The 57,671-nt window shown below is 58.7% G+C and carries 48 protein-coding genes and 2 pseudogenes (1 of these 50 running past the window's edge); 28 read left to right on the plus strand and 22 right to left on the minus strand.

Annotated features, from left to right (window positions below):
- A partial coding sequence (locus L338_RS09350) for a hypothetical protein (RefSeq protein ID WP_033311009.1) occupies nucleotides 1–304 on the minus strand: 304 nt, incomplete at its 3' end.
- Between the two features lie 92 nt (nucleotides 305–396).
- On the opposite strand from L338_RS09350, the gene L338_RS09355 reads away from it, so the two are divergent.
- Nucleotides 397–1,110, plus strand: a complete 714-nt coding sequence (locus L338_RS09355; protein ID WP_022698114.1) for an SOS response-associated peptidase — start codon at nucleotides 397–399, stop codon at nucleotides 1,108–1,110.
- Nucleotides 1,111–1,163: 53 nt separating this feature from the next.
- On the opposite strand, the pseudogene L338_RS18205 reads toward L338_RS09355, so the two are convergent.
- Nucleotides 1,164–1,265 (minus strand): annotated as a pseudogene (locus tag L338_RS18205) (IS6 family transposase); the annotation flags it as partial.
- 168 nt (nucleotides 1,266–1,433) lie between these two features.
- On the opposite strand from L338_RS18205, the gene L338_RS09360 reads away from it, so the two are divergent.
- On the plus strand, nucleotides 1,434–4,130 hold the full coding sequence (locus L338_RS09360) for an ATP-binding domain-containing protein (RefSeq protein ID WP_022698115.1): 2,697 nt from the start codon (nucleotides 1,434–1,436) through the stop codon (nucleotides 4,128–4,130).
- 397 nt (nucleotides 4,131–4,527) lie between these two features.
- Here L338_RS09360 and L338_RS18210 read toward each other — a convergent pair whose 3' ends face one another.
- Nucleotides 4,528–4,653: a DDE-type integrase/transposase/recombinase gene (locus L338_RS18210; RefSeq protein ID WP_152485867.1), complete on the minus strand. Its 126-nt coding sequence runs from the start codon at nucleotides 4,651–4,653 to the stop codon at nucleotides 4,528–4,530.
- A 219-nt stretch (nucleotides 4,654–4,872) separates the two neighbouring features.
- Here L338_RS18210 and L338_RS09370 point away from each other — a divergent pair, with 219 nt between their 5' ends.
- The 4 genes from L338_RS09370 (at nucleotide 4,873) to L338_RS09385 (ending at nucleotide 15,153) form a co-directional block, all read left to right on the plus strand.
- Nucleotides 4,873–6,429 carry a hypothetical protein gene (locus tag L338_RS09370; protein ID WP_022698116.1) on the plus strand — a complete coding sequence of 519 codons (1,557 nt, stop codon included), beginning with the start codon at nucleotides 4,873–4,875 and terminating at the stop codon, nucleotides 6,427–6,429.
- A complete protein-coding gene (locus L338_RS09375) occupies nucleotides 6,426–8,762 on the plus strand; it encodes a phospholipase D-like domain-containing protein (RefSeq protein WP_022698117.1) in 2,337 nt (778 codons plus the stop codon). Before L338_RS09370 ends, L338_RS09375 begins: the two co-directional genes overlap by 4 nt.
- Before the next feature lie 539 nt (nucleotides 8,763–9,301).
- Nucleotides 9,302–12,013 carry a site-specific DNA-methyltransferase gene (locus tag L338_RS09380; RefSeq protein ID WP_027068421.1) on the plus strand — a complete coding sequence of 904 codons (2,712 nt, stop codon included), beginning with the start codon at nucleotides 9,302–9,304 and terminating at the stop codon, nucleotides 12,011–12,013.
- Complete coding sequence (locus L338_RS09385; protein ID WP_022698119.1) at nucleotides 12,013–15,153, plus strand: BPTD_3080 family restriction endonuclease; 3,141 nt, start codon at nucleotides 12,013–12,015, stop codon at nucleotides 15,151–15,153. The genes L338_RS09380 and L338_RS09385 overlap by 1 nt, the downstream gene beginning before the upstream one ends.
- 36 nt (nucleotides 15,154–15,189) lie before the next feature.
- Here the strand turns inward: L338_RS09385 and L338_RS17020 are convergent, their stop codons facing one another.
- Complete coding sequence (locus L338_RS17020) at nucleotides 15,190–16,011, minus strand: ImmA/IrrE family metallo-endopeptidase (protein ID WP_081639557.1); 822 nt, start codon at nucleotides 16,009–16,011, stop codon at nucleotides 15,190–15,192.
- Between the two features lies 1 nt (nucleotide 16,012).
- Complete coding sequence (locus L338_RS09395; RefSeq protein WP_022698121.1) at nucleotides 16,013–16,348, minus strand: helix-turn-helix domain-containing protein; 336 nt, start codon at nucleotides 16,346–16,348, stop codon at nucleotides 16,013–16,015.
- 129 nt (nucleotides 16,349–16,477) lie between these two features.
- Here L338_RS09395 and L338_RS09400 point away from each other — a divergent pair, with 129 nt between their 5' ends.
- The 5 genes from L338_RS09400 (at nucleotide 16,478) to L338_RS09420 (ending at nucleotide 21,035) form a co-directional block, all read left to right on the plus strand.
- The gene (locus L338_RS09400) at nucleotides 16,478–17,785 is read left to right on the plus strand and encodes a site-specific DNA-methyltransferase (RefSeq protein WP_022698122.1); all 1,308 of its coding nucleotides are present in this window, start codon (nucleotides 16,478–16,480) and stop codon (nucleotides 17,783–17,785) included.
- The gene (locus L338_RS16535) at nucleotides 17,782–18,498 is read left to right on the plus strand and encodes a DUF5681 domain-containing protein (RefSeq protein WP_022698123.1); all 717 of its coding nucleotides are present in this window, start codon (nucleotides 17,782–17,784) and stop codon (nucleotides 18,496–18,498) included. Before L338_RS09400 ends, L338_RS16535 begins: the two co-directional genes overlap by 4 nt.
- 205 nt (nucleotides 18,499–18,703) lie before the next feature.
- Nucleotides 18,704–18,973: a DUF3489 domain-containing protein gene (locus tag L338_RS09410; RefSeq protein ID WP_022698124.1), complete on the plus strand. Its 270-nt coding sequence runs from the start codon at nucleotides 18,704–18,706 to the stop codon at nucleotides 18,971–18,973.
- The gene (locus L338_RS09415; RefSeq protein WP_022698125.1) at nucleotides 18,973–19,389 is read left to right on the plus strand and encodes a DUF2924 domain-containing protein; all 417 of its coding nucleotides are present in this window, start codon (nucleotides 18,973–18,975) and stop codon (nucleotides 19,387–19,389) included. The genes L338_RS09410 and L338_RS09415 overlap by 1 nt, the downstream gene beginning before the upstream one ends.
- Entirely contained in the window at nucleotides 19,386–21,035 is a 1,650-nt protein-coding gene (locus tag L338_RS09420; protein WP_022698126.1) for a recombinase family protein, read from the plus strand. Before L338_RS09415 ends, L338_RS09420 begins: the two co-directional genes overlap by 4 nt.
- Nucleotides 21,036–21,456: 421 nt before the next feature.
- On the opposite strand, the gene L338_RS09425 is transcribed toward L338_RS09420, so the two are convergent.
- The 12 genes from L338_RS09425 to L338_RS09470 form a co-directional block, all read right to left on the minus strand.
- Entirely contained in the window at nucleotides 21,457–22,158 is a 702-nt protein-coding gene (locus L338_RS09425) for an IS6 family transposase (RefSeq protein WP_022698127.1), read from the minus strand.
- 75 nt (nucleotides 22,159–22,233) lie between these two features.
- Entirely contained in the window at nucleotides 22,234–24,768 is a 2,535-nt protein-coding gene (locus tag L338_RS09430) for an NAD-dependent epimerase/dehydratase family protein (RefSeq protein WP_022698128.1), read from the minus strand.
- 213 nt (nucleotides 24,769–24,981) lie between these two features.
- Nucleotides 24,982–28,134, minus strand: coding sequence for an efflux RND transporter permease subunit (locus tag L338_RS09435; protein ID WP_022698129.1), 3,153 nt, complete (start codon nucleotides 28,132–28,134; stop codon nucleotides 24,982–24,984).
- Nucleotides 28,131–29,750: an efflux RND transporter periplasmic adaptor subunit gene (locus L338_RS09440; RefSeq protein WP_081639559.1), complete on the minus strand. Its 1,620-nt coding sequence runs from the start codon at nucleotides 29,748–29,750 to the stop codon at nucleotides 28,131–28,133. The genes L338_RS09435 and L338_RS09440 overlap by 4 nt, the downstream gene beginning before the upstream one ends.
- Complete coding sequence (locus L338_RS09445; RefSeq protein ID WP_161624617.1) at nucleotides 29,747–30,988, minus strand: TolC family protein; 1,242 nt, start codon at nucleotides 30,986–30,988, stop codon at nucleotides 29,747–29,749. Before L338_RS09445 ends, L338_RS09440 begins: the two co-directional genes overlap by 4 nt.
- A 116-nt stretch (nucleotides 30,989–31,104) precedes the next feature.
- Nucleotides 31,105–31,458 carry a hypothetical protein gene (locus L338_RS09450; protein ID WP_022698132.1) on the minus strand — a complete coding sequence of 118 codons (354 nt, stop codon included), beginning with the start codon at nucleotides 31,456–31,458 and terminating at the stop codon, nucleotides 31,105–31,107.
- A 751-nt stretch (nucleotides 31,459–32,209) separates the two neighbouring features.
- The gene (locus L338_RS18260; RefSeq protein ID WP_479682465.1) at nucleotides 32,210–32,536 is read right to left on the minus strand and encodes a four-helix bundle copper-binding protein; all 327 of its coding nucleotides are present in this window, start codon (nucleotides 32,534–32,536) and stop codon (nucleotides 32,210–32,212) included.
- Between the two features lie 56 nt (nucleotides 32,537–32,592).
- Nucleotides 32,593–33,021 carry a MerR family DNA-binding protein gene (locus tag L338_RS09455; protein WP_022698133.1) on the minus strand — a complete coding sequence of 143 codons (429 nt, stop codon included), beginning with the start codon at nucleotides 33,019–33,021 and terminating at the stop codon, nucleotides 32,593–32,595.
- 88 nt (nucleotides 33,022–33,109) lie between these two features.
- Nucleotides 33,110–34,510, minus strand: a complete 1,401-nt coding sequence (locus L338_RS09460; protein WP_051122757.1) for a dihydrolipoyl dehydrogenase family protein — start codon at nucleotides 34,508–34,510, stop codon at nucleotides 33,110–33,112.
- On the minus strand, nucleotides 34,507–34,740 hold the full coding sequence (locus L338_RS18110) for a GDCCVxC domain-containing (seleno)protein (protein ID WP_081639561.1): 234 nt from the start codon (nucleotides 34,738–34,740) through the stop codon (nucleotides 34,507–34,509). Before L338_RS18110 ends, L338_RS09460 begins: the two co-directional genes overlap by 4 nt.
- Nucleotides 34,740–35,063 (minus strand): heavy-metal-associated domain-containing protein, encoded by a 324-nt coding sequence (locus tag L338_RS09465; RefSeq protein WP_022698135.1) that lies wholly within the window; start codon nucleotides 35,061–35,063, stop codon nucleotides 34,740–34,742. The genes L338_RS18110 and L338_RS09465 overlap by 1 nt, the downstream gene beginning before the upstream one ends.
- 13 nt (nucleotides 35,064–35,076) lie before the next feature.
- Nucleotides 35,077–35,433: a mercuric transporter MerT family protein gene (locus tag L338_RS09470; protein WP_022698136.1), complete on the minus strand. Its 357-nt coding sequence runs from the start codon at nucleotides 35,431–35,433 to the stop codon at nucleotides 35,077–35,079.
- 81 nt (nucleotides 35,434–35,514) lie between these two features.
- Here L338_RS09470 and L338_RS09475 point away from each other — a divergent pair, with 81 nt between their 5' ends.
- From L338_RS09475 to L338_RS09540, 15 genes and pseudogenes are all read left to right on the plus strand, one after another.
- Entirely contained in the window at nucleotides 35,515–35,940 is a 426-nt protein-coding gene (locus tag L338_RS09475; protein ID WP_022698137.1) for a MerR family transcriptional regulator, read from the plus strand.
- A gap of 216 nt (nucleotides 35,941–36,156) precedes the next feature.
- Nucleotides 36,157–37,284: an acyltransferase family protein gene (locus L338_RS09480; RefSeq protein ID WP_022698138.1), complete on the plus strand. Its 1,128-nt coding sequence runs from the start codon at nucleotides 36,157–36,159 to the stop codon at nucleotides 37,282–37,284.
- Nucleotides 37,285–37,407: 123 nt separating this feature from the next.
- Nucleotides 37,408–37,932 carry a DUF305 domain-containing protein gene (locus L338_RS09485; protein WP_022698139.1) on the plus strand — a complete coding sequence of 175 codons (525 nt, stop codon included), beginning with the start codon at nucleotides 37,408–37,410 and terminating at the stop codon, nucleotides 37,930–37,932.
- A 90-nt stretch (nucleotides 37,933–38,022) separates the two neighbouring features.
- Complete coding sequence (locus tag L338_RS17035) at nucleotides 38,023–38,307, plus strand: metal-sensitive transcriptional regulator (protein WP_206740815.1); 285 nt, start codon at nucleotides 38,023–38,025, stop codon at nucleotides 38,305–38,307.
- A 77-nt stretch (nucleotides 38,308–38,384) separates the two neighbouring features.
- Nucleotides 38,385–38,744: an ion channel gene (locus tag L338_RS09490; protein WP_022698141.1), complete on the plus strand. Its 360-nt coding sequence runs from the start codon at nucleotides 38,385–38,387 to the stop codon at nucleotides 38,742–38,744.
- A gap of 551 nt (nucleotides 38,745–39,295) precedes the next feature.
- Entirely contained in the window at nucleotides 39,296–41,206 is a 1,911-nt protein-coding gene (locus L338_RS09495) for a copper resistance system multicopper oxidase (protein ID WP_022698142.1), read from the plus strand.
- Nucleotides 41,206–41,949: a copper resistance protein B gene (locus L338_RS09500; RefSeq protein WP_022698143.1), complete on the plus strand. Its 744-nt coding sequence runs from the start codon at nucleotides 41,206–41,208 to the stop codon at nucleotides 41,947–41,949. The genes L338_RS09495 and L338_RS09500 overlap by 1 nt, the downstream gene beginning before the upstream one ends.
- A 14-nt stretch (nucleotides 41,950–41,963) precedes the next feature.
- Nucleotides 41,964–42,389: a DUF411 domain-containing protein gene (locus L338_RS09505; protein ID WP_022698144.1), complete on the plus strand. Its 426-nt coding sequence runs from the start codon at nucleotides 41,964–41,966 to the stop codon at nucleotides 42,387–42,389.
- Nucleotides 42,390–42,422: 33 nt separating this feature from the next.
- On the plus strand, nucleotides 42,423–43,466 hold the full coding sequence (locus L338_RS16540; RefSeq protein ID WP_051122751.1) for a DUF4440 domain-containing protein: 1,044 nt from the start codon (nucleotides 42,423–42,425) through the stop codon (nucleotides 43,464–43,466).
- Between the two features lie 9 nt (nucleotides 43,467–43,475).
- Nucleotides 43,476–44,210 carry a PepSY domain-containing protein gene (locus tag L338_RS09520; RefSeq protein ID WP_022698145.1) on the plus strand — a complete coding sequence of 245 codons (735 nt, stop codon included), beginning with the start codon at nucleotides 43,476–43,478 and terminating at the stop codon, nucleotides 44,208–44,210.
- 87 nt (nucleotides 44,211–44,297) lie between these two features.
- Entirely contained in the window at nucleotides 44,298–44,561 is a 264-nt protein-coding gene (locus tag L338_RS17375; RefSeq protein ID WP_152485869.1) for a DUF5676 family membrane protein, read from the plus strand.
- Nucleotides 44,562–44,564: 3 nt separating this feature from the next.
- Complete coding sequence (locus L338_RS09525) at nucleotides 44,565–46,772, plus strand: copper-transporting P-type ATPase (RefSeq protein ID WP_022698146.1); 2,208 nt, start codon at nucleotides 44,565–44,567, stop codon at nucleotides 46,770–46,772.
- Between the two features lie 84 nt (nucleotides 46,773–46,856).
- The gene (locus L338_RS18215) at nucleotides 46,857–47,021 is read left to right on the plus strand and encodes a hypothetical protein (protein WP_161624618.1); all 165 of its coding nucleotides are present in this window, start codon (nucleotides 46,857–46,859) and stop codon (nucleotides 47,019–47,021) included.
- Nucleotides 47,022–47,061: 40 nt separating this feature from the next.
- A complete protein-coding gene (locus L338_RS09535) occupies nucleotides 47,062–47,469 on the plus strand; it encodes a hypothetical protein (RefSeq protein ID WP_022698147.1) in 408 nt (135 codons plus the stop codon).
- A gap of 206 nt (nucleotides 47,470–47,675) precedes the next feature.
- Nucleotides 47,676–48,737, plus strand: a pseudogene (locus L338_RS09540) (APC family permease); the annotation flags it as partial.
- A 258-nt stretch (nucleotides 48,738–48,995) separates the two neighbouring features.
- Here L338_RS09540 and L338_RS09545 read toward each other — a convergent pair.
- From L338_RS09545 to hutH, 3 genes are all read right to left on the minus strand, one after another.
- The gene (locus tag L338_RS09545; protein WP_027068426.1) at nucleotides 48,996–49,463 is read right to left on the minus strand and encodes a YybH family protein; all 468 of its coding nucleotides are present in this window, start codon (nucleotides 49,461–49,463) and stop codon (nucleotides 48,996–48,998) included.
- A gap of 119 nt (nucleotides 49,464–49,582) precedes the next feature.
- Nucleotides 49,583–51,283, minus strand: a complete 1,701-nt coding sequence (gene hutU / locus L338_RS09550) for a urocanate hydratase (RefSeq protein WP_022698150.1) — start codon at nucleotides 51,281–51,283, stop codon at nucleotides 49,583–49,585.
- A 68-nt stretch (nucleotides 51,284–51,351) separates the two neighbouring features.
- Entirely contained in the window at nucleotides 51,352–52,899 is a 1,548-nt protein-coding gene (gene hutH / locus L338_RS09555) for a histidine ammonia-lyase (RefSeq protein WP_022698151.1), read from the minus strand.
- 242 nt (nucleotides 52,900–53,141) lie between these two features.
- On the opposite strand from hutH, the gene L338_RS17045 reads away from it, so the two are divergent.
- Nucleotides 53,142–54,539 (plus strand): formimidoylglutamate deiminase, encoded by a 1,398-nt coding sequence (locus L338_RS17045; protein ID WP_033311014.1) that lies wholly within the window; start codon nucleotides 53,142–53,144, stop codon nucleotides 54,537–54,539.
- A 1-nt stretch (nucleotide 54,540) separates the two neighbouring features.
- Nucleotides 54,541–55,275, plus strand: coding sequence for a histidine utilization repressor (gene hutC / locus L338_RS17050; RefSeq protein ID WP_033311016.1), 735 nt, complete (start codon nucleotides 54,541–54,543; stop codon nucleotides 55,273–55,275).
- Here the strand turns inward: hutC and L338_RS17055 are convergent, their stop codons facing one another.
- Both L338_RS17055 and L338_RS09575 read right to left on the minus strand, forming a co-directional pair.
- Nucleotides 55,276–57,111: a PepSY domain-containing protein gene (locus tag L338_RS17055; RefSeq protein WP_022698154.1), complete on the minus strand. Its 1,836-nt coding sequence runs from the start codon at nucleotides 57,109–57,111 to the stop codon at nucleotides 55,276–55,278. It abuts the gene before it with no gap.
- Nucleotides 57,111–57,671 carry the 3' portion of a hypothetical protein gene (locus L338_RS09575; RefSeq protein WP_022698155.1) on the minus strand. 156 nt of this gene lie beyond the right edge of the window, so the window shows 561 of its 717 coding nt (coding positions 157–717); its start codon lies off the right edge, out of view — the gene reads right to left on this strand; its stop codon occupies nucleotides 57,111–57,113. Before L338_RS09575 ends, L338_RS17055 begins: the two co-directional genes overlap by 1 nt.

Genomic DNA, 57,671 nt, shown 5'->3' on the forward strand with positions numbered 1-57,671 from the left:
GGGTGAGCCCGTGCGGATGCAGGTTCCCAAAATCGCTTGCCGGATCGCTGGCGCGGCGGCACCAGAGAACCGGGCCTGTGCTCTCCCGGGCCGCCGCCGACGCCAACGCGGCAAGAAAGGAAAACGCCGCCGGCGTATCGAAATAGGCGCGCGGCCGAAGTTCGATCAGCTCGCCCGGCGAGGCCTTGAGTCCCGCCAGCCCCGTCACCTCGCTTCGAAAGGCGGGTTCCTGCGGCTCCAGCTTCCGGAGCCGCCACCGCAATGCCTCCAGCGTCGCGGCGCGGGTGGCGCTGACTGAACTCATGTTCTTCTTTTGTTCTATGTTTGGGCAAGGAGAGTCAAGCACGCGATCCCGCGAGGCTGGACGCGCTCCGCACCGCCGCTAGGGTGAGGCCCATGTGCGGACGTTTCGCAGTCGGAAAAATCACCTGGGAGGACTACCAGCGCTGGCTGAAACTCATCAGCGGCGCCAAGGCCCCGTCCAACCTGGAGCCGCGCTTCAACATCGCCCCGACCGACACCGCCCCGGTGGCGCTCCGGACCCGGCATGGCCACGAGATGCGCGAGATGCGCTTCGGGCTGGTGCCTTCCTGGTGGAAGAAGCCGCTCAAGGAGATGCGGTTCTCGACCATCAACGCACGCGCCGAGACCGTGCAGGAGTCAAAGCTTTACCAGAAGGCTTTCCGCAGCCAGCGCGCCCTCATCCCGGCGATCGGCTTCTATGAATGGACCGGACCGAAGGGAAAGAAACAGCCCTGGTTCATCACCACCAAACCTATCGCCCGCATGCTCAAGGGCGAGGGCCCGCCGGCCGAGCCGCCATTCCTGTGCTTTGCCGGCTTGTGGGACGAGGCGGTGATTGATGGCGAACCGGTCCTGACCTTCTCCATTCTCACCGGCGAGCCCAACGATAAGGTCGCCAAGCTCCATGACCGGATGCCTATCATTCTTCCGACCGGGGCTTGGGACGCCTGGCTTGATCCGGCGACCGCCGATCCGCGTGAACTGATGACGGTCTACCCGGCAGACGACATGGCGTACTGGAAAGTCCCGAGCACGGTCAGCAACCCACGGTCGGAGGGCGAGATCCTGATCGTGGCGAGCGACTGAAACAGCGGATCTTTCGTAAACGGCCTTATCCTGCACAAGGTAAGCTTGACGGGATTCTTAACTTTGCGGACCGAGAGCCGAGGCCGGACATAGAGCATTACCGCGAGGCGAATCCCTTCGGGCGATGTCTTGAAATAGCGGAAGGGATTGAACATTCGAAAATGCTATTAAAGCTGGCACAACCGCTCAAGTCGATTTCCTCTGACAATGCCCCAGCGCGAGCTTAACGAACTGCCCGTACCTCAGCATACTGGGAGCTGAAGTGATGTTGAGTTTTGCCACTACATTTGACGAACGCAAAAAGAACAAACATCGGGGGAAGGATGACCGAACCGGGCCAGAGGGATGATGTTGCGCGAATATCGAGGGATACGCTCGCAGCGTTGACAGACGTGGCGTCCGCAGCGCGCGCTCGGCTTACCGAAAACCGCGCCTCCGGTGCAGACTCTTTCGCAAGCATCAATACGTTTACGTCCGGTGGGGCACTGAAATCCCTCGGCGATATCGACGACGCGCGCACGCGCAGTCTCGTCTCGCTTGCGCAGGAACCAGCCATCGCTCGTATTGTGGTCGAACTCGAAGACGGTGAAACGGCAACTTACTATATTTGCCGAAACACAGCGGAGAGCTTCGGTAAGGCGACTATCAGACTCGCCGGTCGTAACTCTCCCGCAGGCCGCCTGGCGTCGCTGGACGTCGGCGACGATTTTGAACTGCGGCTGCCCAAAGGCGAAGTCACCGTCACGGTACTCGAGAAAGGAATCCTGTATCCGGGGTTCACGGACGCGCTTTGGGATTCGCACAATTCAGTTCTGTCCACAGAAGCTTACGGCCCGATCACCGTGCCGTCGATGCGAAAGCTGCTGATCGAGCCGGGCGAAGCCCCGCTGACCGAGGAAGATATTCTCGCCCATATCCTGGCTGAAGCGCAGCAAGCCGATGAGATCATCGAAGGGATCAAGCGCACGGTCATCACCAAAATGGGCCTGCGCGATCAACCCATTCTGGACCGCTACCAGGACGAGATTTTCCGGCTGTCGCTCCAGAAGCAGCTTCTGATTATTGGACCGCCGGGGACAGGAAAGACGACCACGCTGATCCGAAGGCTCGGCCAAAAGCTGGATCAGGCCTATCTCGAAGACGACGAGAAGCGTGTCGCCGAGGCAGCCGAGGCCGAGAGCGGGCTGCCCCATAAAGACAGCTGGCTCATGTTCACGCCGACCGACCTTCTGAAACAGTACCTTAAAGAGGCTTTTGCACGTGAGGGCATCGCGGCTCCTAACCAGAAGATATCGACCTGGGACCGGTATCGTCTGGAGCTTGCCCGCAACCATTTCCGCATTCTGAAATCGAGTACAGGCGGCGGTGCTTTCGTGCAGCAACGTGGCGCAAAGATTCTCCTTCCGCAGACGATTAGCGCGCAGACCGAGTGGTTCCTTGACTTCGACGAATGGCAGCTTGCGGAGTTCTGGTCCGACCTCACCGCCGCTGCCGAGACACTGAAAAAATCCAAGCGCGCGGATGTCGCTCGCATCGGTAATGAGGCTGAAGACCTTCTCGCCCGTCTACAGCGGCTTACCACTGCCAGCGCTCTGCTGGAACTTGTCCACTTCATTGAAACGGTACAAGGACCGCTGTCGACCTTGCGAACGGAGTCCGATGAACGCATCCGCCGTCACATCAATTTCCGGCTCAACCATGACCGCGGGCTGCTAACAGACTTCGCGCGCTTCCTCGATACGCTCGCGCCAGAAGAGAACCCTGAGGAAGGCGACGGCGAAGACGATGAAAATGTGTCGGCGCCGCAGACCCCAGTAGCAAAGGCCTTGGCCGCATTCACCTCCAACATCAAAAGTCAGGCCGTTGCTGCCGCCGCCGGCCGAACGGCCCCGCGCGGCGGCCGGGCAGCCAACATAGCTACCTGGATCGGCGACAGAACCATGGAACGCGCCGACCTGCGAGAGCTTGGCGAAAGTCTTCAACTCCAAGCAGCACTGCGGCGTTTCACAAATCCCATCCGGCGGTATGTCAACGGCCTTCCGGCTCGCTACCGTCGTTTCCGTCGGGCGCGCATCACGGAGGCGCAGTGGTACGATGTTGCTGTCACGTCGGCGGCAGATGCCCATCCGCTTGAGGTCGATCTGATGCTGGCGGGCACGCTCGGCGTTATGGCAGAAATCGTAACGGAACCGGCGCTTGCCCGATTGCCGGACAGCGGAGTGCTCGAACCTGTGCGCCAGTATCGGACGCTTGTCCGCAACCAGATCATGGTGGACGAGGCAACGGATTTCTCGCCGCTCCAGCTTCGCAGCATGGCGGCGCTTTCCAATCCGGCCATTCGTTCGTTCTTTGCCTGTGGTGACTTCAACCAGCGCATTACCCAATGGGGCAGCCGATCGAACCACGACATGAACTGGGCGGTTCCCGGCATCGACGTGCGGCCTATCGAAGTAACCTACCGTCACAGTCGACAGCTCAGCCACCTCGCGTCTGAAATCGTTCGCCTCTGCTCCGGCCAAACGGTTCATATGACTCTGCCCAAAGACGTCAACAGCGACGGCATCGATCCCGTGCTTGCCAAAAACCTCAAAGGCCACGATGCCATCGCAGACTGGCTGGCAGCGCGGCTGGTCGAAGTCGAAGGACTCACGTCGCCTCTGCCCTCGGTCGCGGTGCTGGTCAACAACGAGCAGGATGTCGGGCCGCTTGCCGAGGCACTCCGTAGGCGCGTAGAAGCCCACAACATGAATGTTGTTCCGTGCTACGAAGGCCAGTTTGCTGGGCAGAACAACGATATCCGCGTCTTCGATGTCCAGCATATCAAAGGCTTGGAGTTTGAGGCCGTGTTCTTTGTCGGCGTAGACGAACTGGCCGAACAGCATCCCGATCTCTTTGACAAGTATCTCTATGTCGGCACTACGCGCGCTGCCACATACCTCGGGCTAACCTGTCACGGTGCTGCGTTGCCTAAGAAGCTCGAACTGATCGAGCCTCTTTTCACAGAAACATTCATTGCCTGACGCCTGCTTCGTCTAGTGTTGTCAGTGCTGTAGGCCAATGCAGGCCGGCTGACGCCAATCGGCAAGGGTGGTGGCGCGATGTTCCTTGAAGACTGACCGGCGCTTGACATGGCGGTCGCGATTCAAGTGGTTGACGATCGGCGAATGGACGGAGGCGAACTTCTGCAGACTTCAGACTCGCTGGAAACGCTGCATCGCCCGCTCCCGTCTTCGTAACGGAAGATTTGAATTCTCGGCACGACCACTAAGCCAGCGGCCGACCTCTTGCCGGCCGCCCATTCCCACGTCCCTCAACGCCGCGCCATGGGTTTGAGCTTGCCGGCGAAGATGGATCTCGGTTCGCCGTAGCGCTTCATTCCTTGCCGCAAGAAGGAAGCGCCGCCTCACGAGCGCGCGTCTACGAAACATACGCCTCCGGCGCTAAGCCTTCGTGATCGACCGCCAGCCAGATATAGTACGTCGCTCTGCGAATCTTCAAGAATATCTCGTTCAGATGCCAGCGCCATTGAGTGAAGCTTTGCATTTACTGGATCCATTCCTGATTGATCTCGCCTGCGAACATCGGACCGAACCGGTTCCACCTGCAGCCAGTTACGAACGTGGAGGATCTGCTGCACGAGCGCCGCTCAAACCGGTTACTCTGACATTGTCAATTGGAGAGGCGAAAAAGCCAACGATTGCACTAGTTTTTTCAAGCCGTGTGTTTTGACAATACCACTTTGGATTTTAGAAGCGTAAGAAAATGTTGGACGACATCTATCTCGGCCCCGGCTTTCCAGAATGGACCGAACTCGGGCAGGAAAGCGGGCTCGACCCGTTGGGAATGCAGAGGCCCATCGAACTCGTCTATCAGTCATTGCTGCCCGGCATCAGCACAATCACCTTGCGTCTCAGATACTATTCTTTTTTCACGTGGCTATTGGAGGCTTACGCTAAGACGCCGGACATTAAGAATGAATATGAGGCATTTCAACGATTTCAACGCCGAGCGGAGGCTCTCTATGCTTTGACTTGCGCACGCGGTGACGTTGAACTCGGCGTAGCCGGTATCGAGTGGGCAAAGCGACAGCTTGGTTTGGTTGATCCAGAGAACGCGGATGCGCTGGTCGATTTCAGAACTAGCGCCGACCCAGAATCGGACGCAAACCTTCGCTATCTTCGCGACAAGAGGGGCGCATTTGGCGGCATCTACGCCAGCCAAATGCGTGAGATGGGACTAGTGAAGACCGACGATCGCAACCTGCTTGTTCCATTTTGCAAGGACGCTGCACTGGCTCTGGCTGATGCTTTCCAACAAGCTATTGGAGATCTGGCTGAGGTATTTTTGGAAACGGTGGCGGCCGGTAAGGTAACGCTCGCTACACTCGACCGCCTCGCTCCAATGAAGCCGTCCAAGATCAATTCCGGAAGCTCGGAACAGCGTGAACTCGCAACTATACTTTTTGGACGGCGTGCATCGGCGGCGGAAAGCGACCAGAACAGAGGTCAAACTCTCAAAATGTTACTGCGCATAGCAGCCCAGCGTGGCAGGCCTCCGAAATCTGAGGAGTCAAAGTGGGCCTGGTTTGGTGCCACCACCGGAGCGAAGGACGGGATGGATTCGTCCGAAGTTCGACCCATCTGGGCGCTTTACCAGGCCAGTGACCTCTTCCGGTTGGCGTACGAGACGTTACTTTACGCGGGCTTACGCATTCTGAAAAATGTCCCACCCAACAGCATGTCACTCGAGGCCATGATTGCGGGTGTGGTGGATATGGCTCGCCTCGCAGACAGCGGATCGTTGCAGGATTGGATCCTTGACCAGGCCTATGATTCCGACCTTGAAAATCATGCGAAAGCCGCCGCACACGCGATGCAGGATGCGCTGACCGCTGCAGAGGATGAGCAAGCAGTTAAGTCGGCGTGGTCGCTGATTGCGGTACTATCGTTGAAAGGTACACAGCTCGACCGTTCCGTTTTGGAGTGGCTAGGAAGTGCCGACCATTTTCAATCACTGGCAAGCGAAATGAAGTATATAGAGTTGCGCTATGATTTGCCCGTCCAAACAGCTTTCGCCGAACTGCTAAGGGAACGCATTTTTCGCCGACATCTTTGGGTCGCTTCTCGAAAATTTCGCAACCAGAAGGCCTATACTTTTCTCTTTGAACCAGACGACGGCGCGCTTCGCTTCCGTGACTTTTTTCGGGTCTCACCGAGCAGTCCTCGGATCGACCAGGCTGTACAGTTCCTCTGCGATGTCAAATTTCTTGACGAAAGTGGTGTGACTCCGGTTGGCCTGGATGAGCTTGAGCGCGGATGAAGTATTACGATGTCTTTGGCGAGGCGGGCTTCCATTCGGCGTTCATGACAACCTATGCGTTTTCCGCGCAGGCCTTCGAGGATGTGCCCTTTCCGAAACTGAGAGGCGCTGGCTGCCGAAACATCGCCATACTAGCAGACAAAGCGATGCTGAATGTGAGCTTCGCCGAATATGGAACTCCGAGATACGCTGGAGCGCTGTATCATCTCGCGAAGGTGTCAGTAGGGGGCGCTTTTCATCCCAAGATGACCCTATTGGTCGGCCCTGAAAAAGGACGATTGTTAATTGGATCAGCGAACCTGACCGCACTCGGACTGGCAGGAAACAAAGAGCTGGTCGCAGATATCAGGTACACAGCTACTCACAAGGACAATGCTGCTCTCTTTGGCGAGGCGCTAAACTACCTTCGAAGCTACATACCAACGGAGGATCCTTGGTTTGCGGACGCTCTGAATCGCGCCCTTCGGTATTCGCCATGGCTCCGCAAGGCCGCGGAGATGGAAGTCCTTGGCGATCAGTCGGATATCCGTCTTCTCGCCGATCAAATTGAACAGTCGCTTCTCGAACAGATCAAGGCTGCTGTGGCCGGTGACAAGATTGAGCGGCTGGTTGTGCTATCGCCCTATTGGGATGCTAAGCTACAAGGCCTTACGCGCTTGCGTGAAGTCCTTGGAATGCCTCCCACGGATATCTTGATCGACCCGCGGGCCGCGCAGTTTCCCCTGTCCGTACTGGACAGCGCTTCAGTAGAACTCTTTGATCTTAGAGAAAAACAGTCCTCACGGTTCGTCCACGCCAAGGCCTACATCGCCTGTGGCAAAGAATGGGACCACGTGATTTCAGGCAGCATGAACTGCTCACTTCCGGCTCTGCTGGGACCGACTATCCCAAGGGGAAACGCTGAAATGGGCCTCTACAAACGCGTACAACGCGGAATGGCCTTGCGCGTTTTGAAACTTGAAGGGTATCGGCAGACCCCACTGGATCGGACCGAAATCCTCCCGCGGCTGATCTCAACCAACACCAATGATGGTTCACAGTCACGCGATGGCGGCGCGTTCATCTTAAGGGGACATCGACTGACCTGGACGCCGCCTGCCCCCGCCTCGGATCGCGCCTTGTCACTGCAGTTACATGATCGAGACGGCGTAGAGATAGGTGACCCAATCCAGATAGACGCATCGTCTCGGTTTGAATGGGACCTTCCCAATCCAGACCTGCGCCCTCGAACGGCAAGGGTGCGATATGAGGGTGGACTTTCAGCGCCGACCACCATTGTCGATCTTGACGCGCTCCTGATCCGAACCCTGCCTCCGCACCGGGGCAAGAAGCGTAAGATTGCAGATTTCCTTTCGGAGACGACTTATGAGGACCTGTTCCTGCTCCAGGCCATCAACGAGTTGGAAATGCTTGATATTGGAGAACAACCGGTCTCTGCGGAGCATGTTGGCAGGACCTTGGTTGAAGCCACTGGTAACGATGAGCAACCCGAACTCCGGGTTCTCTCCTATGAGGCATTTGTCCGGGCTCGCAACCGAGCAAAGGCCGAGGACGGTCGCAATGCCTTCTTTTTGAAAAAGCGCCAGAATGGAGCCGCCGATCTCGTTAGCATGTGCTTGAACAGACTAATCGGCTTCTTGGCGAGTGATTTGTCGAGCGAGGATGAAGATGATCTTCGGCGACAGTCAGCAATCGACCTCCGGAATACCGAGCCTTTATCCGAAGGCTACGACGAACCGGAAACAGCTCAGCTTGCAAAGGCTGCAGAAGCAAAGGCGGCGAGACAGCGCGTGAAGGCGACAGCAAAGAAGATCGAGGAAGCTGTAAAAGCCTTTGAGGTGCGTAGCAAAAGTTTGGCCGGACGGCGCGTCACCACTACAGAGCTTGTGCGGTTGAGAACCTTGCTGCAAATCATTCTGGCATATGCTCAGCCTGCAGGAGGCGGCGACAGCGATCTTCACGTTCTACCAATCAGCGAAAAAAAGGGCGATTGGCCACGTTTGGTTGGGCGTCTGCTCAACCAGCATTTCAATGCGCTGCGCGCTCTTGATGCCCTCGACGTCGAAGCGGACGAAAGCGAACATCACCGCGTCCTAGAATACCTCGCCTTTGCGAGGTATGCCGCGCAGATTGCCGTTTCTGGCGCTCGATCAACTGGACTCGACAATCCCATCTTGAAAGCCCTTGATCAGCTGGCGAAAGACGTCGAGACCCAAGTTCGTGCGATGATTTCCCAACAAGAAGATGACACTCTCGCAATTGGCAAAATCAATGACCGGCTGAATGAGCGCTTCACGGTCAAACTGATGCTCGATCCTATTCCTCCTCCATAAGCAACCCAAATGCCGCATGGGTTTTCGGTATCTTGAGAAGAGCGCCGGTGCCGTCAGGCTAATGTGAATTAGTCACCACTAGAGCATCACCGCGAGGCGGATCACCTCAAGCGATATTTTGATGCAGAGGAACAGGTTGGACATCCCAAAACGCTATTGAGGCGAAGTTGGTCACTCCAGACGGCTTTCCATGGCATCACCCGAATACCGGCTGACAAAAGGCCTGCAAGCCAATATCTTTGTTCTATCAGTCCGTTATGCCAAAGGTCCCAAACGTTCCCATGTCCGATTCTTTGCGTGATCTTATCCTCGAGCTGGTCCCGGTTGACGGCTCCACCATTGGCAATCAGGCGCTAATCGCCGTGCTTCGCAATCATCTGCCAGACCTTGACGACGCCCAGTATCACGCGGCGAAGGACGCGCTAGTCGCCGAAGGGCTGTTGGCGAAGGGGCGCGGTCGGGGTGGTTCGGTATCGCGCGCGGACGGGAAGGCACCAGCGCCCGCGGCCTCCACGTCGGCAAAACCAAAGCCTGCCGCCATGCCGGCCGGGAACGGGTCGGCCGCCTATGCGCATGCCGATGAGGCCGTGTTGCGGCCGGATGTGGGGGTCGAGGCGCAATTCTCGCATCGCAAGCCGCCGAAGACCTATCGCTACGATTCCAGCCTCGGGCCGGAGCTGGCGTGGGACGAGAACGGCGAGCGGCCATTTGCGGAATGGCTGCTCAACCTCGTGGCCGAGGCTGCGGAAAAGGGAGAGGCCACGGTCTTTGCCGAGCCGCAGGTCTGGCAGGGCACGGAGGAGCGGTTCACCTCGCTCTCGCAATGCGCGGCGCGGCTGCGCAGCCTGACCAAGCCCTTCCTGAACTGGGCGGGCAAGGCCGAGCGCCAGCAGATCACCGTGCCGACGCTGCCCCTATTCGTGCACGAGCGGCATTCGACGCAGGCGATCCTCGAGACACTGAAATCACACAAGGCGCGCGGGCAGACGCTCGACCTGTTCGGCGATCTGGACCTCGACATCGCCGACCGGCTGGACGCCTACGAGCACACGGGCCCCTGGACCAACCGCCTGATTCTGGGCGACTCGCTACAGGTCATGAACTCGCTTACCGAGTACGAGGGCATGGGCGGCCAGGTTCAGACGATCTATTTCGATCCACCCTACGGCGTGAAGTTCGGCTCGAACTTTCAGCCTTTCGTGCGAAAGAACAGCGTAAAGCACAACGCCGATGACGAAATGATCCGCGAACCCGAGATGGTGAAGGCCTATCGGGACACTTGGGAGCTCGGACTTCACTCCTATCTCGCATATCTTCGTGATCGGCTAGCTTTTGCTAAAGAACTGCTTTCAAATAGCGGCTCGATTTTTGTGCAGATTTCCGATGATAACCTTCACCATGTTCGCGAGGTGATGGCGGAAGTTTTTGGAGCAGAAAATTCTTGCGGCCTCATTGCGTTTAGAACCACAGGCGGGCAGAGTTCGTCGCTCTTGTCCACATCGACTGACTTCTTGCTCTGGTTTGCGAAGAACAAAGCAGAGGCAAAGTTCGAACCTCCTTCGATTCCCAAGCTTGGCGGTGGGGGCAGATCAGGTCAGTACGTTCTCATTGAGCCTGATGATTACTCCGACGAACCGAGGCGGATGACGACAGAGGAGCTTGAGGGCAGCGCGCCAATTCCAGAAGGTTATCGCGTGTTGTCCCACGATACGCTGTACTCGCAAGGCTCCCCTTCGGACCCCGAGGATGAAGTTTTTGAATGGCGCGGCCGAAAGTTCCGCTGCCCACCGAACACTCACTGGAAGCCGGGCGTTAAATCTGGAGGCATGCAAAGGCTTGCCGATGCCAATCGGCTGATGCTGGTGGGTAATACCCTCCGCTATAAGCGTTACGTCGACGATTTCCCGGTTTATCGCATAGACAATGTTTGGAATGACACGGCTCGAAGCGGTTTTGCTCGGAAGAAGCAGTATGTTGTCGAAACCAGCGAAAAGGTAGTTCAGCGCTGCATGCTGATGACGTCTGAGCCTGGCGATCTTGTCATGGACATCACGTGCGGCTCGGGAACGACGGCAGTTGTTGCAGAGCAATGGGGGCGTCGATGGATCACCGTTGATACTTCAAGGGTTCCTATTGCCCTCGCACGGCAGCGCCTTCTCACCACGACTTTCCCCTATTTCAAACTGAAAGACCCACGGCGGGGCCCGGCTGGTGGCTTTGTTTACGAGAGAAAGCAGAACCGGAAAGGTGAAGAGGTCGGCGGGCTCGTTCCGCGAATAACCTTAAGCTCAATCGCCAACAATGAAGACCCGGAGACTGTGACGTTGGTAGATCGCCCCGAGGTGGCGAAGAATATCACCAGAGTGAGTGGTCCCTTCACCGTCGAGGCCACGATCCAGGCGGCGATGAGCATGGAAGAAGAGGCCGAGGGCACCTCCGCGCAGCCGCAATCCTCCAGCCCGCGCGCGTATCTCGACCGGATGATCGAGGTGCTGCGGCAGAGCAAGTCGCTCAGCTTGCCAGGGAACGAGACTCTGCACCTCGACAACGTCCGCCCGCTGGCCGACCGCGAGTATCTGCACGCCGAGGCCGTAGCGAAGAATAGCGGCGAAAAGACCATCGCCATCGCCTTCGGCCCCGAGGACGGCGCCATCGGCTCGGACTATGTGTTCAACGCCGCGATAGAGGCGATGAGCCAAGGCTTTGGCCAGCTGTTCCTGTTCGGGTTCGCGATCCAGGCCAAGGCGCGCGAGATCCTGGAGAAGATGAAGATCCCGACCGCCTACATCTCGATGACGCCAGATGTGGTGATGTCAGACCTGCTCAAGACAACGAAGGGCAGCGAGATCTTCTCGATCACCGGCCTGCCGGATGTGCGGCTGGAGAAGGCGGGCAAGCGCGACGACGGCAGGCCGCTCTATCGCGTGGTCTTGCGCGGGCTCGACATCTTCCTGCCGCACCTGATGGACACGGACCACATCGACGCCGAGAACCTGCCCTGCTGGATGCTCGACACCAATCACAACGAGATGGCGTTCTACGCGAGCCAGGTGTTCTTTCCCAAGACCAGCGCCTGGGACAACCTGCAGAAGTCGCTGAAGGGTCAGTTCGAGGACAGCGTGTGGTCGCACCTCGCGGGCACGGTCAGCGAGTCCTTCGCGCTGGGTGACAAGAAGCGGATCGCGGTGAAGGTGATCGACGAGCGCGGCAACGAGCTAATGGCGACCCGCAGCGAAGAGGATGCCCTCTGATGCCCGAGGCCGCACAGCAGGACGCCCCGCTCAGCGTTGCCGAGGTCGAGTCCCCGATCATCAACTCGCCCTTCGAGGAACCGAAGTGTCACTGGAAGATCGAGAAGGCCAAGCCGCCCTACAAGGCTGATAGCCGCCGCCGCGCGAGCTACTTCTACCGCGTGCCGGAACATGCCGGGCGGGGGCGCGCGAACAGGGACCAGGCCGAGCTCTTCGAAAGCCACGCGGGCGAAGAAGTCGAGCTCGAGATCGTTAACGCGATCCGGGCTCGCGTGAAGGACTGGCGGGCGGGCGTTCACAGCGGTGGCGTCGCGTACGATGGCGCGTCCCCGGTGACGCGCGAGCTTCTGGATCTGTGGCGCAGCGATCAGCGCATGCAACGCCTGTTCTTCGCCCAGATCGAAGCAGCCGAGACGATCATCTTCCTCGTCGAGGCGAAGGACGTCTATCGCAAGGGCCTTCCCGAAATCCCCAGGGACGCGCCGGGGCTGGAGGCCAAGGCGGCCGGTGTGCGCGCCTTCCTTCGATATGCGTGCAAGATGGCGACCGGCACCGGCAAGACGACCGTAATGGGTATGCTTGCCGCTTGGTCGATTCTGAACCGCGTGGCCTCCTCGCGGGACGACCGGTTCTCCGACACCATCTTGATCGTCTGCCCCAACGTGACGATCCGTGAGCGGCTGCAGGAGCTGGATCCGGCGCTCGGCGACCTGAGCCTCTACCGAACACGGCAGCTGGTCCCTCCGCACCGGATGGAAGAGCTGCGGCGTGGTGAGGTCATGATCGCGAACTGGCACCGGCTGGCGAAAAAGGAGACTAACTCTGTCAATAGCGACAGCGCCAAGGTGGTGAAGACCGGTGAGCCGGTCGAGGTGGTGAAGAACGCGGGCAAGACCAACGAGAGTGTCGAGACGAAGTACTACGAGTCCGACCAGGCCTGGTTCAAACGCATCCGGCGGGAGCTTGGCAGCGGCAAGGGTCGGAGCCTCCACTGGCTGATCTTCAACGACGAGGCGCACCACGCCTATCGCCGCGGCGAAACGGCAACCGAGGAAAGCCTCGACGAGGACAAGGACCTCGCGAAGAAGAACGCCCGTGAGGCCACGATCTGGATTGAGGGCTTGGACCGGATCAATAAGCTCGCGGGAGGAAGCCGGCGGCGCGGAATCAACCTATGCGTCGACCTGTCGGCGACGCCATTTTACATCCAGGGCTCGGGAAACGAGGTCGGCAAACCATTCCCTTGGGTCATATCGGATTTCGGTCTGCTGGATGCGATCGAATCCGGGCTTGTGAAGATTCCGCAGCTGCCGGCCCGCGACGTGTCGGGCGCCGAGGAGGCCGCCTATTTTAACATCTGGCGCTGGGTCCAGGCGAAGGCCAAGGAAGATGGCCTCGGCACAAACATCACGCCCGAGATCGTGATGAACTATGCGTCCGCGCCCATCAACCTGCTGGCGCAGGAGTGGCACGAGCGCTTCCTCGAGTGGAAAAAGCATTCCAAGCAGCAGCAGAAGCATCCGGTGCCGCCGGTGTTCATCGTCGTGTGCCGAGACACCGCCGTTGCCAAGGAAGTCCACGACTGGCTGGCGAATGGGAACGACAGCTACGGGGTTTCTCCAGCCTGGTTCCGCAATGCGCCCGGGCAGGAGGTCACTGTCAGGATCGACTCGAAGGTCATAGAGGACATCGAGGAAGGCGGGTCAAAGGACGAGACTAAGCGGCTTCGATTCATCCTCGACACGGTCGGCAAACCGGAATGGCCGGGCGGCAAGATCCCCGAGGACTGGTCCGAGCTGGTGCGCAAGCACAACGACAAGGTGGCCAGCGATGACAACGACGGTTCACTGAAATGGATCGATGAGCGCATCCCGCCGGGGCGAGACGTCCGTTGCATCGTCTCGGTCGCGATGCTGGCAGAGGGCTGGGATGCCAACACGGTGACGCACATTGTCGGGCTCCGTCCGTTTGGCTCACAGCTCCTGTGCGAGCAAGTTGTCGGGCGGGCATTGCGTCGCAAGAGCTATGCGCTCGACGAGGAAACACAGATGTTCGCCGAGGAGACAGCGAAGGTCTTCGGCGTCCCGTTCGAGCTTATTCCGTTCAAGGTGAAGCCGGTTGGTCCGCAACCGCCGCAGCCAGATCCGAACCACATTTACTCGGTCCCGGAGAAGGCGGAGTACGAGACCACCTTTCCCACCGTGACCGGCTACCATCAGTCGGGCCAGTTCGATGTGCATATCGACTGGAGCAAGGTCGCCAAGGTGACAATCGACCCGATGAAGATCCCACAGGTGGTTGAGCTGACCCCTCTGACAACACCTGACGGGACATTGGCGGCATTCGGGCCGGGTGAACGCCCGATCCTCTCGTTGAAGGACTGGCGCGCCCGGTTTCGCGATCAGCAGGTTGCATTCAGGCTGGCACGTGAGATCTGCGACCGCTGGCTCTCGGACAACGGCGCCGAAGCAGTTCCAGTCCAGCAGCTTTTCCCGAAGGTCGCATTCGCAGCGAAGCGCTTCCTTGAAGGAAAGCTTGATCGAAAGGGCGATAGTCGGCCGTGCGACGTGCTGCTAGTCGGCGAATACACGCAGGCTGCCATCGGCTCCCTGCTCGAAGCCATCAAGAAGGGATCAGCAACAGGCGGCGGTGAGGTTGCCATCATTCCCCAAGGTGCAGCCGGTAGGGGAAGCACGCTCTACGTCGATTTCCACACGACGAAGCCAATCTACCCGGTCACGAGGTGTCATCTGAATGCAATGGTGGCTGACACGAAGAAATGGGAGCAAAGTGCCGCCTTCCTTCTCGACAGCCACCCGGGCGTGAAAAGATGGGTCAAGAACGACCGACTGGGGTTCACCATCCCCTACCGGCATCGTGGCCTGCTGGCGCGCTACATCCCCGATTTTATTGTTGTAACGGATCGGGACGAGAACGTCATTGTCGAGATTAAGGGTCAGGTCACTGACGACGCCGATGCCAAGGCGAAGGCGGCTGAGCGGTGGGTCGAAGCCGTTAATCGCCTCGGTGAGCACGGTGAATGGAGATACGTCTTGGTAGAGGACCCGGGAAAGCTTGGTATTCAGATAAACGCTTTCACCAAGCATCGGTCGGACGAAGAACCTTACCGCTTATCGTAGGCTACGGGGTTAACTGCATGAAGATAGAAGGCCCTCCTAACAAATCTCCAGCAAGGTCATCGCGTAACCGCCTCTTTGGTAGAGCGTTTGAACATAGATTTGCTCGGACGTGGGATCCTTGAGCCATTCATTGGGCTCAGCATTTCCCGCCGCGATGAATCCGGAATTGCCACCCGGACCCAATAAAGGCATCTGCTGATTTCGCCTTACCAGAGGTGGGGGGAACTCGTCGTGACGCGCCCAATAGCGCAGGCGACCATCTTTGCTGAACGCGATCGCCACCGGATTGTCATTGACCTCGACAAAACGCCGGGCCGCAGCCTCCCGGCTGAGTTCTAGCAGATTGGCTATTTCAAGCACGGCCTGCATGCCGTCTCTGCGTCTAATAATCGGCCGCACGAGTTTTCGCGGCGCCAGCAATTCAATCGCAAACCGGTTCGCTTGCCCCTCCTGTCGATGATGCCGGTCGTTTATTTTTCCTGCGCCATAGCTGAATCTCCGCAAGTCCGCTTTAGTGCAACTTGAGGAGCCGTCTGGCGCTGGCGCGTGCCATGGATTCAGGAAGTGGCCCAGCTCATGCGCAATCGTAAATCGCTGACGTTTGTAGTGGGAGCACCGGTTAATCAGGATTGAACCCTCGCCGCGTTCAGGCGGTGCGATCAATGCACCCTCAAAATTATCCAGCACCTCTTCTCGAATCTCGAAAATATCAAGGGCATGAGCGACGCCGCGAACGTCAATGGCGCGCTCCGTTTCGCCCAGCTGCTCATGAATGGCCGCGGCGAGCCGGGCCGGATTGGCTCCTGCGTCCTCAATGATCATGCGATCCAGATGGATATCGCCAGCCAGACCGGCCAATTCAGCCAGCTTTCGGGGTGCTGCGGTTCTTGAGAAGGGACTGCATCATTTCATCGAGAATGCGCCGCTCGCTTTCGTTCAGATCCTTTGCCTGGCGAAACATGCGCTGGAGTTGGACATCCTCGTCCAGCGCCTCGGCGTCCTCACCAACGAGATAGGCGACCGATTTCCCGAAATGATCAGCCAGGCGGCGGACCAGGTCCATGGACGGGTTGGGCGCACGGCCCTTCTCGATCTTCCAGATATGGGTCTTGGAGACCCCCACCGCGTCCGCGACCTGTTGCAGGGACTGGTTTTTTGCCAGGCGCAGCTCCGTGATTCTTCTTCCGAACGCCATGACGCCCTCTCCCCTCTCCGCCGAGCCGTTATCTGTAGAGAACGTTTTCATACCACAGCTATTGCCAAGGTCGAGCGTTTTCTGTAGTTAACGATAACGGCAACCCACCAGAACTCGGAAGGAGATCGCGTGACAAGTTTTCAGATCGATCAGATCGAGGCGGACCGCTTGCATCCGTGGAAGCGCAATGCGCGCACCCACTCGAAGAAGCAGGTGCGTCAGATCGCAGACAGCATCCAGACATTCGGATTCACCAATCCGGTGCTGATCGACGCCGACAACTCAATCCTGGCCGGACATGGCCGGGTCGAGGCGGCCAGGTTGCTCGGGATGGAGACCGTCCCGTGCGTCCGGTTGGAGCACATGACGGCCGAACAGAAGCGGGCCTACGTTCTGGCCGACAACAAGCTGGCTCTCAACGCCGGATGGGACGAACAGCTCTTGGGCGAAGAGCTGGGCGCGCTATTAGAGCTCGATCTTGATTTCAGTATCGAGGCGACCGGCTTTTCCATTCCCGAGATTGATTCCCTTGTCGAAGGTCTTGCGCCCGAGGAACCGGGGGATCCACAAGACGATCAATTGCCGACGCTGGAGGACGGCCCGCCCCGATGCCGTCCCGGCGACATCTGGGCGCTCGGGCCACACCGGCTGATATGCGGGGACTCGCTGGATCCTCAAACAGTCGCCATGCTTATGGACGGCCAGTCCGCGCAAATGGTGTTCACCGATCCGCCCTATAACGTGCCGATTGATGGTCATGTCGGCGGATCGGGGCAGATCAAGCATCGCGAGTTCGCCATGGCGTCCGGTGAAATGACCGCCGCCGAGTTCACCGCGTTCCTCGCAAGCGCCTTTCAAAATCTCGCCGATCACAGCGGCGACGGGTCCATCCATTTCATCTGCATGGACTGGCGGCATATGAACGAGATCATGGCGGCCGGCGGCGAGGTCTATGGCGAGCTCAAAAACCTCATTGTCTGGGCCAAGGACAATGGAGGAATGGGAACCTTCTACCGCTCGCGTCACGAGCTCATTTTCGCCTTCAAGAAGGGATCAGCGGCGCACATCAATAATTTCGAGCTTGGCCAGCACGGGCGGTATCGCACTAATGTCTGGCAATATCGCGGGGTCAACACGATGAAGACGGGGCGCATGGACGAGCTGGCGCTTCACCCCACCGTCAAGCCTGTGCAGATGATCGCCGACGCCATCAAGGACGTTTCGGGGCGTGGCGGCATCATTCTGGACCTGTTTGGCGGGTCCGGGTCGACCCTCATCGCCGCGGACAAGACCGGCCGCCGTGGCTTTCTTTGTGAACTGGACCCCATCTACTGCGACCGCATCATCCGCCGCTGGGAAATCTACTCCAAGGATGACGCGGAGCAGGTCTTCTGCGGAACGGCGGACGCCGCCCCGACACTGGAGGCCGCTGCATGACCGGGTCTAACAAGAAGCCGGCACAAGCCCTGGAGCCGTCTTCGGTTTCAGCCGATTACGACATCGGGTACGGCAAACCTCCCGTCCACACGCGGTTCAAGCCGGGCGTTTCCGGCAACCCGCGCGGGCGGCCGCGCCGGGCAAAGAACCAGGCCCCGGCCCTTAATGAAGAGCGGCTGAAAGACATTATCCTGCAAGAAGCCTATCGCTCCATCACGGTTCGCGACGGCGCGCAAAATGTAAGCGTGCCCATGGCCCAGGCGGTCATGCGATCCCTGGCGGTCAACGCCGCCAAGGGGGACCATCGCTCCCAGCGGCTCTTCTCCGAGCTCCTGAGCCATACCGAGCGGCAGAACAAAGCGCTTCATGATGAATGGCTGGAGACAGCGATCAACTACAAGGTCGAGTGGGAGCGCGAGCTGGACCGCCGCGAGAAACTGGGAATCGAGGTGCCTCTGCCGATACCTCATCCTGACGATATCGAAATCGACATGCGAACCGGCGGCGTGCTGGTGAAAGGTCCCATGACCAAGGAGCAGAAGGCCGAGCTCGACAAGTGGAAAGTAAGAAAAGCAGAGGCCGAGAAGGATCGCGACTGGCTGGTGGGCGAAATGGCGAAAACCCGGGACCCTAAGAGGCGGTCGATCATCGAGCGCGATATGGCCCATAACGACAGGATGCTGGAGATATACCGGCGCGTGATCCCAGACTGAGGCTTCCCATAGGCCACGCCTGGCGCGGCGGTCTGGCTGGCCCTGATAATCTCACGCCAACCGACTGGACTTCACGTGCAAAGGACGCATGAATGTTCCTCGCGGACCGGCGCCAGCCGCAGAGTCCGCACGCCCTGCCCTAGAGCGGGGCCTGTCCCGGTACAAGCGAAAGGATCTTCCTTGCCGCAAAACACTGGAGACAGAAATGACCAAGACCAACGCCGCCAAGACCAAACCGGCCAAAGTCGGGGCCGCCGCCACGAAACCGGCGCGCAAAACCAAGAAAAGCCAGCTCTTGGCTTTGCTAGAGGCGTCGAAGGGCCGCAGCGTCGCCGAGCTGAGCGAGGCGCTGGGATGGCAACGCCATACAACCCATGCCGCGCTGACGGGATTGCGGCTGTCCGGAAACACCATTGAAAAGCTCGATGTCGAGGGGGAGCGCGCAGCCCGCTACCGCCTGACAGGGGCGGACTGATGGCCGACGCCGAAAAGGTCGCCGTCCAGCTCGCCTCGCTGGAGACGATGGGGCTGTATGACCTCAAACAGGAGTGGGAGCGCCGGATCGGCGCTCCCCCGCCCGGGCGTACGAGCGAGACCTTCATGCGCCGCGTCCTCGCCCAATGGATCCAGGAGCAAGCGTATGGCGGTCTGAGCCCCGCCGTGCGCCGCAAGCTCAAGGCGATCGCAGCCGGAGACGAAATGCCGGCGAGGCCTTCGCTGAAAAAAGGCGCGCGCCTGGTGCGTGAGTGGAACGGCGTCACGCACCAGGTGGAGGTCGCCGAGAGAGGCTTCTTCTGGCGCGAAAAACACTTCCGATCACTCTCAGCCGTGGCGCGCGAGATCACCGGCGCACGTTGGTCGGGCCCGCGCTTCTTCGGACTGGATCGATGACGAAGAAGGTCCGCTGCGCGATCTATACGCGCAAGTCGTCGCAGGACGGGCTCGAGCAGGATTATAATTCCCTGCAATCGCAGCGCGACGCCTGCGCCGCCTATATAGCCAGCCAGGCGAGCGAGGGCTGGACGCCGCATCCCGATCACTATGATGATGGCGGCGTCTCAGGTGGAACACTGGACCGTCCGGCCCTGCACCGCCTGCTGGAGGACGTGGAGCGTGAGCGCGTCGATCTGATCGTCGTTTACAAGGTCGACCGTCTAACGCGCTCGCTGTCTGACTTCGCCAAGCTTGTAGAACGGCTGGATGCCGCCGGAGCGTCTTTTGTCTCGGTCACCCAGTCCTTTAACACCTCGACCAGTATGGGCCGGCTCACCCTGAACATGCTGCTCTCATTCGCGCAGTTCGAGCGGGAGGTGACCGGCGAGCGCATCCGCGACAAGCTTGCGGCGTCCAAGGCCAAAGGCATGTGGATGGGCGGCGCGACACCCTACGGCTACCGCCGCGATGGCCGCAGCCTCGCGATCGATCCAGAGGAAGCCATAATCGTCCGCGCGCTCTACAGTCTCTATGATGAGCTTGGCAGCATCCGGCGGGTAAAAGAGGTAGCCGACGAGCGAGGCTATCGCACTCGATTGCGGATCTATGACAGCGGCCAAAACCGCGGCGGCGTACCCTTCACGCGTGGCGCGCTGCACCACCTGCTCACGAACCCGGTCTATGCTGGCCGCATCAGGCACAAGGCCGCGGTCTATGGGGGCCTGCACGACGCGATCATCGCACCGCAGGAATGGGATCGATTCCAGGACCGGATGGGCAAAGGCCAGCGCCAGCGCGGGTCCACAAACTCTGCTGGCGATGCGCTCTTCGCCGGGCGGGTTTTTGACGAGACCGGAGATCGCCTGACCCCGACCCATGCCAAGAAAGGCGACCGGAGATATCGCTACTATATCTCACGACGCCTGGTGAAGCAGTCGGGCGAGCGGGACGTGTCAGGCTGGCGCTTGCCGGCCGGAGTGCTGGAACGCGCGGTTATGGACGCGCTGGTTATCCATTTTAAGGATGCGCAAACGCTCAAGCACTTCGCAAAAGATCTGGACGCCAGCATCGCAAAAGGCCTCGCGGCCGGGTTCACGGAGATAAGCGACACTCTGGGCCGCGATCAGCGCGCCGCGTCATCCCTTGTTGAACGGATCGATCTGCAGCCTGGCGCGCTGCGGATAACGCTCGACGCCGGCTCGGTCTCGAAGGCGGTCAGGCTGGATGCCGAATTGATCCCGGCCGAAGCGCTAAGTGTGGAGCAGGGTTTTACCCTGCGCCGCCGCGGCGTCGAAACGCGCTTCGTATTTGGCGACGCCGCTCGTGAAGCGGACCAGACTCTGATCCGGGCGATCGCCAAGAGCCTGGACTGGCTGGACCAGGTCAAATCAGGCAGGTCCATCGCGTCCATCGCGCGACAGGAAGGCGTCGGCAGCCGCCATATCCGCATCCGGATCAAGCTCGCCTTCCTGTCTCCGGTCATCGTCAAGCGGATTCTCGCCGGGGAACAGCCGATCGAACTAACCACCGAGCAGCTGGCGCGCCATATCGAATTCTCCGATGACTGGCGTCAGCAGCCACGTGAACTGGGCTTCGTCTCCTGACTACGCCTGCATTAACAGGGAAGCTGTGTTCCCGGTTTTAGAACTAAAATTCCCTGTTATCACCGACTAAATTCCCTGTTCCGTTGAGCAGGGAATTTTGGCGTAGGCAGCTGTTTTATCAGGCGAAAAAGACGTCTGAATCAGCGAGAACAGGTTGTAATTGAACAATTTCCCTGTTCTTGGGCCAAAACAGGGAACGCGGACCGTCGAAAAAGCCAAACAGAGACGCTAGCCGAAAATGCCCCCGATATCGCCGATCCGGGGTCTCTCTGGCGCGGATACATAGGGCAAACGCTCTTTAACCCGCCGAAATGTCGGCGGGTTTCGTCAGGTCTGCAATTCTGGGAAGTTTGGCGTGACTGGATGGCGGTGCTGTCAGGCGAATGCGAACCGGTCTCCGTAGAGTCAGGATGCGTCAGCATTAGGCCGCGCCAAGCTGACGCCACTCGGCAAGAGCGGCGGCGCGATGATCCTTGAACGCTGAGCGGCGGTTGATATGGCGGTCGTGGTTGAAGTGGTTGAAGACGGAAGAATGGACGGCGGCGAATTTCTGCAGACTTCGCATCCGCCGGAACCGCAACATCGCCCGCTCCCGTCTTCGTAATGGGAGGTGCGAGTTTTCAGCGCGATTGTTGAGCCAGCGGCCGGCCTCGTGGCGACCTTCCAGGCCCAGCTCCCGCAACGCAGCACCGTAAGACCGAAGCTTGTCGGTGACGATGGCGCGCGGTTCGCCGTAGTGCTTCATTGCCTTGCGAAGGAAGCGAAGCGCCGCCTTGCGATCCCGCGTCTTCGACACATAGGCTTCCAGCACCTCGCCCTCGTGATCGACCGCGCGCCAGAGATAATGCGTTTCGCCACGAATCTTCACGAACATTTCGTCCAGATGCCATTGCCACTGCGGAAACGAGCGCATCTGCTGCGCCCGCTTCTTCCTGATCTCGCCGGCGAACATCGGGCCGAACCGGTTCCACCAGCACCGCACCGTCTCATGGCTGATATCAATGCCGCGTTCGTGCAGGAGATCCTCTACGTTCCGCAGCGAGAGCGGAAACCGGACATAGAGCATCACCGCAAGACGGATCACCTCCGGCGAGGTCTTGAAATATCGGAATAGGTTGGCCATGCGGAAACGCTATTGGCATGCAGTCAGTCGATCAACCTAGTTTCCTCTGACAATGCCCCTCTGACACTACCCGTGTCACACAATAAATCTGTCCCATCCTCCATAGTGTTCGTTGCTACGCGCACCCCGCGGCAGGCTCAGCGCGATCAGGGCTAGGCCAGAGACCACATCGTTTATTGAAACCGGAATTGCACCGCCCTCAAGCATCCAGGGCGCGGCGACGAGCCAGACGCCGAACACGATGTTAAGGAAACGCACAGGCCGGGCGACTTCCGCCATGGCGATTATCGCCACGGTCATGACAAGCGCACCAACAAGATGGTCGCTGTCGGCCAAGGGGGATTGAACATCGAAAACGAGACGGGAAATCATCACCCACCCACCGAGGAAGGCGCTGATAAGAAGCGGCCAAGACAGACTCACGCCCCGCAGCGCCGAAGCGAAAGATGAGCGAAAACCGGATTCAAAACCGGGCAGCCGGTCCTTGCCGCTGCCCGGCAGAGCGTCGCCGCGAAAGAAGACGCGCCAGAAGGGACGCCCGCGCTTGGTGTTCCAGACCAGGAACTGCCCCATCGCCACAAGTTCGTCGAGCGAATAGGGAATCATGATTAGCATCGCCAAAGCCGCCATCAGACAGACGGTGCAATACGTGCCGATCACGATGGGCTGAATAATAATGAAATAGATGCTGATGACGCCGAGAGGAACCACGACGATACCGAACAGCGTGACCATCCACGGCATGGTGCGCCAACGGGCGCGTCCGCCCATCGCGCCCATGAGAATCTCGAACATATAGCTCATGGCCCCAATGCCGCCATCTGCGACCGGCCATGCCTTGGAAACTTCCGAAGTAATGATGTCCTCGCTGCCGTTAAGCGGTCCCGGCACATCAAAGAACGGCTCCCATACGGTCTCTACATGACCGAGTTGATAGGCTGTCAGAATGCGGGAGAGCGTAAAACCGACAGCGCCTAGTGCAATAATTGGCAAGCGCTGAAGATAGGTTGATGGCGAATACGACCAACCCGGCGGCACGTCGGTATCGTCCATCATCCCTTCCGGGGCCATTCCCGGCATCATCGGGATAAGGATAGTCAACGCGATGATCAGGGCGCCAACGAAAGTGTCGTTGGCGTAGACCGCCGCGTGGGGAGTCCAGAAAAGCAGCGGCGCGCCTAGCAGCCATATTCCGATGCAGGTGTTGGCCCATTGGGCCCAGCCATTCCCCGGTTTCAGCGACAGACCGGCAAAAAACATGATTAGCACGCCGGCAATTACGTTATTCCAGCCGGTCAATACGCTGCGTGTCGCCGGCTCCCATAGATCTCGCTCGGCGGTGACCCGTAGAACGGCCGCTGAGAATTCGGTCTGGTTGAAAAGTCCGAAGACGAAGGGAACGGTCGCAAGCCACAGGCCAAGCCCCATCGTCAGCCAGTGAACCCAGAGCATGTTGAAGTGCATGCGCCGCATGTCTTCGTTATGTTGTTTCATATCCGACGTCTTTGAGGCCGTCTCGGCCTGTTGGGTCGCTGTTTCGACTTTGTCCTCGGCGACCCGCGAAGCGTTAAGTCCGTTCTCGCGATACCAAGCGAAAGGGTCGGATTTCAGATTGGCGATTATTTCCGGGAGTTTCTTTCTGAGGCTGCGCTTCGGCCGCCAGTCGAGGTTCTCCTGCGCTGCGGAGAGATCGAGTTCATAATGGTGATCCGAAATTTCCACCATCCAGGGTCGGATGAAGGCGTCCTCATCAAAGATTTCATGTTCTGCCCAAGCCCCGGCCTTGGCCGCCGCTTTAGGAAGCGTTTGCGTTTTCCAGTCCTCATCGTGGATCAACCGGCCCAGAGATTTCTGGACTTCGCCGTAGGTCATGACGTCATCTTCGCCCAGCAAAACAGGAAGTTCGGGAGGCAGCGACGCCCGACGCTGGATGACCGCCATAATCGCATCCAGTAGATCGTCTATATGCAGGTAGGGCTGACCGGCGGATAAATCGCCAGGATAGACGCGTGAACTCGTACGCTTTTCGTAAATTCGAGCGATTTGTTGGGCCAGAAAAGCCGAGTGTCCCTGCCCGTCATACAAGCCGGCGGGCCGGAGAAAGACCGCGGGAATGTCGCCCCGCTGTTCCCGTATCAATTTTTCGGTCTTGATTTTGGATTCCCGGTAAGGGAGCTCGTCGTCCATCGGCGCGCCCTCATTGATCGGACAACCCGGTCGCGTGGGCGCATGAACGAGCATCGTGCTGGCGAAAACGAATTGCTCGACCTGGAAGTCCTGAAGCGCGGCGAGAAGACTTTCCGTTCCCTTCACCGTCACGGCGTCATATTTCGGGTTAGGCTCGCCGGTCAGATCGAAATAAGAGGCGAGATGGATGACCGAAGCAATGCGATCGCCATAAGCGGTCCGCACCCGCTGGAACGCGGCCTCAATGCTGGTTTCATCGGTAATGTCGAAACAGACGCATTCAGCCTCGGCTGGCGGGTGTGGCGGCGTGTCTCTGTCAAAACCTATAACCTGATAATCACCTGCTAACCGCTTTACGACCTCCGAACCGATATATCCACTGGAGCCCGTTACAATCACTATGTCTTTTCGGTTCTCTTCCAAATGATTTGCTCCCGGCTGAAGCCGTCCTGAAATCCGGATCAGCTTCTATCGGCGCGTCTGACCCGACTCGTTAAAAATCGTACAGTCGCAATTACGCCGATGACAGCGAACACAAACACCAGCGTGACAAACAACATTCCCAAAGGCGCCATCATCATACAACTATTCATCATTGGCTTGGTTCCTTTGACTAATTAAACTTGGTGGGATTGCTTACTGTTCCGGTCTCTCCACCGGTCCCAATCCGACTGAAAGCGCCCGCCGCCGCCACAGCAGATAGACAGCCGGCACTACGACCAACGCCAATAACGTAGCGCTGACGATGCCGCCGATCATGGGGGCAGCGATCCGGCGCATGATCTCCGAACCCGTCCCGTGGCCGTACATGATGGGCAGGAGACCGGCGACGATTACTGAGAAGGTCATCATGATCGGACGCAGCCGGCGAAGGGCGCCCCGACGAATTGCCTCCACCAACTCCCCGGCTTCCAGTTTGCGGCCTTGGGTGGCGGCCCGCTTTTCCGCAGCCGTCAGCTCCTGACGCAGGTACATGATCATCAGGACGCCAATCTCGACGGCGACTCCCGCGAGAGCAATGAAACCGACCGCGACCGCGACGGAGAGATTAAAACCGGCCAGGAACATCAGCCAGAGCCCGCCCACCAGCGCCAGCGGCAAGGTCCCCATGATGATCAGGACATCGGCGATGTTGCGGAAATTAAGGAAGAGCAACAGCATGATGATCGCGACCATCACCGGCACGACCAGGGCGAAGCGCTGCTTGGCGCGCTGCATATATTCATACTGTCCCGACCAGACGATGGAGTAGCCGGCGGGAAGCTCGATGTCGCTGGCGACCGTTTCGCGAGCATCGGCCACGAAGGAACCGAGATCGCGGCCCGCGACATCGATATAGACCCAGCCGGTTTGACGGGCGTTTTCGCTGCGGATCATGCCCGGCCCTTCCGTTACCTGGATCGCGGCGATGCGGCCGAGCGGAATCTCCGCTCCCATCGGGGTGACGATGGGAAGACTTCGCAAGTCCTGCGGAGAATCACGCATCTCGCGCGGATAACGCAGATTGATCGGGAAACGCTGAAGACCTTCCACGCTCTGGCTTATGGTCATACCGCCAATAGCGGTGCGAACGACATCATGCGCATCGGACACATTCAACCCGAAGCGGGCCGCCGCTTCCCGGTCCACATCGATATCGATAAAACGCCCGCCCGTGACGCGTTCGGAATAGACCGAGGCGGTTCCGGGAACCTCGCCGACAACATCCTCGATGCGCCGGCCAATTTCACCGATCGTTTCCAGATCCGGACCGGCGATCTTGACTCCGACCGGAGTCTTGATGCCGGTCGCCAGCATATCGATGCGATTCTTGATCGGCATGGTCCAGACGTTGGTGAGGCTGGGCACCTGCACCAGTTCGTTCAGCTCCGCCTTCAGCGAGTCCAGCGTCACACCCTCGCGCCATTCTTCACGCGGTTTGAGCTGGATGGTCGTCTCGATCATGGTCAGAGGGGCCGGATCAGTCGCTGTCTCGGCGCGTCCTGCTTTGCCGTAAACCGTCTCGACCTCGGGGATTGTCGCGATCAACTTGTCCGTCTGTTGCAGGATCTGGGACATTTTGCCCACGGATACCGCCGGATAGGCGCTGGGCATATAAAGAAGATCCCCTTCATTGAGGTCGGGCATGAACTCTGCGCCCAGCCGGCTCGCCGGAATCAGGGCGGTGGCCATAACCAGCCCCGCCAGCCCCAACGTGATCCAGGGGCGCGCCGTGGTAAAACCGATCACGGGCCGGTAGGCCGCTGTTAAAACACGATTGACTGGGTTTTTGTGCTCGGGCGCAATTTTTCCCCGAACCAGAAGACCAATCAGTACTGGAACCAGGGTTACTGACAGCGCGGTCGCCGCAGCCATTGCATAGGTCTTGGTGAAGGCGAGCGGTTTGAACATCCGCCCTTCCTGCGCTTCCAGAGCGAAGATCGGCATGAAACTCAGCGTGATGATCAGCAGAGAGAAGAAGAGCGGCGGGCCGACCTCCACGCACGCTTCGCCGATGAGGCGCCAACGCTCGCGACCCGAAACCTCCTTGCCCTCCAGTCGAGCGTGAACATTCTCGATCATGACGATGGTGGCGTCGACCATGGCGCCGACAGCGATGGCGATGCCGCCCAGCGACATGATGTTGGCGTTGAGCCCTTGTGCGTTCATCACGATGAAAGCGCCCAGGACGCCAAGCGGCAAGCTGATCGCCACCACCAGCGCCGAGCGCAGATGAAACAGGAACAGGGCGCAGACCAGCGCCACAATGATAAATTCCTCGATCAGTTTCTCGCTGAGCGTATCGATGGCGCGCTCAATCAGACCGGATCGGTCATAGGTCGTGACGATCTCAACACCATCCGGGAGTCCGGTTTCGAGCTGTTCCAGCTTCTCCTTGACGCGGTCGATAGTCGCCAGCGCATTGCCACCCCATCGCATGATGACCACGCCGCCGGCCGCCTCTCCCTGGCCATTGAGTTCACCAACGCCGCGTCTCAGTTCCGGCCCCAGCCGGATGTTCGCGACATCTTTCAGAAGCACTGGCGCGCCGTCTGCGCTGACTTTCAGCGGTATCTGCTCCAGATCCTTGATGGAATTGATATAGCCGCTGGCGCGGACCATATATTCCGCCTCGGCCATTTCGATCACCCGTCCGCCAGTCTCCATATTGCCTTGCTGGATCGCTTCGCGGACCCGCGACAGCGGCAGGCCATAGGCGCGCAACTTGTTGGGGTCGGCGACAACCTGATACTGCTTCACCATGCCGCCGATGGCGGCAACCTCGGAGACACCCTCCACGGTCTGAAGCTCGTATTTCAGAAACCAGTCCTGAATGGCGCGCAGCTCGGCCAAATCGTGGTGTCCGGTCCGGTCGACAAGAGCGTATTGAAAGATCCAGCCCACGCCGGTTGCGTCCGGACCAAGCGCCGGTTCGGTTTCGTCGGGAAGCTGTGGCGCGACCTGACTGAGATATTCCAGAACGCGTGAGCGCGCCCAATAGAGATCGGTCCCCTCCTCGAAGATCACATAGACATAAGAATCGTTGAAAAATGAATAGCCGCGCACGGTCTTCGCGCCGGGGACCGCGAGCATGGCGGTGGCGAGCGGATAAGTGACCTGGTCCTCCACCACTTGCGGTGCCTGGCCGGGATAGGTGGTCTTGACGATGACTTGGACGTCGGAGAGGTCGGGAATGGCGTCCAGCGGCGTCGTACGCAACGACTGAACGCCCCAGCCCCCGATCAGCAGGGCAATGACGATCACCAGCAAACGGTTGGCGATCGACCAGCGGATCAGTGAGCCGATCATTGTTCCGCCTCCCCTGCGACTGCGGGCGCTATGGCGGTGACCGTGTAGCTCTCGCCAGTTTCTTGCAGACTGAACTCGACCTGGTCGCCAGTTTCGATGTCGCCCAGGACCACATCCGGAGCGACCTCAAAGTCCATACGCATGGCGGGCCACCCGATGGCGGGAATCGGCTCGTGAGAAAGATTGACGGTCCGGGCTTGCGCATCGACTGCGTTTAGCACGCCAACGCCCTCCGCCGCCGCGGAGACGTCCATTCCCATGCCGCCTGAATCCGGCTGATCCATGTTCATCTTGTCCATGGACATCTCTCTCGGAAGACCGGACTTCTCCCCGGGTTCCTCGAAACCCGGCGTATCGAGCCGCATCAGGGCGGCGTCCAGGCTGGCTTCGGAGTCGATCAGGAACTGGCCCGAGACGACGACCCTCTCGCCCTCAGCGAGGCCGGAGAGGATTTCCACACGATCTCCGGCGCTGGCGCCGGCTGTAACCTGCGCTGGCCGGAAGCGGCCCGCGCCCAGCGCTAAGATAACCCGGTCGCCGTCAGCGCCACGGATCAAAGCCGCTTGCGGAATAGTCACTCCGGCGCCTGCCGGCGTGTCGCCGCTCTCCAGCCTGATATTGGCGTACATATTCGGCTTCAAACGGCCGTCAGAATTCGAAAACCGCAGGCGGACCCGTACGGTCCGCGCGTCGGCATCGGCCGTGGGATAAACATAATCGACCTCGCCGGACCAGCGCTCGCTAGGAAACGAAGCCAAGGTCATGGTCGCGTCCTGCCCTTCGGCGACTGTTCCCGCCGCGCTCTCGAAAACGTCGGCGATCACCCAGACCGTGGAAAGATCAGCCAGACGCATTGCAGTCTGACCCGGCATCAACTGCGCGCCTTCGCGGACATTCATTTCGGTGACCACGCCGTTTTGCGGCGCATAGACCGGGATTGACCGGCGCGTCGCGCCGGATGAGGCTAGGCTTTCGATCTGGGCTTGCGTCATTCCGAGGGACCGCAACCGCTCGGTGGCGGCCCCGGTCAAGGCCGGTCTGCCAAGACGGCGCGCCTGGAGATATTCAGATTGCGCACTGACCAGCTTCGGCGAGTAGAGCTGGAACAGCAGGTCGCCGCGCTGGACGCGCGCGCCCATCGACGCCACGGTCAAGCGCTCTACCCAGCCTTCAGACCGCACAGTGACGACCGATTCCTGATCTTCGTTGGCGGTTACATAGCCCACTGTCTCGATGCGTTCTGACAAATCCTCCCGCGCGGCAGTCGCGGTGCGCACGCCGATATTGTTGACCACGGCCGGATTGATGCGGAGCGCCGGTTCATCGCCCTCCGCCGCGCCCGCTTCATCGGCATAGACAGGAACCAGATCCATCCCCATGGGCGACTTGCCCGGCTCATCGCGCCGATAGCTCGGATCCATCGGCGCTTTCCAGTACAGAATTTCACGCGCTTGTGGTTTGCCGCCGCCGGGGCCTCTATCGCCGCCGTCCGGCTGTTCATCCATTTCCATCCCGGAAGACTGAGGTACACCGCCGGTCAGACGCGCGGAGAGGTATCCGCTCGCAGCCGCGGCGGCCAGCAAGACTGTGATCAAGGTGATGCGTGACGGGCTCATGGCGCGCCTCCCGTGAGATAGTCGATCTCGGCCCAGGCTTTGGCCTGATCGACGCGGAGCTTCAGTCGATTGAGTTCCGCATCGAGCTCGGCGAGCTGGCTGCGGATCAGTTCGGGGAAATCGGCGTTTCCACCGCCATAGGCGGTTATCGAGGCCTCCGCGGTTTCCCCGGCGCGAACTGTCACTGCCCGGTCATAGAGGTCGATGCGCGCCTGCAGCCCGGTCCAGTCCGCATAGGCGCGGCCCAGATCGCGGCGCAGATCAAGCAGTTCCGCCGAACGGGCCAACTCGGCCGCGCCGCGTTCCTTGATCTCCGCCGAAAGTTTTTTGTCTTGCCGCTTGTTGGTGAAAAGCGGAATCGAGACGCTGACGCCGACGCTGGCAAAATCAGCTCTTCCGCCGCCGCGCAAACCGTAGCCGCCCTCCAGCGCCCACGATGGCTTGTAGGCTTCCTCTGCAATCTCGGTATCAATGTCCTGCGCCAGAACTTCAGCATTTTTCAGACGTATGGCGGGATGACCAGCCAGTGCGGTTTCCATGATTTCGAGAGATGGCGGTTCCGCAAGTTGGGGCATCGCGGCGGGCATGGGCCGCGCCGTAGCCTCGCCCACATATCGGGCAAGCACAGCCTGCGCGGTCGCCTCCTGCCGGCGCAATTCCGCCAGACGGTCGTCAAGCAGGGCGAGCTCCAGCTCCGCGCGCAATACGTCCTGGCTGGTCATAAGTCCGGAGGCGAACGCCGCGCTTAATGAATCAATCAGCTCATCCACCGCTTCACGGCTCTGGCGGATATAGTCCTGCGCCTTGGTCCAGTAATAACGGTCCAGCCAGGCCAGCCTGGTCTCAAGCTCGATCCGGCGAAGGGTCAGCGCTTTACGCTCTCTTTCGCCCTCGGCCTCGGCGCGGCGGCGTTCGCCGTTGAGCGCCAGCGTGCCGCCCTTGGGAAACTCTTGCCGAAAACCAGCCTGAATTTGCGTCATCGGTTCCTGATCAAAAGCAAACGTATCGACCGGGAAATTCGCAAGACCGACGCGTGCGGTTGGATCGGGAAGCTGGGCCTCGGCGACGGCGCGGTCTTCCAGCGCCTCGGCTTTCGCTTCAAATCGCTCAGCAGCCGGGTCGCGGGCGCTCAAGGCGATGGCTACAGCCTCCTCAAAGCGCAATGGCGGCGGGAATTCCGCCGCAGGCGCGGCGCCGGCGAGCGCCCAGGCGAGCGCCGCTCCAGAAAACATAGTCATGGTGGTGTCCTGCACTGATGACCGGGCAAGCTGCATGGACGCGCTTCAAAGGCGCCCTACGCAGCCATCGTTCAGATCCAGAGACTTTTTTCGGATGTCCTGGACCGGAGGGGCGCCTACTGACGAATCCCGTTTTCGTGATCCTCAGAACCGGACTCCGACATCGCCATCATCATGCGACGGCAGCTCTTCATCATGTCGGACATAGCCTGACGCCCCTCCTCGGTTATGGCGTCCGAATCCATCATCATACCGGACCCGTTCGTCATCCCGTTATCGGTCATCCGCTCCATCATGCCGGAATCGCCGTCCTTCTTCATCGTTGGCGCAGGTGCATCGTTCGCTTGTGGCGCGCGTTCCCGCGCATTCTCGGCAGCGGCGTCCCGGGCGGAAGCGTCCTGCGCCGCCGCTTGGACTGCGAAAATCGTAGTCAGGGCCGCCGCAGCGGCCAGCGTGATCGTGGAGTTCATGGTTCGTCTCCTCATGCCCCGTCTACGGAGCACATTCAGTTTCCAGAAAGTCGGTTGAATCCGGGACGGAGGCTAAAGCTCGCGGCCTGCGGACAAAGATCACGACGTCTGGAGTCGAGGAGGCGGTGGATCAGTATTTAATAGTGAGTCGCCCCGGCGAGTCGGACCGGGCCAATTAAATGAATGGGGCGCAAAGAGAATATCGTCCGAAGAAGCGGAAAGAAGCGCGGCGGACCATAAGCCGCCAGTGCAGCTCAACAGACACGGTGTCGCGCAATCCGGCATCGAGGCCCTGACATCGCATTTATCGCAATGATCGCATTCCTCCATGGATTCCATAGCGCCTGAATGGCCTGAGAGGACCGGACTTGAGAATGTAGATATGAACTCCGCACGCGCCTGGAAAACAGGGGCGCTGGCGAAAACCGCCGCCAGAAGCAGGGAGAGAACAAGCCGGATCATATCATCACTATATCGGATGCGAATGCGTGAAGCATTAACACCTGCAGTGAAGGAGGAACATCGACTCGGATGCGCCTCCTTCACGGGGTTTCATTCACGGACAGAGTGGACAGCCCGTCAGCATTGGCCCAGCGAATGCTGCAACCGGAATGGCGAGCGCAATCAATGCGCCAGCGGCAATGGTGAATTTACGCATGTTCACCTCCTTTTTGATCAGTGATGTCTTTTTATACAGTCCGTACCGTCATACGGGGTCAAGCCCGAGGCTTCATTTTATGAGCGCCCGCCATCACGCTGCAGCCTTACGGCATATATCGGCGCAATGACGACAAGCTTCAGCGCAGCGCTGACAGGCCGCCTGATCGTGCTTATCGCATTCAGCGGCGCATGCTGCGCAAATCTCTGCGCAAAAGGCGCGCCATTTGCCGGCTAGAGGCGAATGACGCGCAACGGCGCGGGCGGTCGCCTGGCAAATCTCTGCGCAATCCAGGCACAAACGCAGACAAGCCGTCATTTCGCGCTCGCCAATGCAGCAATCGACACAGGTTTCGCAAGACTCCACACAATCCAGGCACGCCTGGACACACTCGTTTAGTATCGGTTCGTTCATCGTCATCTCCAAAATACCTAATCAGGAGTTCCAACTCCTAACGTCCGTACCGTGGACCGGAGTCAAGCGACGTCCGACAAACCTTCTGAATCAAGAAATTTTAGTATTGTGCAGCGATCCGAGGCGGCCCCTTCTCGCGGACAAGACTCAACCATGGCGACAAGCGCGTCCCTCATTGCTTGAAGGCGAGCGATCTTTTTCTCCACATCCTCAAGCTTGGTCTGGGTCTTGGCGCGAACTTCGTCGCACTGGGCCGCAGGGTCGCTTCTCAATGCAAGAAGGTCATGGATTTCGCGTAGAGAAAAACCCAAGCCCTGAGCCTGTTTGATAAATTGCAATTTACGGATGGCGTCAGCGGGATAGGCGCGATAGCCCCCACCCGCAGGGCGCGCCGGCTGTTCGAGCAACCCTTTGCGTTCGTAAAACCGAATTGTCTCGACGCTGACACCAGCCTGTCTGGCGGCTCGCCCAATCGTCAGTGACTTAGCCATTGTCTGCTGCTCGTCTTCATCGGATTAATGTCGTCAATTTTGCTCAATTATCCTTATAATCCCTTGGGGCTTTGAGTGAGGAATCAATTTAATCCACTGTTTTTAGAGAGCGGCGGCTTTTATGGGGCTTAGGGGCTATGAGCATCGACCCTAAATCCGATCCCACGGACGGATAGGCGCTGGTCAATCTTTTCAGATCGGCCGATTTCAATCCCGTTTGCATCGCAAGCGCAAAAATATTGATGAGTTCGCTGTAGCCGGGACCCAATAGATGGGCGCCAAGAATTTCATCGGTGTCATCATCAATGATCACTTTGGCCGCCGCGCAGGTTTCTCCGACCCGGAGATTTGAATACCAACCAGACGTATCGTTGAACTCGGTCCGGGCGTTACCGCGCGCCTGCGCTTTCTTTTCCGACAAACCCACTCTGGCAAGCTCGGGGATCGTGAATACGGCAGACGGAACGCCGTGATAATCCGGTTTGGTCTGATTGCCTTTCAACATGTTCGAGGCGGCGACCTTGCCCTCTATCACTGCGACCGGAGTCAAGGGCGCGCCCGCCGTATCCGCCGCGTCGCCCGCCGCATAGACTCCGGGATTTGAAACGCTTTGCAGATGTTCAGTCACCGATACGCCGCTTTCGGTCCATTCCACACCGCCCTTTTCCAGATCCAAGGCGTCGAGCATGGGAACCCTGCCCGCGCCGTGCACGACAAGGTTGGCGCTGACGGTTTCTTCATGTCCGTCCTTTGACAGCGTGACCCGGAAATCCCTTCCCGACGCTTCGACAGAGCAGATTTCGGTTTGTGACTGAAAACCAACGCCCGCCTTACGCCCACGCTGAACCAAGCGATCCACCAGATCGGGATCAAAGGCCTTCAAGGGGCGGTCGCCATGATCGATTATTAGCGTCTCCGATCCAGCGCGGGCCGCGATATGGGCGGACTCAAATGAAACAAACCCGCCGCCTACAAAAACTATCCGGTCAGGCAAGGTATAGAGCTCCATGAACGCCGTGCTGTCGACAAGATGCCCGGCGCCCTCAAAGTCGAGGGAGCGTGGTTTGGCTCCAGACGCAATGAGAATTTTGCCGCCTCTGATAACCGAACCGTCCTCAAGCTCCAGAGCGTCTTCGGCGCAAAAGCGCGCCCGGCCATGGAACGTTGTTATTCCCTGAGATTCCAGCCCGGTTTCGATGCGGTCCGGCATTTTGGCGGTGAAGGAATTTTTGAAGGCGACAAGTTCCGGCCAATCGATTTTCAGGCCCGATGGCGTTACGCCGTTGCCTTCCATGCGCGCGGCCCCGTCGATGATTTCGGCGCCCCGCCGCAGCATTTTCTTCGGATCACAGCCCCGAAGTGCGCAGGTTCCCCCATAGGGAAGTTCATCAATGACAGCGACCGACCATCCGGCTGAAGCGCATTTACGCGCCGCATTCACCGAGGCCATACCGACGCCGATGACGACAAGATCGAATTCCCGAGTCATGAATTTCCCTCCGCGGGGCAGCATGCCGGTTCCCCTCCCGCCCGCGCGGCCTGGATCGGCGGGCAGGGGACCGTTCCGTAGGAACAAAATACGCAGCAATCGCCATTCTCAGGCCGAAGAAGCGCGCCGCACCCCTTGCAGTCATAGAAAAACTGGCATGCATCAAGAGGCATGGTTTCCTGCTCCGGATGACCGCAATCAGGGCAGGTGATGGTCGACAGGCGCGTCATCAGGTTTCGATCGCCTGCGCCGGATACCCGGCCTTCGTGGAGGCGCTGGCGATATCTGAAACGGTCGCGACAGACGGGTCGAAAAGGACAATGGCGGTCTTCTGCTCGAAATCGATTTCGACAGATTGCACGCCGCGCACCCGTTTTATGGCGGTTTTAACCGTGATCGGACAGGTGGCGCATGTCATGTTTTCAATCGCGAATTTGACCCTTTGAGTTTGAACGGCTGCGCTCGCCTCAAGGCCCGCAGCGCTGGCTGGAGGCGGCGCGGCTGCCAGAGCCGGAGCGGCCAGCGCAAGTGGAAGAATGAGCGTTTTGATCATCGGGTTTCCTTTCTCAGTAAAAGAACGGAGCCCACCAGCCAATCGTGGCCGAGAGGCTGACGAGAAGAGCTGATAGCCATAGAACGATTTTCGTTATGCGGCGGGCCGACGGCCGCGCGCAGCGACCATCCTCTGGGCAGTCGTTTTTCTGAACGAAATAGACCCGCCAGAATCCAAGGCCGATGAGCGCCAGAGCGGCGGTAATGAAATAGGGTTTATAGGGTTCGAGAGCCGTCAGGCTGCCAATCCAGGCCCCGCTGACGCCGGTCAGGACCAAAGCCAGCGGCACGATGCAGCAGGTCGAAGCCAGCGCCGCGCCCGCCGCGCCGCCAAAGGCAAACCAGACATCCCTTGTCTTCCGTCCGTTCATGTACTCAGCTCTGCGCTTCCATGGATTCCATCTCACTTCTAAGGTCTGTAGCAGCTACAGGTTCAAGCGGGAGAATCAGCGATGGCGATCACGAAGTCGCGAGAGGCGATGAAGCGGGGAGAACTGGCCCGGCGCAGCGGCTGCAATATCGAGACGATCCGCTATTACGAGAGGATCGGCCTTCTGTCGGAACCTGACCGGACAGATAGCGGCCACCGGCTCTATTCGCCCGAAGATCAGGCCCAATTGGGATTTGTCATGCGGGGCCGTGAGCTGGGCTTTTCTGTCGCAGAAATTCGCGCCTTGCTGTCGCTGATGAACTCGAGCGAATTTACCTGCGGAGAGGTCTTGGACATGGCGAGCAGCCATCTGGCCTCGATCAAGGCCAAGATCCGCGATCTCAGGAAGCTTGAGAAGAGTCTGACGCGATTGGTCAGGGATTGCGAGGGCGGAGAGGCCAAAGACTGCCCGGTTATTGACGCTCTGGCGGGCACGCGATTTTTATAGATTCCCAATATTTTGAATCTGACTGATATTTACACTTTGACCTGCAAGTGAAAATAAATAATTCCAGCCCCCCCCCAAAAAACGAAAATATTTTACGTATATCACAGAATAACAGAGAATAAAATTCCACTTTTCCATATCTCGCGAGTGCCAGTAATATGGCCCATGATTTCATCTGCATCATGCGTTTGGCGCAAAATTTGCTGAGCTCTCCTCATGAGGCAGAAAACGATCGGCAATTCCGCGACCACACGCGACAACTTCTTCACGCCCATCCGCTTATGTCTGGCCGGCGCGGTCGCACTATCCCATTCATGGATTGTTTTTTCAGGGCGATCAGCACCGGATCCGTTCGCCTATAACGATCTGACGCTCAGCTATATGGCGGTGAACGGATTTTTTATCCTGAGCGGCTTCTTCATCGCCAAGAGTCTGGATGATCGTCAAAATCTGACTTCATATTTCGTGTCCCGCGCACTGCGGATTATGCCTGCGCTTTTGGTGCTGGCCGCCGCCGCTGCTTTCATTATTGGTCCCGTTACCTCAGGCGTGCCGATCTGGGAGGCGCTGTTCCGAGCCGATACATACCGCTATCCGCTCAATGTAATCTCATTTTTGGATACGCGCGGCGGTCCACCCGGTTTTGCGCCCGCCAATCCCTATAGCGGAGAATTTTCCGGCTCGCTCTGGACACTGCGCTACGAAGTCATCGCCTATGCAGCGGCGGCAGGCGCTTTTGCACTAAGCTTGCTGTTTCGACGCTGGGTCATTCTTGGTTTTCTTATTTTTGGCTGTGTCAGTTTTATCTATCTGACAAGAGCCGGTGTTCCCGCATTCCTGCCTGACTCCACTTGGCTGTTTAACCGGCTGGGGATCGCCTTTCTAATCGGGTGTGCGGCTTACGCGTGGCGGCATTGGATCCCCTTGCGGTTCGATTTGGCCTTGCTGATCACTTTGCCGGCGTTGTTCGTTGATTACCGGGCTGAGAGCGAAATTTTCGCCAATCTTGCGCTTGGTTACTGGCTGTTTTTGATCGGCACGGCGCATGCGCCCCGATTCAATGGCCTGAAGCGCATCGATGACATCTCCTATGGCCTGTATATCTGGCACTGGCCCGTGATGCAGCTCCTTCTCTGGAAGGGCATCATCGACCAGCCGCTTCATATGGCGGTAACCGCCATTCCGTTGGCAATCCTGATCGGATTTGCGTCATGGACGCTCATCGAAAAACCTGCCCTTCATCAAAAAAGCCGGTTTTCCAAGTTGCTCAAACAGGCGGCTTTTTTCCTGGGCGCCCGACTTTTTAATCCAACACAAAAGTCTGCGCTTCATCACACACGGTGATCGGATAAGCCAATTCACCCCCTTTAATGAAAATAGGAACCGTTTGAGAGATTCCGGCGTTTGGGAGAAAATCGGACTGATGACGAATCAGTCTGGCAGCCAACAGAACCAAATGGGGGATTTATGAATAAATATCTCAAATTCGGGGCGATGATCCTGACCGCCACACTGGTCATGTTCGGCCTCAAATATCTCAATACCTATGACTGGGGTCACGTCTTCTTTAGCGAAACGCGCTTTTATATGGCCTTTATGATGGGCGCTGCGATGGCCATCATCATGCTTGTCTTCATGCTGGACATGTACAAGGACAAGAAAATAAATATGGCGATTATCGCGGGAAGCGTCGTCTTGTTCGGCCTTACTTTGTGGCTGGTCAGAAGCCAGCAAACGATTGAGGACGAAGCGTGGATGAAAGCGATGATCCCCCACCACTCAATTGCTATTTTAACCAGTGAGCGGGCCAATATCAGCGACGTCCGCGTTCGCGAGCTGGCCAATGAGATTATCCTCGCGCAGCGCCGGGAAATCGAGGAGATGAAATTTCTCCTTGAGGATATTGAGGATAATGGCGAAGCGGAAACGGAAGAAGAAGCCGCAGCACGACCCGTTCCCGAGTTCAACGTGTCGCTCAATCCCGAGCAGTAAGAGCGGCAACACCGCTTCCGGGCCGAGGCGGCCAGCCTCTTGAGTTCGCGAGTGTAAGCTAACCTCTTGCGCAAAAAGATGATACCCCTTATGGGTATATCCATGATGGATCATAGCGCATTAAAACCACGACTTGCCCGAATTGAGGGTCAAGTTAGAGGTGTGGCGAAGATGATTGAGGAGGAACGATATTGCATCGATATCGTCACCCAAATTCAAGCCATTCGCGCCGGATTAAGCCGGGTTGAGGACGTTGTTCTGCAAGATCATGTTGCCCACTGCGTACAGGAGGTCATCGAGTCTGGCGATCTGGAGCAGCGCCAGGCCAAAATTGATGAACTCATGCGCGTCCTCCCCAAAAGCCGTCGGGAGTAACAACCATCGCGGCCTCTGTTTTTCTGTCGATCATATTGGTGGGCCTCACTGCGGCGCTCCATCTCTGGGGTCTGGCCATGCTCACGCGCAACTCCGTCTGGTTCGAAAAACGGGCCATGCTTTGGATCACCGTCTTAATGACCGGCATCATCACGCTGCATGTGCTTGAATCCACTTTATATGCCGCCGGCTACTGGATCGGGCTGAATTATCTGGATATTGGCGGCTTCGAACGCATGACAGACGTCAATTTTATGAATGTCCTCTATTATTCGATCGTTACCTATTCGTCTCTGGGGCTGGGAGATGCCTATCCGACAGAGCATCTAAAATTCATGACCGGCATTCAGGCGCTTAATGGCTTTCTGGCGATCTCCTGTTCCGCCTCGGTCATGTTTGTCTGGATGAAAGGCTATTTGCCGCAGATTCGTCGGTGACATTGTGTAATGAACCGATTTCACCCTATAACGCTCCCGTGAACCTCTCACGGCTTCATATCGTTTCACGCCTTTCCGGGCGTGTGATGCTGGTCATGCTATCAGTGCTGCTGGCTTTGCCGGCCCCATCGGCTGGGGCGATGGCGGTTTCGCAGATGACGCATGATCACATCATGAATGCCGCAATATCCACGGCCGCGCAAAACTCTGCCTCAATCTGCGTGGCGGATACGGCTGATCACAACATGACTTGTGATATGAGTGCCCAACGGGGCCATGACGAGGAATGCTGCGCCGAGGATTGCGACGGATGTGTTTGCACATCCTGCCTGACTCATCTCTCAGGCCTCATGATGGCCTCGGCGGGCTCTATGGATCATAACAGCGCATCAAAGCTGAGCATCTTTGACCGGGTTGTTGAGACGCGCGTCACACAAGTTCCAAAATCGCCGCCCAAACACCACTCCTGACCCCTTTGCCGCCGGGCTCGCTTGCCCGGCGCTGACCGGATCGTTTTTCGGGCGTTCGCGCCCGCAAAGGAGTGAGCAGACATGTTTTCCAGACGACAATTCCTGCAAAACGCTGCTGGCGGCGCGGCCGCCCTTGGCGCGACGCAACTGGTCCCGGCGTGGGCGCGGGCCGCATCCCTGCAATCGGGGGCGCAGCAGGCTTTTGATTTAACCATCGCCGAAACGCCTTTCGAGGTTGGCGGACGCCGTGCGGTGGCCACCACGGTGAATGGCGGCATTCCCGGCCCGCTATTGCGGTTCCGCGAGGGCGAGGATGTGACGCTGCGCGTCACCAACCGGCTTGCCGATACTTCGTCCATCCACTGGCACGGCCTGATTCTGCCCAATGATCAGGACGGCGTCCCGGGCGTGACATTTGACGGGATCGCGCCGGGCGAGACCTTTACCTACCGCTATCCGGTGCGCCAGAGCGGCACCTACTGGTACCACTCCCATTCCCGGTTTCAGGAACAGACCGGCGTTTACGGGCCGATCATCATCGACCCGGCGGGCGCCGACCCGGTCGCCTATGATCGGGAATATATCGTCATGCTGTCGGACTGGAGTTTCGAGGATCCGGAACGGATCTTCGCCAAGCTGAAAAAGCATTCCGACTATTACAATTACAACAAGCGCACCCTCGGCGATTTCCTGAACGATGTGCGCGACAAGGGGCTGGGTCAGGCGGTTTCCGACCGCAAGATGTGGGCGGAGATGCGTATGATGCGCACCGACATCGCCGACGTCACCGGCGCCACCTACACCTATCTGATGAACGGGACGGGGCCGGATGCGAACTGGACCGGCCTGTTCAACCCCGGGGAGCGGGTGCGCCTGCGCTTCATCAATGGCTCGGCGATGAGCTATTTCGACGTGCGCATCCCCGGCCTTCCCATGACGGTGGTCGGCACGGACGGACAGGATGTCAGCCCTGTCGAGACCGATGAATTCCGTATCTCGACCGCCGAGACCTATGACGTGGTGGTCGAGCCGCGCGAGGACCGCGCCTACACGATCTTCGCCGAATCCATGGACCGCTCCGGCTATGCCCGCGGCACGCTGGCCCCGCGCGCCGGGATGCAAGCCGAGGTGCCGCCCCTGCGCGAGCCCTTCCTCCTGACCATGCAGGACATGGGCATGGGCGGCATGAGCCACGGCGCAATGGGCGGCATGGCGGGCGCGAAAGCCGGCAAGAAAGCGAAATCGGGCATGAACCACTCCGGTCATGACATGTCCGGCATGAAATCCGGTCAGGGCGGCATGTCCGGCATGGACCATTCCGGCCACGACATGGGCGGTATGAAGATGCAAGCCGGCGCGGCCGGCGCCGGCGCCGGCATGGCGATGGATGATATGAGCGGCATGGACATGATGGATATGGGCCATAACCACCCCGGAGGTCCCGCCGTCGCCATGGAAGCGATGAATCCGCAGGAGCGCCTGGACGATCCGGGCAACGGGCTGGGCGATGACGGCTGGCGGGTGCTGAGCTATTCGCAGCTTGAAAATCTCCGCCCCAACAAGGACCCCCGCCCGCCGGCGCGGGAGGTGGAGTTGCACCTGACCAGCAATATGGAACGCTATATGTGGTCCTTCGACGGCGTTAAATTCAACGAAGTCGATGGCCCCGTCCTGTTCCGTTATGGCGAGCGGCTTCGCCTGACGCTGGTGAACGACACCATGATGGCGCACCCCATCCACCTGCACGGCATGTTCGTGGAGCTGGAGACCGGGGCGGCGCGGCGTCCGCTGAAACACGTGGTGAACGTGGAGCCGGGCACGAAGCGGTCCATGCTGATCACCGCCGACGAACCCGGCGACTGGGCCTTCCACTGCCATCTTCTTTATCACATGGAAGCCGGCATGTTCCGCGTCGTGCGCGTGACCGATAACGTTGCGGCGGACGATCCCGGTTCTCACTCGAAACACGGCGATCACGGGGAGGTTCTGTGATGACGCGGATTACGCAACTGGCGCTCGCCTGCGCCTTCACTCCCTTGACCGCGTTCGCCCAGACCGGCGACGATCACAGCGAAAGCCGTGGCGACGTTCGTCACGAAATGGGCGGCCAGGCGCAATACATGATCCTGGCCGACCGGCTGGAATGGCAGTCAGGCAATGGCGATGAGATTTTCGTCTGGGACGGATCGGCCTGGTATGGCGGCGACTATAACCGGGTCTGGGTCGAGACGGAGGGCGAAACCCTGATCGACGGCGAAACGGAGGCGGCGGAAATCGAGCTTCTCTATGGCCGCGCCATCAGTCCGTATTTCGATGTTCAGGCGGGCATCCGGCAGGACATTGAACCCGACGCCCGCACTTATGCGCAGGTCGGGATTCAGGGCCTCGCCCCTTACTGGTTCGAGGTGGATCTGGAGGGTTATCTCAGCGAGGAAGGGGACTTCACCGCCGCGTTCGAGGCGGAATACGATCTCCTGCTGACCCAGCGCCTGATCCTGCAACCCCGGATCGAAACCGGTTTTGCATTTCAGGACGCGCCGGAGCGTGATCTTGGCGCGGGCTTCACCGAACTGGAGACAGGCGTGCGCCTGCGTTACGAAATCAAGCGCGAAATCGCGCCCTATATCGGCGTCTCGTGGTCGCGGACGCTCGGCGAAACCGCCTCCATCGCCCGGTCTCTGGGCGAGAAGGAAGACGCTGTCTCCGCCGTTATCGGCGTGCGGCTCTGGTACTAAAAAAGGATATGACAATGAAACGCTTCATCATTCTGCTTGCCGCGGCGTTGCTGCTCCCCCTGACCGCCGCCGCACAATCGGCGACCATGTACAAGGATCCGTTCTGCGGCTGCTGCACCGGCCACGCCGAATATCTGCGCGAGAACGGTTTTGACGTGACCATCGTTGAAACGCCGCCGGAGAAACTGGCCGCGATCAAGGAGAAGCATCAGGTTCCGCCCGCCCTTCAGGGGTGCCACACGCTTCTGGTGAAGGGGTATGTGGTTGAAGGTCATGTTCCGGTCGAGGCCATTGAGAAATTGCTGGCCGAAGAGCCCGACATCATCGGCGTCTCCCTGCCGGGGATGCCGCTCGGCTCCCCCGGAATGGGCGGGCTCAAGACCGCGCCTTTCCAGATCATGACCATTGGCGGCGATGGCGGCGTGTTCGCCGAAATCTGACCGCTTGGCGCTGAATTCACGGGAGGAGACATCATGTACGACATCATCGGACCCCACTGGCACCCCATCGTGGTGCATTTCACGATCGGGCTTCTGGCCGTGGCGGCGTTTCTTTACGCCGTCGCATTGGCGCGCAAACAGACCGCGTCAGCCCGCATCGTTGCGGACTGGACGTTCGCTTTCGGCCTTCTGGCGCTCATAGTGACCGTGGGCTTCGGCTTCATGGCCTATTACACCGTCGCCCATGACGGCCCTTCCCACGCAGCGATGACCGATCACCGCAACTGGGCGCTTGTCACTGCGGCGGTCTTTCTGGGCCTGGGCCTCTGGCGCTGGCTGTCGAAAGGCGCCGGCGCGCTGTTCACCGCGGGAATGATACTGGCGGCTGTTCTGCTGGGCGTCACCGGCTTCAAGGGCGGGCATCTGGTGTTCCAGTACGGCCTGGGCGTTCAGTCCATGCCGGAGGCCGAGGGCGGCGCCGGACATGACCACGATCACGGCGACGGCGCCGGACATGGCGAAGAGGAAGCCGCAGCCGGAGCGGAAGACGGCGGGCACCCGCATGAAGAGAGCGGCGAGCATGCGCATGACGCCGCCGGCGCTGGATCCGAACCGGTGGAGGCGGCGCTGCCCGGCTCGCCTGAAGCCGCCGCGGCGGCCCTGCATCAGGCGCTTGTCGCTGGCGACGAGGCGGCCGTGCGCAATCTTCTGGCTGAAAATGTGTTGATCCTGGAAGGCGGCGGCGCGGAGCAGTCGCTCGAGGAATACGCCAGCGGCCACATGGTCTCGGACATGGCCTTCCTTGGCGCAATCGAGACGGAGACGCTATCGCGCCGGTCTCGCGTCCAGGACGACAGCGCCTGGGTGGCGACCGAGACCCGTATGGAAGGCGAATTCCGCGACAGCGAAATCGCCATCAAGAGCCAGGAAACGCTGGTCATGGCGCGCCAGGACGGCGGCTGGCGGATCACCCATATCCATTGGTCAAACGCGCCGCTGGACAGCGGTCACGCCGCCGAAAAGACGTTAACCGCAGATGACACCGCCAGCGACGACCACAGTGATCATGAACACTAAAGTCCATTCATGACACCGGTCGCCCGCCGGCGCTGGTTTTCGAAGGTCCATAAGTGGCTGGCGCTTTTTGTCGGCGTACAGCTGGCCATCTGGACGGCCAGCGGCCTTATCATGACGCTCTATGATATCGAGATCGTTCACGGCGAACATCTGGCGGCGCGAGGCGCCAAAACTGAGCCGCTCAATATAGACGAGGTGCTTCCCCTCAGCGCTTTAGTGGGCGTCAATACGGGCCCCGTCTCTGCCCGACTGGTTAACAACTCCGGACGCGCCTTCTGGGAATTGAGTTATCCAGACGAAGTCCAGCTGATCAATGCACGAACCGGGAAATCGCTAACACCGCTCTTGAAAGCCGAGGTCCGCGAAGTCGCTAAACAGGCCTACAAAGGACAGGCAAGCATCAAATCGGCGCGATTGCTAGATAGCGCGCCGATCGAGTGGCGCAGATATACCCCAGTCTGGCAAGTGGAGTTTTCCGATAAGGATGCCACCCGGCTTTATATTCACCCCCGGACAGGTGAGGTGGAAACCGTGCGCACCCGCCTTTGGCGCATCTATGACATCGCATGGATGCTTCACATTATGGATTACCGCACGCGGAATGACTTCAACAATCCACTCATCAAGATCGTCGCCTCCCTCGGGCTGACGATCGCACTCACAGGCCTTGGCTTAGTGTTTTACCGTGTCCTCCTGCCGTTTTGGAGAAAAAGAGATCTCTCCAAAACTGGATACCCTCGATGAGACCAAAGAATATTCAAGTGAAGCGACAATGCTTGCCTTATACCCTATGGGGGTATAGGCTACCCCCATAGGGTATAGGAGGTTGCCATGACTAAATCTGATAACCGTTTTCATATTGTGGCGCTCGGATGGGCGCTCTCTGTCACGCTCGCCAGCATTTTCATCCTGTGTGCGCTGCTCGCTCTCGCGCTTCCAAGCGTTCCTATTTCCCATCATTGGGTCGGTCTTTTCACATTACGAGCTGTCAGCTCTCCCATCGCATGGGTCGAGGGAGTTGCTGGAAGCGTGGTGTTTGGCTGGATTGCGGCATTGGTTGCCGCACCTATCTATAATCGCATCGCGGGGAAATAACCGATGGCTGATCACAATCACAATTGTTGCAAGACAGGCGATAAGGAAAGGCCGGATGACGGTCGCTATGACCTTGTGCCGCCTGACTATGACGGTGAAGTCTATACCTGCCCGATGCATCCACAGGTACGCCAGCCCGGACCTGGCTCGTGTCCGATTTGCGGTATGGCGCTGGAATTCGAAGGCGTGCCGCGAGGAGAGGCGGACAGGACCGAACTCAATGACATGTCGCGGCGCTTCTGGATCAGCGCGCTCTTCACCATTCCGCTGGTGATTTATGCGATGGGCGACCTGATACCAGGTCGCCCTCTTGAAACTATTCTGGACCCTGCACTGGGGCAATGGGCCCAGCTCGTGCTGGCCACCCCAGTCGTACTCTGGGGCGCGTGGCCATTCTTTGTCCGCGGACTGGCCTCGGTACGCAGCATGAATCTAAACATGTTCACGCTCATCGGGCTGGGCGTGTCCGTGGCCTACGTCTTTTCGGTTATAGCCGTGTTCTTTCCGGATATTTTTCCGGACTCGTTTCGAGGCATGAACGGCCATGTCGCGGTTTATTTTGAAGCCGCCGCCGTTATCACGACATTGGTGCTTCTGGGACAGGTGCTCGAATTACGCGCCCGCAACAACACCTCAAACGCCATACGCGCGCTCCTTGAGCTCGCACCGCCGACAGCCGTGCGCGTTTCAGACACCGGCGAGGATGAAGAAGTCGCTCTTGATACGGTCGAGGAAGGTGATCGCCTGCGGGTGCGCCCGGGTGAAAAGGTACCCGTAGACGGCGTAATAGCCTCCGGACGGACCGTCATCGATGAATCAATGATCACCGGCGAAGCCATGCCCGTCGAAAAAGACAAGGATGACCGCGTAACCGGCGGCACCGTCAACCAGACCGGCGGCTTTGTGATGATCGCCGACCGGGTCGGTAATGACACGCTGCTTTCCCAGATTGTCAAAATGGTCGCCGAAGCCCAGCGCAGCCGCGCTCCCATTCAGCGTCTGGCCGATCTGGTCGCGGGCTACTTCGTCCCGGCGGTCGTTCTGATCGCTCTTGTCACCTTTATCATCTGGGCGATTTTTGGACCGCAGCCGGCCATGGCCTACGCACTGGTCAATGCCGTCGCCGTGCTGATCATCGCTTGTCCTTGCGCGCTGGGGCTGGCTACGCCCATGTCAATTATGGTGGGGGCGGGCAAAGGCGCACAGTCCGGCGTTCTGATCCGCGACGCCGAGGCTCTGGAAACCTTGGAGAAGGTCGATCTCCTTCTTGTCGATAAAACCGGCACCCTGACCGAAGGCCATCCCGAACTGGTGGACATACAGGCGGAGAACGGTATCGACGAGGACGCGCTTCTATCTCTTGCTGCAGCTCTGGAGCGCGGCAGTGAACATCCCTTGGCGGCAGCGATTGTGCGCGGCGCCGAGGCCCGCGGTCTTGATCTTTCCTCTCCTGATGATTTCGAGTCCGTCACCGGAAAGGGCGTGAAAGGCCGTATCAACGGTCAGGAGGTCGCTCTAGGAAACCGTGCGATGATGGAAAGCGTCGCGGCGGCCCCGGCGGAGTTTCTGGCCAAGGCAGATGACGGACGCGCCAAAGGCCAGACGGTGATGTTTGTCGCTGTTGCTGGACGTCCGGCCGGATTGATTGCTGTGGCGGACCCCATCAAGGAATCAACGCCAGAAGCGCTTGATCTGCTTCATCAGGCGAGCGTCACCGTCATCATGCTGACCGGAGACAGCAAAGGAACCGCTCAGGCCGTTGCCGATCAACTCGGCATTGATGACGTTCGCGCCGAGGTGCTGCCCGAAGACAAGCACGCCATCGTCCGGGAATTTCAGGAACAGGGCCACAAGGTCGCGATGGCCGGGGATGGCGTGAATGACGCTCCTGCGCTCGCGCAGGCCGATGTCGGCATCGCTATGGGAACCGGCACTGATATCGCCATGGAAAGCGCTGCGGTCACGCTGGTCAAAGGAGATCTGCGCGGCGTGGCGCGAGCCAAGCGGCTCAGTCATGCAACCATGCACAATATCCGGCAGAACCTGTTTTTCGCGTTCATCTATAATGCGCTTGGCGTCCCGGTCGCGGCGGGCATTCTCTATCCCTTCACCGGAATTTTGCTCAGTCCGATGATCGCAGCAGCCGCAATGAGCTTTTCTTCCGTGTCGGTGATTGGCAATGCGCTGCGGCTTAACCGGTTGAAGCTCTAACGCCGTGATGGCGCCACATCTGAACAAGGGCGTCTGCAATCCCGCCCTGGTGCACAAGGCGCTGCAATCAGAGACAGGATCGGCGTGTTGCTGCCCTGCAATGTCATCGTACAGCGCAGGAACGACAAAGAGATTGAAATAGCCGCCGTTGATCCTGTCGCCTCCATGTCCTCGGTGGAAACTGCTTATCTCGCAGATATCGCGCAAAGCGTGAGGACCAAATTGAGCGCCGTTATCAACGCGCTTTAACCCCGGCGGTCGTTACCGTCTAGGCTGAAAGGAAAAGACCATGAAACCCCAGATCTCCGCTATATTGGCGATGGTTCTCTTGGCAGCCGCCCCGGCGTGGGCGCAAGAGGCCAGACACGGTCATGACGCTGCGGTCGAAGAGCCGGACGCGCAAGATTCTGATTCAATGATGGCGGCCCATAAAGTAAAAATGGAGCAGATGCGCGCGCTGATGGAACAGGCTCGGGCCGCGGACCATGCCAATGAGAAAGCGCGTCTGATAGCTCAGCATCAGGAAATCATGGAAGAACGCATGGCGATGATGATGGCCCATGAAGATCACAAGGTCATGATGAAAAAATGCCATCAGCATATGGCGATGATGCAGGACATGATGGGGCAGATATCCGCACGTTATCAAATGATGCAGCAGAACGAAATGGATGGCGCATCTCTCACGAGTAGGTAGCGCTTTTAAATAACCCGTGATGACGCGCTGGGTGCCTGTTTGCCCGCTGCGTCATTACATCCGGCGCTTTTGGTTCGGCGGACCAGAAACCTAATGCGCCGGGGCCAACTATGAAAACTGTCAAGACGGCTTTGGCCAAAATGAAAACAGACTACAAAAAGAACAGCATCAGCCTGATTGATGGAATTTCGATGGGCACAGGCGTGATGATCGGCGCGGGCATTTTCGCGCTGACAGGTCAGATCGCCGAGCTGGCCGGTCCATGGTTTCCTTTGTCATTCATCGCTGGCGCAATCATCACCGGTTTTAGCGCCTACACCTACGTCAAAATGTCCAACGCGTACCCGTCAGCCGGCGGTATCGCGATGATCCTGAAGAAAGCCTATGGACCTGCGGGGCTCGCCGCCGGCGCATCCCTGCTTATGGCCTTCTCCATGGTGATCAATGAAAGCCTGGTTGCGCGCACCTTCGGCACCTACGCGCTTCGCCCTTTTGATCTGCCCGACGACACGTTTCTGGTTCCGCTTCTGAGCGTCGCGTTGATCATTTTTGCGTTTCTTGTAAATGTCGCCGGAAACCGTTCGGTCGGCCTTTTCTCCTTCATTATGGCTCTTATCAAGATCGGCGGCATCGCGATCTTCGGCGCTGCGGCGTTATGGGCCGGTGGAATAAGTTTCGAACCTGCCTCGGCCAGCTCGGACCCCGTTCCAGGATTTGGATTTGTCGCCTCGATCGCCCTGTCGATACTGGCGTTCAAAGGGTTTACCACCATCACCAATAGCGGCGCCGAAATGGTCGATCCCCATAAAAACGTGGGGCGAACCATTATCGCGTCGATCGCAATCTGCGTGGTGGTCTATCTTTTGGTCGCCTTCGCCGTCGGCTCCAATCTGTCTTTGGATCAGATTGTGGAAGCGAAAAACTATTCTCTGGCGCGCGCGGCCGAACCCGCTCTTGGGCGCACTGGCTTTTACTTCACGATAGCGCTGGCGGTTGTGGCGACCGCATCTGGGTTGCTCGCCAGTATATTCGCGGTTTCCCGCATGTTGGCCATGCTCACGGATATGAAGATGATCCCGCACCGGCATTTCGGCATGCCGGGGCCGATTCAAAAACACACTCTAGTTTATACGGTTGTTCTCGCCGCCATCCTGACCGTCTTCTTTGATCTCACGCGAATCGCCTCGCTCGGCGTATTTTTCTATCTGATCATGGACATGTTGATTCATTGGGGCGTATTCCGGAAATTGAGAAATGAAATCGGCGCGCGCGGATGGATTCTGCTTATGGCGCTTGCTCTTGACGCTGTCGTCCTGGCAGTTTTCGCAGCCATGAAGCTGAGATCGGACCCGATGATCGTGGCGATCGCGGTCGTAAGTATCGCCGCAGTATTTATGTATGAGCGTTTCTTCCTGTCCTCATGGATATCGGAGGAAGAAGCGGCCGGCGGCCGGGAACCGCATGACGCTGCGGGTTAAGCGCTTAACACCCCCGGCGCCGGTCCCTCTGATCTCTGATTTTTCAGCTTATTCGGAAGGACGATAGTCGCGTGACGAGGAATGGGTGTGGACCACTTTCCAGTCGTCGCCTACTTGCCTGAACAAAAAGGTCTGGCGGCCCGCCTTGTCCAGAACCCGTCCCGACCGGACCAGTTCGCCCTTGATGCGGGTGTCGGCGATTGCCCAGGCAAAGCCGGGTTCGAAATGTATCTCGATATTTGAATAATCGAGCTCAAAATCGCGTATGGCGTCCTTCTCCGGTTCGACATGGTTTTCGATCAAATCGTCAAGCCCCTCATTCTGCCCGCCGGATTCGATGTAGCGCGCCCCCTCGAAGTCCAGAAAATGATCTCGGAATGGCGTTCCATCGCCATGCTCCCAGCCATGCTCGATATCGGAGATAATCTGCCTGATCTGCTCCTCATCGGTGGGATGAGCCGATGCCAACGTCACCGAGACAGCAATCATAACTGCACTGAATGAAAACGTCTTCATATCAAACCTCTTTGGTTTAAGCCCTCTTATTTTGAGGGTGCTCTTTATAATATTATGCTGCAACATCTAGAGACGCGGAATGCACCGCGATATTTTCAGTGTAATGCTTCAAGATCTTGTCAGGCGACCTTCCTTCCTGATTTTTCTGAAGCTTCCAATCCTGGCAAATCCAGTCCTTTCTCCCGGGCACAGTCCTGCGCGACCTCATACCCGGCGTCCGCGTGACGCATCACTCCGCTGGCCGGATCGTTCCAGAGGACCCGTTCCAGCCGCCGCGCCGCGTCCGCTGTGCCGTCGGCGCAGATCACCATGCCGGCGTGCTGGGAAAAGCCCATCCCGACGCCGCCGCCATGATGCAGGCTGACCCAGGTCGCCCCTGAAGCGGTGTTCAGAAGCGCATTGAGCAGCGGCCAGTCGGAAACCGCGTCCGAGCCATCCTTCATGCCTTCGGTTTCCCGGTTGGGACTGGCCACAGAGCCTGAATCGAGATGGTCGCGGCCGATCACGACCGGACCTTTCAACTCGCCCGAGGCCACCATTTCATTGAACGCCAGGCCCAGACGGTGGCGGTCGCCCAGCCCCACCCAGCAGATGCGGGAGGGCAGGCCCTGAAAGCGGATGCGCTCACGCGCCATGTCTAGCCAGTTATGGAGATGCGCATCGTCCGGCATCAACTCTTTGACCTTGGCGTCGGTCTTGTAGATGTCCTCCGGATCGCCGGACAGGGCCACCCAGCGGAACGGGCCGACGCCGCGGCAGAAAAGCGGGCGGATATAGGCGGGCACAAACCCGGGAAAGGCGAAGGCGTCCTCCAGCCCCTCCTCCAGCGCCACCTGGCGAATATTATTGCCATAGTCGAGCGTCGGCACGCCGGCGTTCCAGAAATCCACCATCGCGGCGACATGAATTTTCATAGATGCGCGGGCGGCTTTCTCGACCACTTTTGGATCGCTTTCGCGCTTGGCCTTCCATTCGCCCAGCGTCCAGCCCTGCGGCAGATAGCCGTTCACCGGGTCATGGGCGGAGGTCTGGTCGGTCACCATGTCGGGTTTCACGCCGCGGCGCACCAGCTCCGGGAAGACATCGGCGGCGTTGCCGAGGAGGCCGACGGAGACGGCCCGCTTCTCAGCGGCCGCGCGCTCGATGATCGCCAGCGCCTCGTCAATTGTCTCCGCCGATTCGTCGACATAGCCGGTGCGCTTGCGGAACTCGATCCGGTTGGCGTCGCATTCCACGGCCAGACATGAAGCGCCGGCCATCGTCGCGGCCAGCGGCTGCGCGCCGCCCATGCCGCCCAGCCCGGCGGTCAGGATCCAGCGGCCCGAGAGGTCGCCGTCATAATGCTGGCGTCCCGCCTCCACGAAGGTTTCATACGTGCCCTGAACGATCCCCTGACTGCCGATATAGATCCAGGATCCGGCCGTCATCTGGCCGTACATCATCAGGCCCTTGCGATCGAGTTCGTTGAAATGATCCCAGGTCGCCCAACGCGGCACCAGATTGGAGTTGGCGATCAGAACCCGCGGCGCGTCCGCGTGCGTGCGGAATACGCCCACCGGCTTGCCCGACTGGACCAGCAGGGTCTCGTCATTTTCCAGCCGCTTCAGTGTTTCAACGATGCGGTCGAAATCCTTCCAGCTTCGCGCCGCCCGCCCGATGCCGCCATAGACAACAAGCTCCTCCGGGTTTTCCGCCACATCCGGATCCAGATTATTCATCAGCATCCGCATCGGCGCTTCGGTCAGCCAGGATTTGGCGTTGAGCTCGGTTCCGTGGGGGCTGCGGATCTCGGGGGCGTTAGATCGGACAGACTGTTTCATACGAAATTCCAATTATTTTGTGGCGTGGAAACCGGTTTAGCGTGACCGGCCGTCGTGATTGCGTGGCGTTAGTTTTGACTCACCGAAGGCGACTCCGATCGTACGATCCCGGCGGTCAGCGCTACGGCATCTCTGGCGATCAACGCCGCGGCGGCATCAATATCGCTGGCCATGTATCTATCGTTCTCAAGAACGGAGACCGTTTTGCGGAGCAGACCATGAACTTGCGAGAGCGGAGGGCTTGTCCGGAGAGGCATACGAAAATCGATACCCTGGGCGGCCGCCAAAAGCTCAATGCCGATAATGCGGTTCAGATTGTCGCTCATGGCAAAAAGCCGTCGGGCCCCATGAGCCGCCATCGAAACATGGTCTTCCTGGTTGGCCGATGTGGGTATGGTGTCGACGGACGCCGGATAAGCGCGTTGCTTGTTTTCGCTGACGAGAGCAGCGGCGGTTACATGGGCGATCATGAATCCGGAATTCAGCCCCGGCTTGGACGTCAGGAACGCTGGCAGGTCGGATAGGCCAGGATCGGTTAACAGGGCGAGACGGCGTTCAGCGATAGAACCAATCTCGCACGCCGCCATGGCAATCTGGTCGGCGGCAAATGCAACTGGCTGAGCGTGGAAGTTTCCGCCCGAGATAATTTCTCCATTTTGCAGCACCAGAGGGTTGTCGGTCACGGCGTTTGCTTCACGCAGAAGCACTCCAGTCGCCTGATCCAGAACATCGAAACAAGCTCCTAGCACTTGAGGCTGGCACCGGAGACAATAGGGATCCTGAACTTTCAGACAGTTTTCACCCTGGTGCGCCTCCACAATGTCCGATCCATCCAAAAGCGACCTTAAATGCCTCGCAACCTCGATCTGTCCCGGCTGCCCGCGCAATTGATGTATCTCTGCCCTGAACGGGGCGATGGACCCCATCGCGGCATCCACGGACATAGCGCCAGTGACAAGGGAGGCGGCTGCGGCGCGGCGGACCTTGAATAGCCCCGCCAATGCCAGAGCCGTCGAAAACTGCGTGCCATTGAGCAGAGCCAGCCCTTCCTTGGCCTGCAAGGTAATCGGTTGGAGGCCCGCGCTTTCAAGGGCGCGCGCCCCGGAAACACGTTCACCTTCCCAATAAGCCTCTCCCTCCCCGATCATGACTGCGGCCATATGGGCCAGCGGCGCAAGGTCACCGGATGCGCCGACCGATCCCTGCCCCGGGATCACCGGCAGCACGTCGCGCGCCAGCATATCTTCCAACAGTTGGATAATCCTTAGGCTCACGCCAGATGCGCCGCGGCCCAGAGACGCAAGCTTTAGCGCAATCATCAGACGGGTTTCGGGACTTTCAAGCGGCTCGCCGACTCCGCAACAGTGAGACAGGACCAGATTGCGTTGCAACGTCTCCACCTGACCTGAGTCAATCCTCGTCTGGGCGAGTTTTCCAAAACCCGTATTGACCCCGTACACCGCAACCTCGCCATTGACGGCGGTCTGTACATGCGCGGCCGACATCGTCACGCGGCTATGACACGCCGGAGAGAGACGGAAGCGCGGTTGTTCCCAATAGAGTTTTTCGAGGTCTGCAAGCGATAGTTTGCCTGGCATTAGAAACAGTTCTGTCATTGGCGCTCCAGATGGAAAAATAAAAGTGACCAGCCCCGGTGCGGTTGATCATTCAGAAGAATGGGCAGTGTCATTTACAGAGAGTCCTCGAAACATCTGCATCTTGAGATGCGGCGGCTGAAGACAGAACGGCGCCTGCAAAAAAACGCTGAGCAAACGGCCTTCGAGCCCATCTATTGCGAGGCGTGCTTTTCCCTGCCCGCCAACCTGTATATACATGTCCTTAATGGTAGGGAGTGGATATGCGCAAGCTGTTTTTCCGAACCGCGCTGACTGCAGAGGGCTGGCAGGACAGTGTAGCGATTTCAGTCGACCGGAACGGAGACATATCCGATCTGGAGTACGGGGTTTCACCGCCTTCCGCCTGGGATGGAGATATTGCTCTGCCCGGACTGCCCAACCTGCACAGTCATGGGTTTCAGAGAGGAATGGCGGGTCTTGCAGAATATGCCATGCCGGGCCAGAACAGCTTCTGGTCATGGCGCGAAACCATGTATCGGTTCGTCCAGAGTGTCGAGCCGGAGCAGCTATCGGCAATTACTGCGCTCGCTTATGCCGAAATGCTCGAGTCCGGTTTCACATCCGTCGCCGAATTTCATTATTTGCACAATCAAAAGGATGGAACATCCTATAAGGATCCGGGCGAAATGGCCTGTGGCGCAATAGCTGCGGCCGAGTCCGCCGGGATCGGCCTGACGCTGCTGCCCGTTTTCTATGCCCACTCCGATTTCGGCGGAGCCGAACCGAACCCGGACCAACGCCGGTTTGTAAACTCCATTGATAATTTCCAAGCGCTGGTCGCCTCATGCCAGCATGCTATGCGGGATAGCGATGGCGTGGTTGGCATTGCCCCTCATTCCTTACGAGCAGTGAGCATAAAAGACCTGGAGCATGTAAGTTCGTTGGCCGAGGGGCCTGTGCATATTCACATTGCCGAGCAGGCCAAGGAGGTCGAGCGTTGTCTGCAATGGTCCGGAATGCGGTCAATCGATCTTTTGTTTAACTCCGCAGAGATCAACTCGCGCTGGTGCCTGGTGCACGCAACCCATGCGAGCAATGCAGAATATGCAAAGATTGCCCGTAGTGGCGCTGTTGTTGGCCTATGTCCTGTAACGGAAGCCAATCTCGGAGACGGTTTGTTCGACCTGCGTGGATTTCTGGGACTTGGTGGACGGATCGGCGTCGGCACCGACAGCAATATCCTCATTTCCGCAACAGAGGAGCTTCGTTGGCTGGAATATGGTCAACGCCTAAAACACCAAGCCCGGAATATTATTTCAGACGAAATTCGCTCTTCCGGCGCAAACCTTTTTCATCACGCACGACTTGGCGGAGCCCAGGCCTGTGGACGGCCCATCGGTTCGCTGGAACCGGAAATGCGGGCAGATATCATTGTTTTGAAGTCAGAAGCTGTCAGCCTCGCACATAGAAAGGGCGATTCACTTCTGGACACTTGGATATTTGCCTGCCCGGGAAGAGAAGTGGACAGCGTATGGGTGGGCGGCGTACAGGTTGTGTGCGATGGAAAACACGTGAGACGCGCGGAAATTGAAAAAAATTCCGGACTGCAATGGATCGCTTGCTCACAGACTAGGTCTTTAACGTGCCGCTACCGGCCATTATCAAGCCCAAGGTTCTAACATGGTTCCTGATGTTCAACCTGAAGCCCCCGACACACCGCTTTATGCACGAATCAAGCGATATATACTTGATCGGATTGAACGTGGATTCCTTAAACCCGGTGACAAGGTTCCTTCTGAACATGCCCTGATGAGGGAGTTCGGCGTTTCGCGCATGACTGCGCACCGTGCGCTCAAAGAACTCAAGGATGCGGGCATTCTTCATAGTGTGATGGGCGTGGGAACCTTCATCGCCACGGCCAAACCCCAAGGCAACCTGATAACACTGAGAAATATTGCCGAGGAAATCAGGGGCCGGGGCCACGAATATCATGCGGATGTCATCCAGAATACGCGCGAGAAAGCCAGTCCCAAGATGGCTGACCGGTTGGGTCTTGCAACCGGTTCTCACGTTTTTCATTCGATTATAGTCCACCGTGAAGCTGGCATTCCTATTCAGCTTGAAAACCGTTATGTAGTTGCGTCAATTCTACCAGCTTATGGCGAACTGGATTTTAATACTACGACGCCAAACGAATACCTGATGAAAGCGGCCCAGTTGCAGAGGGTTGAACATCGCGTGCGCGCGGTGCTGCCCACATCGGAATCATGCCGCCTGCTTGAAATCGAGCCGGATGAACCCTGTCTGCTCGTGACGCGCCGCACATGGAGCCAGCAACGCATCGTATCACTGGCCCGACTCGTGCATCCCGGAACCCGTTTCGAGTTCAAGGATAGTTTTGAACCGGGCGGTTGATCACACGCCAAAATCCTCAACATGAATATGCTCGGACGGAACATTGAGTCCCAGCAGCATTTTTGTGCTCGCTTCAACCAGAGCCGGCGGCCCGCACAGCAGGAATTCCGCTTTCAAAAGATCCTTGTCCCAGACTTTCAGATCCCTTTTGGCTGTCTCGTGGATCAAGCCTTTCCGCCCCGACCAGGATTCATCGTCACCCGGATCTGACAGAGCGACGACCCATCTGAATTCCGGCCGCTGCTTTGCCAGGGTCTCGAATTCCTCCGAGTAGAGAATGTCTGCGCCCGTCCGGGCGCCATAGAAAAAGGTCACCGGGCGGCCGGCGCCATATTGCGAGTATTCATGACGGATGAGCGAGCGCAGCGGCGCCATGCCAGAACCACCGCCTATCAACACCAGTTCAGAAGCTCTTTCGGTCGGACGGAACCGCCCGAAGGGGCCATGCAGAACTATTTCATCTCCAGGTTTCCGGGAAAAAATGTAGCTGGATCCAACGCCCCAGGAATGCTTGTCGCTGGCAGGCGGAACAGCGCGCACGTTCAGCACCAGCAGTTTGGGGTCCTCATGCGGTGCTGTTGCCATTGAATATGACCGTCTTTGAGAAGCCGGCGCCTCAATCCGCGCCGGAAGACCATGTTCAAACCAGCGGGCGCGCCACCCTTCCGGAATGTCGAAAGAAGCCGATTCCATCGCCCCCTCGGGTATTTCCACCTGGACGTATTGTCCGGAGACTGGCGACCGCGCCGGGCGGTCATTGAGCTTTACCGTGATTTCCTTGATAAAAGGCGCAATAAAACGCGTTTCGGTTACCCGCCCTGTCAAGGGTTTCGCCCCCAGTACGCCTTCGGGCAGCTCAAGCCGGTCGTCATTCCGCGTCCTGTGTTGGCACGCGAGCCGGGCGCCGTTTCTCAGCTCACTGTCTGGCAACAGGCGCCGCTCAGTGGCCGTGGGTGGTCGGTCCGGCTCCACTCGAACCACGCATAGACCGCATGTTCCCGCCCCGCCGCAGTTCGAGGGCAGCTGGATGTCGCGCGCCGCCAAAGCGTCAAAATAGGACAGACCCGGCGCTAGAGCTTGCGATGCAGGCGAGGCGTCAGGAGCTTCGAGCGTGCACTGGATCCGCCTGCCCCGCCATCTCCGCATAGCAGAAATCAGATCAAAGTCCTGCAAACGGAAGCTGGAAAACAGGGTGATAAAGCCCGTGAGAGCCAGCCAGAGCGCACTTATCCCCGCGATGATAATAAGCGGGTTATTGAAGTTGTCCCGCCCTGCATAATCCATTGTATGCAACATCCAGAACACGTCGAAGACGCGCCACACGTTATTGCGGCGGCTCAGGATCCGGCCTGTTTCGCCATCAACGTAAAGGGTGGTTTCCCGCCCGTCGTCAAAATCGACTCTCCAGACAGGACCATCGTGAGTTCTAAGCTCCAGAAAGGGGGCTTCCCGTAATATCACGCGGGTTACCGGAGCGCTTCCGGAAAAATCCTCTCTCGCAATTTCCGCAGCTCTTTCGGAAGTAATGTCGAAGGGGGCGCCAGTTTCGGCTGAAACGAGCGACAATCCGTTTTCACCAACGATTTCATAGACTGACTGACCAAGAATGGTCCGCAATCGGACAATTCGCGCATCTGGCCCGGATCGCGCCGCTGTTTCAGCGTCCAGAGTGGCGGCGCTGGCCGGCAGCAAGTCATTGTCTCCTCTGACGCGGTCAGCACCTGAGACGGTTTGCATATTGAAGGCGGACATCATCAACCCGCTCAGGAGCCAGATCGTCATCTGAATCCCGACGATCAGGCCCAGCCACTTATGGAGCCATCGCATCGCGGCCATCAGCCTGTCTCTCCTGAGGCCGAGCTCCGGCGACGTCCGAAACTGAAGAAAAGAAGACCGATTCCGGCGAATGCCGCCAGCAATCCCAGCGAGGCGGCGGCACGCAACAGCCAATTGTTCACGTTCGCCCGATCTTCATAATCCATGATGTGCAACATCCAGACGAAATCGAAACCTCGCCAGAAATTATGGCGTCGCGACAGGAACTCGGCTGTATCCGCATCAAAATAGAAAGTCGGTTCGTTGGCGCCGGAAAAATCCACGCGCCAGAGCGGAGGATCAGCCGCCTGGATCTCTTGCGGCAGATTGCCTTCCAACAACGTCACTTGTTCGATTACACCCTCGCCAGCGTAGTGTTCTACAGCGAGCATACGCACCAGATCTTCGTCGACCGGAGAAATGTGGCCTCCGGAAGCCGCATCGACCAAGGTCTGTGAATTAGCTGACTTTACCCGGTAAACCGGGCCGCCGGCGAGCATGATCAGCTCGATCGACTGCGCCGAGGGATAATTCTGGCTGACCCGGCCCGGGCCGACAGAAACCCGATTCCAGTCGATCTT

Source organism: Euryhalocaulis caribicus (assembly GCF_000412185.1).
GTDB lineage: Bacteria > Pseudomonadota > Alphaproteobacteria > Caulobacterales > Maricaulaceae > Euryhalocaulis > Euryhalocaulis caribicus.

What these genes read in the sequence shown, in the direction of transcription:
- L338_RS09370 (WP_022698116.1), top strand. Translation starts at nt 4,873, where the DNA reads ATGTTGGACGACATCTATCTCGGCCCCGGCTTTCCAGAATGGACCGAA.
- L338_RS09505 (WP_022698144.1), top strand. Translation starts at nt 41,964, where the DNA reads ATGAAACGCTTCATCATTCTGCTTGCCGCGGCGTTGCTGCTCCCCCTG.
- L338_RS09480 (WP_022698138.1), top strand. Translation starts at nt 36,157, where the DNA reads ATGAGGCAGAAAACGATCGGCAATTCCGCGACCACACGCGACAACTTC.
- L338_RS09380 (WP_027068421.1), top strand. Translation starts at nt 9,302, where the DNA reads ATGCCGGCCGGGAACGGGTCGGCCGCCTATGCGCATGCCGATGAGGCC.
- L338_RS09545 (WP_027068426.1), bottom strand. Translation starts at nt 49,463, where the DNA reads ATGAAGACGTTTTCATTCAGTGCAGTTATGATTGCTGTCTCGGTGACG.
- L338_RS16540 (WP_051122751.1), top strand. Translation starts at nt 42,423, where the DNA reads ATGTACGACATCATCGGACCCCACTGGCACCCCATCGTGGTGCATTTC.
- L338_RS17035 (WP_206740815.1), top strand. Translation starts at nt 38,023, where the DNA reads ATGGGTATATCCATGATGGATCATAGCGCATTAAAACCACGACTTGCC.
- L338_RS09535 (WP_022698147.1), top strand. Translation starts at nt 47,062, where the DNA reads ATGAAACCCCAGATCTCCGCTATATTGGCGATGGTTCTCTTGGCAGCC.
- L338_RS09360 (WP_022698115.1), top strand. Translation starts at nt 1,434, where the DNA reads ATGACCGAACCGGGCCAGAGGGATGATGTTGCGCGAATATCGAGGGAT.
- L338_RS09385 (WP_022698119.1), top strand. Translation starts at nt 12,013, where the DNA reads ATGCCCGAGGCCGCACAGCAGGACGCCCCGCTCAGCGTTGCCGAGGTC.
- L338_RS09435 (WP_022698129.1), bottom strand. Translation starts at nt 28,134, where the DNA reads ATGATCGGCTCACTGATCCGCTGGTCGATCGCCAACCGTTTGCTGGTG.
- hutC (WP_033311016.1), top strand. Translation starts at nt 54,541, where the DNA reads ATGGTTCCTGATGTTCAACCTGAAGCCCCCGACACACCGCTTTATGCA.
- L338_RS09455 (WP_022698133.1), bottom strand. Translation starts at nt 33,021, where the DNA reads ATGGCTAAGTCACTGACGATTGGGCGAGCCGCCAGACAGGCTGGTGTC.
- L338_RS09470 (WP_022698136.1), bottom strand. Translation starts at nt 35,433, where the DNA reads ATGAACGGACGGAAGACAAGGGATGTCTGGTTTGCCTTTGGCGGCGCG.
- L338_RS09395 (WP_022698121.1), bottom strand. Translation starts at nt 16,348, where the DNA reads ATGGCGTTCGGAAGAAGAATCACGGAGCTGCGCCTGGCAAAAAACCAG.
- L338_RS09460 (WP_051122757.1), bottom strand. Translation starts at nt 34,510, where the DNA reads ATGACTCGGGAATTCGATCTTGTCGTCATCGGCGTCGGTATGGCCTCG.
- L338_RS09495 (WP_022698142.1), top strand. Translation starts at nt 39,296, where the DNA reads ATGTTTTCCAGACGACAATTCCTGCAAAACGCTGCTGGCGGCGCGGCC.
- L338_RS17375 (WP_152485869.1), top strand. Translation starts at nt 44,298, where the DNA reads ATGACTAAATCTGATAACCGTTTTCATATTGTGGCGCTCGGATGGGCG.
- L338_RS09485 (WP_022698139.1), top strand. Translation starts at nt 37,408, where the DNA reads ATGAATAAATATCTCAAATTCGGGGCGATGATCCTGACCGCCACACTG.
- L338_RS09420 (WP_022698126.1), top strand. Translation starts at nt 19,386, where the DNA reads ATGACGAAGAAGGTCCGCTGCGCGATCTATACGCGCAAGTCGTCGCAG.
- L338_RS09465 (WP_022698135.1), bottom strand. Translation starts at nt 35,063, where the DNA reads ATGATCAAAACGCTCATTCTTCCACTTGCGCTGGCCGCTCCGGCTCTG.
- L338_RS17055 (WP_022698154.1), bottom strand. Translation starts at nt 57,111, where the DNA reads ATGGCCGCGATGCGATGGCTCCATAAGTGGCTGGGCCTGATCGTCGGG.
- L338_RS16535 (WP_022698123.1), top strand. Translation starts at nt 17,782, where the DNA reads ATGACCGGGTCTAACAAGAAGCCGGCACAAGCCCTGGAGCCGTCTTCG.
- L338_RS09440 (WP_081639559.1), bottom strand. Translation starts at nt 29,750, where the DNA reads ATGAGCCCGTCACGCATCACCTTGATCACAGTCTTGCTGGCCGCCGCG.
- L338_RS09500 (WP_022698143.1), top strand. Translation starts at nt 41,206, where the DNA reads ATGACGCGGATTACGCAACTGGCGCTCGCCTGCGCCTTCACTCCCTTG.
- L338_RS17045 (WP_033311014.1), top strand. Translation starts at nt 53,142, where the DNA reads ATGCGCAAGCTGTTTTTCCGAACCGCGCTGACTGCAGAGGGCTGGCAG.
- hutU (WP_022698150.1), bottom strand. Translation starts at nt 51,283, where the DNA reads ATGAAACAGTCTGTCCGATCTAACGCCCCCGAGATCCGCAGCCCCCAC.
- L338_RS09415 (WP_022698125.1), top strand. Translation starts at nt 18,973, where the DNA reads ATGGCCGACGCCGAAAAGGTCGCCGTCCAGCTCGCCTCGCTGGAGACG.
- hutH (WP_022698151.1), bottom strand. Translation starts at nt 52,899, where the DNA reads ATGACAGAACTGTTTCTAATGCCAGGCAAACTATCGCTTGCAGACCTC.
- L338_RS18260 (WP_479682465.1), bottom strand. Translation starts at nt 32,536, where the DNA reads ATGACGATGAACGAACCGATACTAAACGAGTGTGTCCAGGCGTGCCTG.
- L338_RS09475 (WP_022698137.1), top strand. Translation starts at nt 35,515, where the DNA reads ATGGCGATCACGAAGTCGCGAGAGGCGATGAAGCGGGGAGAACTGGCC.
- L338_RS09375 (WP_022698117.1), top strand. Translation starts at nt 6,426, where the DNA reads ATGAAGTATTACGATGTCTTTGGCGAGGCGGGCTTCCATTCGGCGTTC.
- L338_RS09490 (WP_022698141.1), top strand. Translation starts at nt 38,385, where the DNA reads ATGCTCACGCGCAACTCCGTCTGGTTCGAAAAACGGGCCATGCTTTGG.
- L338_RS09425 (WP_022698127.1), bottom strand. Translation starts at nt 22,158, where the DNA reads ATGGCCAACCTATTCCGATATTTCAAGACCTCGCCGGAGGTGATCCGT.
- L338_RS09355 (WP_022698114.1), top strand. Translation starts at nt 397, where the DNA reads ATGTGCGGACGTTTCGCAGTCGGAAAAATCACCTGGGAGGACTACCAG.
- L338_RS18110 (WP_081639561.1), bottom strand. Translation starts at nt 34,740, where the DNA reads ATGACGCGCCTGTCGACCATCACCTGCCCTGATTGCGGTCATCCGGAG.
- L338_RS09520 (WP_022698145.1), top strand. Translation starts at nt 43,476, where the DNA reads ATGACACCGGTCGCCCGCCGGCGCTGGTTTTCGAAGGTCCATAAGTGG.
- L338_RS09445 (WP_161624617.1), bottom strand. Translation starts at nt 30,988, where the DNA reads ATGACTATGTTTTCTGGAGCGGCGCTCGCCTGGGCGCTCGCCGGCGCC.
- L338_RS09410 (WP_022698124.1), top strand. Translation starts at nt 18,704, where the DNA reads ATGACCAAGACCAACGCCGCCAAGACCAAACCGGCCAAAGTCGGGGCC.
- L338_RS09450 (WP_022698132.1), bottom strand. Translation starts at nt 31,458, where the DNA reads ATGAACTCCACGATCACGCTGGCCGCTGCGGCGGCCCTGACTACGATT.
- L338_RS18210 (WP_152485867.1), bottom strand. Translation starts at nt 4,653, where the DNA reads ATGCAAAGCTTCACTCAATGGCGCTGGCATCTGAACGAGATATTCTTG.
- L338_RS09525 (WP_022698146.1), top strand. Translation starts at nt 44,565, where the DNA reads ATGGCTGATCACAATCACAATTGTTGCAAGACAGGCGATAAGGAAAGG.